Origin of the sequence: Paenibacillus sp. IHB B 3415 (assembly GCF_000802655.2) — a bacterium.
In the GTDB taxonomy this organism is placed as follows: domain Bacteria; phylum Bacillota; class Bacilli; order Paenibacillales; family Paenibacillaceae; genus Paenibacillus_AQ; species Paenibacillus_AQ phytohabitans.
In genome coordinates this window covers 1-57,671 of the sequence record NZ_JUEI01000018.1, presented here as the reverse complement: position 1 = coordinate 57,671, position 57,671 = coordinate 1, and the positions used below count along the sequence as shown (strand labels likewise).

Sequence of the window (57,671 nt, the reverse complement as noted above, 5' to 3'; positions counted from 1 at the left end):
ATAATCCCTCTAATTCTTCAATAGTATAGATAGTTGTTATCTCTCGTAAAATAGCTCTATTCATCTGAGATTCAAGCGCACCAAATGTATAATTTAAATTAATATCAAAAAATCTGAAGCCAGGAGTCCTAAGCATATGTTTTATTAGAAAAGCAACAACAACTTCTTCTCTATAAAAAGAAATTATGTCGTTTTCTAGCTTCCTAGACATTTTATTTTCAACTTTTATTAGTAATGGGAGTATATAGACGTGGGCATTATCATTTTCCAATTCTTTAAGCACTCTATTTTCGTTAAAACAATAATCATAAATTTTATTGCAATATTGTATTTGATCTGAACAATTCAACATAATGCATGCTTTTAAAAGCATTTCTTCTTTTTCTATATTATCGATAGATTCAATGTTCTCTATAGAATCAAAAAGAAACTTTATAAATAATTTGAATCTATCATAATTATGTTTCTTCAATAAAGAAATCGTTAGTTCAAACATTTCTGAATCAAAGCCAAATTTCAATAGCTCTTCAAACAATAAATTATTTTCCGTATACTCATTTATAATACATTTTGAATAGAAAAATTCATAAAATGATCTATGATAAAATCTATAGTGCTCTTCTTGGTTCCCTGCTACATAAAGTTCTGTTCTTTGAGCACAAAATTTCAGAAATTCATCTATAGCATTTCTAGTTTCGTTTTTCGAACTATACGATTCTTCGTAAATTTCGAGAAAAAACGCTTTAATTTCATTTTCTTTAATCTCAACATTATTAGGCCTTGAAAGCCAAGCTAATTTTTCAAAGCTAATATTATTATCTAAAATATTACTCATTAATTTAAAATTAAAATTCGACTTCTTTTGGTCTTTTTCACGTTTTTTAGAAATATACTCTACACATTTTTCATATAGATCTATTTTATTCTCAGGGAGTTCTTTCTCGGCTTTATATATTTGAACTAGTAATGAAACTGTTAATAAGCTTGTTAAAAAACCACTTTGAATGAGTCCATCACATTGTCGAGTAAACTCTACTACATTTGTTACGTTAAATTGTCTTAGCTTTACCATCATTGTCAGATATTCTTCTATTTGGTCTTTGTCTACAGAGCACACTTTGTACACTATTCTTGTTTTTGGTATAAATCCTTGGGAACGAGAAGTAATAATAATTTTATTATGTTTATTAGTCACTTCAAAAAAGCTACTTATTAGATCATTTAAATCTTGGCGCTCCTCTACTTCAACTTCATCCAATGCATCAAATAAAATCAAACATCTCCCTGCCATCAAAAAATAATTAAGATACTCTTTAGTTATCAGTCTTTTATCTATCCCTGTATTGGCTATGATGCAGTCTATCAAGAAATCTTCAATTGAATAAGCAAAATTATTTTTAGCATTTAACTTAAACTGCTTTAAGTCACAATAAATTGGCATTAATTCAGATGAGTCATAAATATTCAGTTCATGAAATTTGTTAATTAAATTTTTCAAGAAAAGTGATTTACCAAAACCAGCGCCTCCTATAACAGAGACCATGTTTGACTCTTTAAAAATATCGGTCCATACAATAGAAGGTTTTTCTTTAATTTCTATTATTGTATCTGATCTTGTTTCTTCTGCCTCACTTGCGTGAAACTTTGGAAATACATAGAAAGAGTAAAGATCAAGATCATCAATTCCATAAACATGGCTTTTTTTGTTCCTTAATTTAAGAATTTTGAGATATTGTTCTTTTACTAGTTCATGATCATGGTTTTGCCTAACAATATCTGTTGAAGTTATACTTTGAATAATTCTTTGTTCAGTTTCCTTTAGACTATTATTTAAGAAATAAAGGACTCCGATATTGTCAGGTCCCAGTTGTTCAATCAACTTATCCTCTAAAATATTAATTACAGCTGTGAAATAACCTCTAACTAATACTTCATTAATGCTCTTTCCTACATCATCTTGAACAAAAGCAATCGATTTTTTTGATATATAATCTATAAAGGTAATCTTATCCAATAAGAATTTGGTCTTTTTAGAATTTGATTGTTTTCTATAAGTACAATAATTTATAAAATCTACAAAATCTCTTGTAGTCTCAGGAAGCCCTAAAAATTTTACAAATCCACCGGAATCAAGTTCAGTATCTATATACTCAAATATGAATTTCTGTACCTCATTAGTTAAGGTTTTTGATCTCGTTCTATTTTTATATACTTTAAACAGATCTGTTAAAAAAGAGCAACTTATATTTACAATTGATGGTATAACAACATTTAGTGTAATTGGATCCATATTTTCCTCCACTATACTTTAAAGTATTAACTATGTTTTATAAAAAAAATAATAACCTTAACTATTTCTATTCACCTCATTTAAGGTCGCCACATTCTGTTTTATTAGCATTACTTAATTACATCTAACAAGAATTAAAGATTCCTTCTCTAACTATCTACTTCCTCAAACAGTAGGTCGATATTTCTATTTAAACAATCTAAAAACAAATTTTATATTTGATGATTTACTTATAACTTCAATGTTGCAAACAATATACATAATTTATCATCCTAGTGGATATTATTGATGTGAGAAAAACTACTTAGATTTATTAATTCCGATAGTTTTTGACAAATAATTATTTTAATTAATTGGGTCATGTAAAAAATGGGCTACCTAACAAATGAAAGGCATCCCCTTTATCTAGAAGTTGTCGTTTTCAAGGCATTCATATGGTAACCCTCTAGCTGCTCTTTATTAACACCTGTCGAAGCCAAAGCTCTGCCATCTATTACACTAGTTCAAGACATCATTCTCTGTGATGAACGGAAGAATATCCCACAAATTCAGCATACAGCCAAAGACAATGGTCATTTAAGCGCCACGACGAATTTCTGGATCATTCGTTGTGGTGTGTGAACTGCATGCATCATCGGTCACACGGAAATTGTCATGAAACGATTTTTGGCTAGGGAAGCTCACGTTTAGAGCTACAATGATTATCAAGTCTTAGCCTGATTGCATAATATCATCCAGCAGCTCCCGGATCTTCCGTTCCTCCGAGCTTTCATTCGTTGCGAATCTTTTTAGCTTCAAACCATACTTTTTAAAAATATCATCTTTCATCTTATCCCGCTCTAATTGCTCCGGTTTATTTTCATGGAACTCAAATCCGTCTACCTCAATGGCCAGTGCCGCGGTCATATCCAGTTTATGATAAATAACAAAATCGACAGAAGCCCTATTCTTGATATACTGCCGTTCCTGGTCTTCCAATTTGTCTACATTCTTAATCAAATTCTTTAGAAGAATCTGATTCCCAAACGTAAATCCGCTATAAGCCGGTTCCTGCAAAAGCTCTATAAGCAATGCTTCCATTAAATTTTCTGATTTGAACCGGGATGTATTAAAACCCTTCGCTCGTTCTCTGAATACATGAAGCTTAGCCGAATATTCCTTGTACAATAAATCAAATATAGAAACAATTTCGCTCTCCACCACATTCTCATCAAGGGTGCTATATTCCATATACCTTGTGAGATCGCCAATTTCGTTGCCGTATTTCCGAAACAAGGCGTGATCTGTTACCAGAATGAACTTATTTTGTGCACGGGAGACCGCGACATTAATCATGCAGGGGTTGTTTACAAATTTCATGCCTACTTTGCCCGAACGGGTCTGGTCCAGCACTGTAGACATAATCATAATGGGTTTCTCCCGGCCTTGATATTTATGTATAGTATCGCTCTCAATATCCTCGGTGAACTGCCCCGCTGCTTTCTCCACCTGCTTCCGGTAAGGTGTCACGAAGCCAATCTCCGATTGTCCTGCCGCCACTTCCTCCAAACCCGCAAGAATCTCCCCTTCAATAACGTCCAGCTCCCGCTGATTGAACTTGCCCCTTTTCTCTCCTCGAGTAACTTCCCGCAAGTGATTGCCTGGTGCAGTCCTATAAATTAGCAGAGGCATATCCGCCTCTTCTTCAGCCGTGAAAGTGACGAGATCACCGTTATAATACTTCTGATTGCAGAACTGAATGATTCGGGGATGGCAGCGGTAGTGCTCTTTAAGCATCACCTTAGGAATATTATCACCGTATAGAGCAAGCATGGACGACAACAGATTATGTTGAAAATAATTATAAGCCTCGTCTATGCCAGCGGATGCCGCATTTCCAACCACCTGCTCAATCTCCATAGTCACGATTTGCGGCAGCTGCTTCGTATCACCAACAATGATCGCATGCTTGCAGCAGGACAGAGCAAGCGCGCCTGTCACCAGATCCACTTGGGAGGATTCATCAATAATGACATAGTCGAACAGATCGTTCTCCGGAATACAGTTGCGCAAAGAATGAGTCGTGCTCAATACAATAGGATAATAATTGATGAATGACTTAAAGTTTTTGCTTTGCCGGTAATCATCTGCAGTACAATTCTCCCGAGGAAGATTACAGTATTTCTCATGTAATTTATGACGAAAAAGCTGCGCCGAACACTGCTGATGCTCTTTCAGTAAGGGCAGATATGATGCAGATTCAAGCTCTTGTTCAATCTGTTCAATACGGTCCGACAACTCTTCAATACGTAAAATATAGAACTTCCGCTGAACATTCAGAATTACGTCTACACCCTGTTCTCTCAAGTATTTATACTCGGTGAACCCATGTTTAACAAATAGCTTAAACTTGTACAGAAGGCCCGCTTCTTTACCTTTCCTCACTGCAAGGTGGCTATCCTTCATGAACTCAAGCATCCGCTCTGGTGTCTCACGATAGAACGAGAGCTTCTCTAAAGGTTCAATATCCTGCTTGGAAAAGTAATTTTCAAAATGCTTTTGCTCCAGTACATACGCGGATAACTGTTGCTTCAAACGAGCCTTCTCCACATCGAGCTTCATTAACCGGGTAATATGGCCATCCAGCTCCTGTATCTTGGACAGCAGTTCCTCTTCAGGCAGCTCACTCTCCCAACCATTTACCACGGCAACAGGCAGGTTAGCAAAAAAGCTGTCCTTATTCTTTTTATTCCCAAGTGCCGCAACCAAAAAAGGATAGCCCTCCGCCTCCAGCTTGTCCCGCACATTTTGCACCGCCGCATTGTTGCCTGAGACCACGGCCACTTTCTTCTGCTGCATAACAGTCAGGTTAGCCAATATATTGAGAATGGTCTGAGTTTTGCCTGTACCCGGCGGCCCTTCAATGATACTAATCTTGCTGCGCAAGGCTTGATCTAACGCTACCTTCTGGCTCAGGTTATACCGGAACGGGAAAATCGGCTGTAATTCAACAGAGGTATCTATATTCACCGGGGAACCACTAACATAATGGCTCAATACACTCTCCGGACGCACAAAGCTAAGCTTACCGAACTGCTTTTTTAGAAAATCTTCCATCTCCGACTGTTCTTCTCCGCTCTTGATATGTACAGAAATAGCACGCCAATACTCCATGATCTTCAATGCATCGGAGGTCTTTACACCACTGTTCTCGATTCGGACATACTCTGCTTCATATCCCCGTCTGGTTCCATCTTTAAAACAAACACGGACTCGAGGTCCAAAATCCAGTACTCTCATCACATTATTTAGAGGATTCTCCCGGTGTAATACCACCTGTTCTTTGGTGATTACTCTAATAGTAGGATTACTCAAGATAATTACATCACTTGCATAGTAATTATAGGGATTAGGGGTGCTAAGATAAGTCACCTGTATATTTGCACCCAGTTGTTCATATGAAGCGATTTCTGAAGTACGGTCTTTACTTTTAATTACTATAAAATACTCTTCTTCGTCCATGGCTCTTCCTTCTGTATTTGCGTATTTGAGATTGATATGTAGGAAATTCGTTGGATTGTAAGGATATCCCTTCATTGGGATTAAAAATAACAGGATAAAAATACAAAAAGACACCTAAAGGGTGTCTATAGAAAAAGCTTATGTAAATTCATTATTCCTACCCCTCGACCAGAATATCAATCATTATCCTTGTCCCGGCCTTAAACCCAGACACAAATGCAGCTGTCATCTCCAGCCCCTGTACTTGCGAATACAGTTCTAATAAAGACTCCAGCTCCTCAAACTCGCCAGCGGACAGCTTCTGCTTCCAAGTCTCTAGAGATTCGGTAATTTGCTTGTTGAGCGGGCGGTAGTGGGGGTCCTTAGAGATGATGTCCTCTTCAGGGAATAAACTGCCATGATATAGCGATTCGATAATGTTTGGCATTGGGCCCTCCTCTCTATAATATTTAAAGGTCTTGAACTAAAAAAAATATTAAATTTACGCTTATGCGTACCAACCACAGGATTATTATACGGTACGCTTATGCGTATAGTCAATGTGAATATTCAGAATAAGTGAGGGATTACGATGGGAAAAAGAATAGTAGTGAAAATAGCTGAATTAACCAAAAATCATAAGATTTCAATGCGTGAGTTGTCCAAACTATCTGATGTCCGCCATGCAGCATTAAGTGAACTCGCCAATGGAAAGAGAGAAAGCATCAGCTTCAGTCATATTGTTAAAATTGCAGAAGCTTTAAAAATTGAGGATATACGGGAGATTATTGATTTAGTTGATAATAAGGATAAAGATTGATACAAAGAAGCCAGAAAAATAGTTAGAGTAAAAGACACCCCTAAAGGTGTCTTTTATTTACCCTATATGCACGCAGGGAGATTCGAACCTCATTCAAGCCTCGGACAAGCGCATGGGTAGGGATTTTTAATATAATCTACTCCAGTCTCATATAATACAAATTCGCAGTACTATCCTTCGTAATCGTATGCGCACCCGCTGCAATAGAGACTGTAGCAATACCATTCGTGATCGGATAGCTGGCTCCATCCACTTTGACCTTGGTTCCTTCCGAGTTGAACACTAATGTTAAAGTCGAGGCTTTGGCAGCTGTGAATCCAATGCTGGTAACGCTTTCAATTTTCAGACATTGAGTGAGAGTCAGACCGCTGTACACCACAGTTCCCTTGCTCGTGGAGAGATTACCCGAAATAGAGAAGAAGCTGCTCGTTGTTCCGGATGTAGTGAAGTTATGAACAATTGCCCCAGTAGTTGGCGTTGCAGTCGGCACCGGAGTTGCTGTTGGTGCAGGCGTTGCTGTTGGCGCAGGTGTTGCTGTTGGAGTTGGAGTCGGTCCTACCGGACTGGAATTACCTCCTACTGATACAAGACCCGTAGTATAATTTCTGATTGCGGACATCAGTGCTGCATTCAGCGCATACGATGCGTCATCCACGGAATCATTAAAAGCCCATGTGAAGTCTCCACCGCCCTGGCGTCCGGCTTCTGCTGTAACGACCTGTTCCACAGTGCTCACGCTATCAACATCTGAGGCACTAACTCCCGTATCAACGCTCGTATCGAAATTGTTATACGCCGTCCCACCCACTAGAGCTTTGTATGAGCTTGGGACGGTCTCATTTCTCGAAGAAGCTAAGTAAGCATCGAAGGAGGTAGCATTTGCCGGAGCGGTCCCGATACTGGAGTTGGCGTAGATCAGACTTGCCGCACCAGTAATACTGTTGTTATAGGCTTTAATTACACCACCATTTTCGCCTGAGAACGTACCTTCTTCCCCTATAGCATCCGTACCTTGCAAGGAAATAAGCATTGGATCTTTAGTATTTCTGAACACATTCGATTCTACAAAAGCCGAGGCTCCGGTTGTAACGCCGACACCATATTTGGAGACCCCATCATAGAAGTTATTATAGACATGAACAGAAGCCACTCGAATCCGCGGATGACGGGAATCCGAATGATCGAACCAGTTATGGTGGAAGGTAACAAAGAATTCGGCAGATTCACTAAGTCCGACCAGAGCCGCTTTTCCGGAATCAAAATAGTGGTTGTACGAGATAGTGATATACGTTGAGCCTTTCTTGAGGTCCGTAGAACCGTCACCCTTAGCCTGGTCCGCGTCACCTCCTGCAGAGCCGTAGAAAATATCGTTATTATGCACCCATACATTCGCATTGCCTGTATCCATGGAGATACCGTCGTCAGGGAATAACATCACGCCCAGATTTCTGACTTCGACATTCCCGGTATATCTAAGCAGCATTCCCCAGCCGTAGGCATACGCATCTTTCCCGATACCCTCGATGGTAATATTCATTTCCGTATAATTGTTTTTACCTTTGACTTCAAGATAACCGCTGCTGTTGAGCTGTCCGCTTAGGTCAGCCGCTGTAACTTTTCCGATAATCCGGATGGCCAGCGGTGTTGTGTCGTAGCCTTTTTGTCTCAGTGTCAGAATTCCGCCAAGACCAACCCCGGTCTGTACGGTACCCGAGCTGCTGGTCTTCACACCGAGCGTTACGGTTTGCGCATTCTGGGAGGTGATATACAGCACCTGTGCCCCGCTTTTGAGCGTCCCATTATCATTATAAGCACCTGAGCCTGTACCAAATTGCGAATTAGCTGAAAAAGCAAATCCGGACCGGTCATACGGCGCTACCGCCAGCGTTCCTGAGACGGCATTTGCCGTCACTGCGCCTGACGATACGGACTCAACCTTCATTACATAACTTCCGGCTGCAAGCCCTACCGCATCAGCTCTCCAATAGGAAGAATACTTGCGGATCAACTCGTTATTAATCTGCTGATACTGGGAGTCCGCTGCGCCCGCTGCTTTAACATATACATTATATCCCGATGCATTGCTTACTGGTGACCACTCCACATAAGCAGCTTCATTTCCGCCTCCACTGCCCGTTATCGTAAGACCCGCAGCGTGTGCTACCGTAGTTCCCCATCCGCCGGCGATCAGAGATAGTGCAAGAGAAAATAACAAAACTATACTGGTTACCTTTGCAACTGTCCTTTTCATTTCATTGCCTCCTAATTATAATTTGTTGCAGATCCTTCTGTAACCGCTTGCAATAATCTGTGATGCTCCTCTTGCACCTCCTCTTGTACCGGCTAATCCGAACCGTTGAAGCAGGATGAGATGAACCTTCTCGGACAACCCGAGCATATCAAATGTGAAAAGGGTGCTTAAACAATCATTTGCTCATATTGGCAGTAATTCTGCGGTATTATGAGTTAATGATTATTTCGCAGTGAGATGATACCCGGCATAAGCTTTGTTGAGCTTACAAGGGGCCGTTAGAGCCAGATTCGCATAAACAAAAAAGACACCCCCTAAGGTGTCTTTTTCTGAAATTTATTGAAATTTTGTATTGACGCGAATGGGGATGCTTTGTTGCTTGACTGGAGGTTTTTCGGGTTCTTGATTTAAATTTTGCCCTATTTCCGAAGCGTTTTTTTTGAATGTCTCTGTCACAGTCTGAATCACTTCACCCACATTGTGCGCAGATTCAAAAATCGGATCTATCGTTTTGATTTTACCTTTCACATCCCTGGTAACCTGATTAGCCGTATGAATGAGTTGTGTAGCTTCTCCTGTTAAGCCATGAATCGCATTTCTTACGTCAACCAGCGTCTTATTGGTCTCTGAGAGTGTAGTCATTCCTTTGCGCAGCGTAAGAATCAAGAAACCAACCAGACAGATAAAAGCAACTGCAGCCAAAGCAATACTAAGTTGGATAACCATGCAACACCTCCTGTAGTTCCACTGTATGTCCAACTTGTTGGGTTCATTCCTTCAATTGCCCTCAAGAGGTTTTCCCGGCCGAATTTGTTCTACTTCCTATTCCTGATCCTTCGCTGTGAGCATTCTGAGCAGAACCGTGACCGTTTCCGCCCTCGTCGCGGCATTATTCGGGAAGAAGCTGTTGTTACCCTTACCCTGCATAATCCCCAGCTTCTTCATCTCTGCTGCCGCTCCGGCAGCCCAGACCGGTATGTCGCGGTCATCCGCGAATCCGGCGGAACGAGCTTCGGGTGCCAGGTTTAAGGCTCTCGCCAGCATCACGGCCATTTCCGATCTCGTCAAGGGAGCATCTGGACGGAAGTTACTGTTCTTATCGCCCTGAATAAGACCCAAGCTTACGGCTCGCGCAACAGCTGTCCGGGCCCACTGTCCGATCCGGTCCGCGTCCTTGAAGGACAGGACTGCTTCTTCATTCTGAAGCTTCAGTGCTTTCGCCAGCATTACCGCGAATTCAGCGCGCGTTACCGTGCGATCGGGCCGGAACGAGCCGTCCGGGTAACCTGTGATCATTCCCCTCTTCTCTGCTTCCAGGATATTGGCTTCGGCCCAATGACCGCCAATATCCGCGAAGGCATGACCGGGTACCGGAACGTCCGGCGTGTCCGAACCGCCGTTTGGATCATCGCTTGGACTAACGTTCGGATTATTAGGAGTTACCGGCGGACTCACCGGAGCTCCTCCTCCCGAATGGCCTCCGCTTCCGCCGTTTGAACGCTCGTTTACGGAAACGTTTATTTTCCCCGTAACGGACGGATTTGCGGTCAAGACGGCTGTAATCGTCACTTCTCCGGCTACGGAAGGCGCTGTAAAGACCATGCTGAACCGGCCGTTCGCATCCGTGACTGTCTTTGAGCTTTGGAAGCTGCCCGACGAAGCCGCGACTTCGGCCTCCACGCCGGAGACCGGAAGATTGTCACTGTCGTAGACGATTCCCGCAACGGATACATCGTCTCCCACCGTCACGGCAGACGGCGTCGCCTGGAGTTCGATTAGAACGGGTACTTGTGCAGCCTTAATTACGGAGACGGTAATCTTATCTGTCACGGCCGGACTCGCCGTCAAGACGGCTGTAATCGTCACTTCTCCGGCTGCGGAAGGCGCCGTAAAGACCGTGCTGAACCGGCCGTTCGCGTCTGTTACTGCTTTGGCACTCTCAATGCTCCCTGACGAGGCCGCAATTTCGACCTCTACGCCCGGGACCGGAAGATCGCCGCCGTCGTAGACGACTCCCGTAACGGACACCTTGCCTCCAACCATCACGGAAGACGGTGCCTCCTGGAGTTCGATCCGGGCGGGCACTTGTACGACCCCTTCTACGTAAACGGTAGTCGTCCCGCTCACAGACAGATTCGTGGTCAAGGCCGCCGTAATCGTCACTTCTCCGGCAGCAGACGACGCTGTAAAGACTGTGCTGAACCGGCCGTTCGCATCCGTTACCACACTGGCGTCATTGACACTGCCCGATGCAGACGCGATCTCGACCTCTACGCCGGATACCGGAAGATCGTCACTGTCGTAGACGGCTCCCGTAACGGACACGATGCCTCCGGATGTCACGGAAGACGGCGCTGCCTGAAGTTCGATTCGGGCGGGCACTTGTACGTCCTGGTTCACGGATACGGTAACCGTATCCGTCACGGTCGGACTTGCAGGCAGGACAACCGCGATCGTCACTTCTCCGGCTGCGGAAGGCGCGGTATAGACCGTGTTAAACCGGCCGTTAACGTCCGTTACTGCTTTAGCCGTTTCGATGCTGCCCGATGCAGACGCGATTTCGACCTCTACGCCGGGGACCGGAATATCGGCGCCATCGTAGACTACACCTGTAACGGACACTTTGCCTCCAGCCGCCACGGAAGATGGCGTTGCTTCTAGTTCAACCCGGGCCGGAACCTTTTGTACGTTCTCTGGACCATACACTTTAAATTCCCAGAGCGAGTAGCCGTACGTGGTCGCTCTTTTCGTACCATACATCCGGACGTATCTTGCATTCACCGCTTCGAAGGAGATCTCATCAGTTTCTCCGTCTCCGGTGGTGGTACTGTATACTGTCGTCCAGTCCGCCGTGTTGTCAGAAACCTGGATTTGGTACTCCTTCCCATACGCACTTTCCCAATGCAGCATGACCTTCGTGATGGGTTGGCTGGAGCCAAGATCGGCGTAAATCCACTGCGGATCAGCATAGTTAGATCCCCAGCGGGTCGTCAATGACCCGTCAACCGCATTTCCGGGAGACACGTCTGCGGCTCTGGACGAGCTTGCCGTTACCTTCATGCCTTCGGCGAGATTGGGTGCCACCGCCTCAAATACATTAAATTCAGCAAGCGAATAGCCGTCCCCGGTGCCCTGCTGAACGCCCAGCATCCGGACGAATCTGGCATTGACCTTACCAAAGGAAAGTTCGTCGATTCCGCCATCCCCCATCGAAGTTGTATAAACGTCCTTCCAGGTGACAGCATCCTCCGACACTTGAATTTTATAGCCTTTCCCGTACGCCTTTTCCCAATTTAGCCTAACTTTATGGATCATATGTTGATCTTGCAGATCGACATAAATCCACTCGTTGTCCGAAGCACTTGAACTCCAATAGGAACTTCTGTATAGATCCGTAGCATTCGAGGCAAATTGCTTGCCTTGGCTGGAGGAAGCGGTCGCTCCTTTACTGTAAGCGAGATCGAACCCTCTGTCGTCGAGAGAGGTTCCCTCGTTTAGCGTCATGCTCCGGCCGGTAAACGTATCCTTGCCGAGTCTGAAGGTAGTCGTGGTTTTTTCTCCGTTACGGTTCAGCGTTACGTTCACTGTAATCCCCGGCGTTTCGGGATTAGCGACCGAGATGCGTACAGGTGAAGCGGATTCGTCAATGATTACCGTGGACGGATTATCCACGGTGACCGTCAAGCCGTCTCTTAGCGTCACCGTCCCGGGTTGATAGAACAGCAGTTCCGCAATGCCAAGGGGATTGTGCCGGACTGCCTGAACCGACGGTGTATTCGCAAGAATACTGACCGGGCTTGCGCTTGCGTAGCTGCTGACCTCTTCAGGGGTTTTATTCGGCAATACGATGTATTCATAGGAAGCGTTAGTCGGTTTCACGCCATGATCGAGCCAAATTGAAAAAACCGGCTTGGTGATCGGCTCCGTTGAGCTTCCCGTGATGACATCGCCCCATTTTCCCGTCTTCGTCTCCCGCTTCACTTGAAAGCCGGTAGGATTCGGGAAAACATAGCCGATCTTATCGTTATATGCCCAGCGCCCGTTAGCCTGCACCGTTCCGTCCGCTATTATCTTTCCGTCTACGAGCACATCCCCTGCCGCCAGACTTTGGTTCAATGTCGTATGGACCGGCGCAGCGTTAGTTGAAGCGATACCTGTGCCTAGCGCCACCATTTCATCATCGAAAAAAAAGTAGCCTTTTTTCCCGCTTGTACTCAGCTTGTTGAAATCAAACGCTGTGGCTCCATAACGCTCGTTGGTCACGCCGCCTACAAATGTTTTGGGATTGTTGAAATTCGCATCCTTCGTGAGTACATACGGTGCCGTCGTACCTGGAACATGAGCCCAGTCCATCAGCGGATAAACAGTCCTGTATTCATCCCCGGTTCTCTGAATGGCAGTGGCTCCTTGCGGCGTCCAGTAGAGCAGGTTATATCCGTTAGGATTAATGGTTCTCCACTCACCGCCTTTGACCGTGCTGGAAGACATCTTGACCGTAATCCCATAATCATCCCGCATATGAGAGGAGACTAGTGTCTGCCATTGCGTCATATTGCTAACGTCCAGTCCGTTGCTCGTGCTCGTACCAATGCTGCGGATGTTCTCAAGAAAACCCGCAAACTCGGCAGCGCGCTTCGGATTGGCCGCCTGCATCCACTGCAGCGGATCTTCATAGAAGGTCAAAGCCGCGCTAGCATAATCCGGCCACTCCGGTCCATTCATTCCCATACCCAGATCGGCAACATCGCCTCTCACGAGGTACCTGGTGCCGTCCAGCAGGTAGGACGATAACGAATCAATCGCCGCCTTGCTGTACGAGAATGAGGTGTCCGAGGTTACATATGCCCAGAATGACATATCTCTGGCAAAGCTTCTTCCATAGCCCGTCGTATAATTCGTTTTGCCATGCATGAAGAATGACATGTCCGACTGGATTCCCGTCACAGTCGCCGTCACATTCGACAGCACGTTGAACGCTTCCACCGCGCTCCGGACGATCTGGGCATCCTCCAGCAATAAGCCGCGGATCATATAATTCTGATTGTACCAGGATGAGTTGGCTCCATCGACAGTATGCGGGCTGCTGTCCAACGTGCCGATTATATTGGAAGCTTGCGCTTCTGTTAAATAGCCTTCACATAAAAGCGCGATTTTCCCCAGCCTTAATTGCTTGCCGATTCCGGTCTCCCACCAGTTGGTGGATGTCGGCTTTACCGAAAACCAATAGTCCAGCCCCTTTTGAATGCCTCCTAAGAGGGTTTCATTATGATAGTATGGACCCTTCGGGTCAGCAAACGCCTGAGCCATCGACTGCAGCCGGTCTAATGCGAGATAAGGCGACCAGGCCCTCCCATTGGCACTGGAGGCCGTACTCGCATAATCTACATCCCCCCAGCTTCCATTAGAATTTTGATTGGTTAAGTACGTACCGGCCTGAGATTTGTAGGTCCATTCGACCCGGCCGTTCGTTCCGTCGTTGATGATATCTTTGGAGACATAAAATGCAGCCGTCCGGTTTTTCATCATTTTTATTTCAGCGATCTCTGGAGAAACGTTGGCCGCCCCGGGCGTGCTCGCCGATGCGGGTGAATATAACCCTATGGATGATATCAACAAACAAACAATACCAAGACATGTCCACCTCTTTACAAACCTTTGCCTTTTGTCAGTCATGTACATGCGCTCCTTTGTCTATCTAAATTCAATCGTTTATGATAGCGCTTTCCTATATATGGATTGAAGAAGGCAGCTTGCACTGCCTTCAGCCTTCTACACTAGCGTATTAAATATATCCTCCAGCGGTATGTCCGCCACTGCCATCACTTCGTCTGCGGCACCGTAATATATGCGGACCGTCTGATCCAGCAGCAGGGCTCCGCACGAAAACACGACCTTACCGAAGAATCCATTCACCTCATAGGCAGCTTCCGGCTCCAAAATCGGTACACGGGATCTCGCGATGACCTTAGCCGGGTTCTCCAGATCAAGCAGCACCGCGCCCATACAATAGCGGTGCTTGCTGTCCGCTCCGTGGTACAGTGCAAGCCAGCCGCGTTCGGTTCGAATCGGAACCGCCCCGCCGCCCATACGAGCCGAATCCCAGCCTTGTTCGCTTAGCCCCATCAGGAAGCGGTGATTCCCCCAATGGTCGAGATCGGGCGATTCGGCGATCCACATCTCGGGAGAGCCGAACGACTTGGGCACCGGACGGTGCAAAGCGTAATATTTGCCGTTAATTTTATCCGGGAAGATCATGACATCCTTATTCTCTGGAGCCAGCATAAGTCCGCGGCGTTTGAATGTCCGGAAATCCCGGGTCTCTGCCAGGCCGGCGCCAACGCCGCGGGCAGAAGCAGAGCTGTAAGTAATATAATAGATATCCCCGATTTGGGTCACACGCGGATCTTCAATTCCCCACGCTTCCAGGGCATTTTCCGGAAATAAGGCCGGATGCGGCTCCACATCGAAATGAATGCCATCCTTGCTTCGCGCCACCCGCAGATGAGATAAGGAGGTGAGCATGACCGTTCGTCCATCCTTCGCAACGAAGCGCGAGTCGGAGAAATCATAGCCCGGATCGGTCTTGTCGTAACGTTCTACAAGTACCTCCGTACCCTCTTCATTCAGCCTGGGGATGAGCACTTCGTCCGCCCGGTCCGATAACGGTGCTTCTGCAATACGCAGTAAAAGGATCGTTTCATCCTTTAACTGCGCAACACCTGCATTAAACGCACCCAGCACCCGAAAGTCGGGACGGGAGGGGGCGACATCCAGGGCCCGTATAACAGGATTTTGCGCACTGCGCTGTATGTTCATATGAAGTACCTCTTTCAGTATTTTAAGTGCTTTTATTTACCGGCTGTGACCGCATCGATTTGCGCCTGAATTTCCTCGATTACTTTTTGTCCGCCGAGGCTCTCCATTTTTTTGTTCATCATCTTCTTGCCTTCCTCGGCAGGCACCAAGCCTTGGCTAAACGGCAGGAAGGTCGAATCGTGAAGCGGAGTGATTTTGGCATATTCCGTCTTCACCTTTTCAGCGTTAAAGTTGAAGCCCGCCGTTGGACTAAGTGTGAAATTGGCCGGGTTGGTAGAGAAGTCGAACCATTTCTTGTCATCCTTCATCATCGTGTCCGGCGTGCGGTTCAGCGTTGGCCGCCAGGTTAGCACGAACCCCGGGAATGAATAGCTGGACAGCACCTTATAGCTCGAATCGCCGACCGGTTCCCAGTCCTTCCCTTGAATGCCGTATTCCATCAGATCGTGGTTTTCCTTAATGGACAACCAATTGGCTACATCCATTGCCAAATCAGCGTGCTTGGAAGCAGCCGGGATACAGAGGAAATTCCATTGCTGAAAAGCGGTATACGGCTTGGCTTTATCCCCGTTCGGAATGAAAATCTCAAGCTTGTCGCTGCCGTCCTGTAGCATTTCCGAATATTTCAATCCCTCCACACCATCCGCCGCATAATAAGTGGCCGCATATTTCCCCTGCTTGAACAGTGTCTCTGCATTTTGCTCCTGTGCGATATTTTTGGAAATGATGCCGTCCTTGTAGTATTGGGTGACGCGGTCATAACCATCAGCAATCACCGGGCTGGTCCATTGGCCGATTACTTTCTTGTCCTTGATGGAATAGGCGAACATGTTGACACCGATTTCGAGCACTTCATCCAGCGCCAGATTAGCGGATTCGCTCAGGATAAACGGAAGTTTATCAGCTTTGATGCCGTTAATGACGAAGGGCTTGACATCCTTCTCTTGTTCCTTGACCATATACAAGAATTTCTCCAAATCACCCAAGGTTTTCAACTCGGGAAGTCCATACTTCTCGCGCAAATCTTTGCGGATCAGAAGGCCATATAGCTGGCCCTGGGTGGTACCGAGCGGAATCCCCATAATTTTTCCGCCGAATTTGTTATACTCCCACATTTCCTCGGGAATGGATGCTTTGAGCTCCGGACGTTCGGCCACCGCGGCATCCAGTTCCATTAAAGAATTGCCCTCGATCATCTGATTCATGGATATCCATGGGGCATCCAAATACATATCGAAATCTTCCCCGGCAGACATCTTCACGGATACCGCATTCCCGTAATCGGTCCACGGCAAGAAATTGATGTTCAAGGCCGCTCCGACGTTATCCGCTTTCAATTTATCGTTGACCGCCTGTAGCACATCGTCAAAGCCCACCGGTTTATCCCCCGGAAAATAAGCTTTCAATGTCACCGTTTCCTTAGATGCGGGTGCAGCACTTTCCGTATTCTTTGGAGAACTCCCTTCATTGCCGCCAGTCTTCGTATTGCCTCCGCAGCCTGCCAGGATCAGTGAAGATACCAATACCGTTGCCGTTGTCGTGCCAACCCATTTTTTTAATCTCATTCCGTTACCCTCCCATATCTATGAACAAAATTCTGAAATTAACTGGGTTAGTCCGGTTAATCCCGGACATCCCCATTTATCCTTTTACGGCTCCTACCGTTAGACCTTTGACGAAATACTTCTGAAGCATGGGATACAGCAGGACAATCGGGCCGATCGTCAGCACAGTTGTTGCCATCCGCACACCATAGGTCGGTGGAGTCACTGCAATTGCCGCTCCGGAGGGAATGAGATTTTTGGCAGCTTCCATATTGGATACCATCCGGCGAAGAATTAACTGCAGCGGGTATAACTTCTCATTATCCACGAACATCAATCCCATAAACCAGTCATTCCAGTAGCTCAGAGCATAGAAGAGACCAACGGAAGCCAGAATCGGCTTGGAGATCGGGATCATAATTTGATAGAAAATTCTCATTTCATTCGCTCCGTCTATTCTTGCGGCTTCCTCCAGTTCCTCAGGAATGGTGCGGAAGAAGCTCACGAGTAAAAAGACGAGGAACGGCTGGCATAACATAGTTAAAATGAGTACCCAGATGGTATTCTGCAAATGCAGCCACTGACTGACCACAATATAAAATGGAATGATACCCCCGGAAAAAAGCATAGGCAGGTAGCAAAAGAACAGAAAAGGTGTTTGCAGAACATTCCGTTTGTTAGCCAGCGAATAGCCAAGCATTGCGGAAATGCACAACGCGCTTAATGCACCTACGACGGTGATAAAAATCGTGACCGCATAGCCGTTGAACAGCACATCCGATTGCAAAACTGCCTTATACGCGTTCAGTGATAATTTTTGCGGAATCAAAGTATAGCCGTGCGCAATCAGTTCCTGTTCATCCGTAATAGAGCCGATAATCATCAGCAGAAAAGGAAACACACAAAATAAGGTGAACAACAAAATGAACGTATGGGCAAATATCGTAAACGTTCGATCCGCAGCGCTCTGTTTCTGTCTCATAGTTATTCTCCTAGAATAAAGCAGATTCTTTAGACACCCTTCGGGTTACCCAGTTGGCAGCAATGACGAATATCAGACCCATCACCGATTGGAACAGGCCGACTGCCGAAGACATGCCGAAGTCATGCAACTGTCTCATGGAGCGGAAGACGAAGGTGTCAATGACATCGGTAGTCGGATAGAGCGATGAGTTGTCTCCAATGATGGCATAGATCATAGCAAAATCGCCATTGAAAATCTTGCCTACGGCCAATAAGGTCATGATCATGATGGTAGGAACGAGCAGCGGCAGCGTAATACGCATTACAATCTGCAGCTTGGATGCCCCGTCAATCCGGGCAGCCTCGTACAAATCCTCTGGTATGCCGGTAATCGCGGCCAGAAAAATAATCGAAAGATAACCCGCACCTTGCCACACGCGGATAACGGTCAGAATATAAGGCCAAAGCTTCGACTCAAACATCCAGTTGACCGGCTCCATACCGATATTTTGCAGCCAGTTATTGATCATCGGCTCTTCCCCGCCGAATAAGGATTGGACAATCATTCCTATCACAATCCAAGACATAAAATAAGGAAGAAAAATGAATGACTGCGATATTCGTTTGAAATACTTATTGTGGATTTCGTTGAACATAAGCGCAATTAAAACGGCTGCGGCTGTAGTAAAGAAAATGAACAGTATGTTCAACACCAGCGTATTGCGCAGAATGCTCCAGAAATCACCTGAAGTAAAAAAGTAATCGAAATTTTTAAAACCGACCCAATCACTTCCTGTGATTCCCTTGGCAAAATTATAGTCTTTGAAGGCAATCATAATCCCGTATATGGGAAAATAACTGAACACTAGAAAAAACAACAACCCAGGCACGGCCATAATATAAAGAAATGGATTTTGGACAATATGGTTCAGTTTAGACTTTTTACTGGTGTTAATTGGGTATTGCATCTTTTTATATCCCCCCTTTCATCAAGACCGGCAATTGCATTAGCACGCCGTTATCTATGCCGTCACCTTATCAAGCCCTCACTGCTACGGCAATTCCGAAAAGCTCTAATCCTTCCTGCAAGCGCAGATTTACAAACTTCCCAAAAACAACACTATTGCGAAAACAAACGATTCTGAAGACGAAAATAATCGGTATGCTATAATAAATCTACAATTTATGAGCTCGGCAGTTATGATTACGGAGGTTCCAGCAATGAAATTCAGACGTCCACTCCTCGCATCGCTGAAGCAGCATCCTACTTATATGAAGCTTATTTTTTATTTCGTCAGTGCAAACGTTCTGGTGCTGGGTATATCATTTGCGCTGCTCTATTGGCAGTCATCCAAGACGCTTCTGGAAGAGATCGGCGATCATTCCGAATCCTTGCTGGTGAACAGCGCCCAGAACACCGCGCGGCTGATGGAATGGGCGCTGGAATTTAGCTTCTCCTCCAGTGATGATAGCGCCCTCAAGGTATATGCCCTTTCAGATCAGTACAGCGATTTTGAGACTTTTGAGGTATGGAGCCGGCTTATGGACATCAAGAACGCCAATCCGTCTATCGATTCGGTATACCTCATTAACGATTACACGAATACAGTTGTTGATTCCAGACTTGGATTGAATGATGCGGAAACTTTCTACGATCAGGATATTATTAAGCGTTTACAGGATCCGGTTACGGCGAACCATAGCGTGCTCATTCCCAGAACCTTGTCCCTGCCTCTTACCGGGAATACGCCCAAAGAGGTGATGACCATCATAAGATTTTACGAAAGAGGCAGTTCTATTTCCGCTTTCGTTATGAATGTAGATACAGATAATCTCATGACCCTGCTTCAGGACAATTCGAATGATGCCGACAGATCAGTTGCGGTTCTGAATGACCGGGAGGAGACGGTTTTTAGCAGCACTTCTTTGAATCAGGAACAAACTGCGGAGCTCAGGAACCACGTGATTAAGGGCGAAAGCGGATGGAAGCTCTTTCATCCCCGGGCTCAGGGAGAGCAGCTAATGGTTTACGCAGGCATCTCCATCAAAGGAATCCAGGATTGGACCTTTATCGAAACGATACCGAAGTCTGTCATTTTGGATAAAATTACGGTTCTTCGCAACACTAGCCTGATCTTGTTCATTGCCCTGTTCGCAGCCTCCTGGACCGTTATCGTGCTGATCTCCAAACGGGTATACTCGCCCATTCAAGAACTGATTACCAGAGTAATGCGGCAGCATCAAGCGGAAAAACCCGGTCTGGGATACAGCACATATGAACTTGACTACTTATCCAATGTGTTTATAGCCCAGCATAATCAGATTAACGAACTGACCGAGCAATGGCGGCTTAATAAATTTTTGGGCAGAGAGAGGTTTTTACGGGATTTTCTGGGGGAGACTTACCATTCGGCAGAGGAGATAGGTTCTCAATTTCTGGAGTGGGGCATTGACCTGCCGGTAGATCAGCTGTCGGTGGCCATCTTCCGGATTGACCACTTCTCGGAATTCTCGGAGACCTACCCGGAGAAGGACCGGCGTCTGCTCCGGTTCGCAATGTCCAATATTATTCAAGAGTCGCTGCAATCCTCCAAGCACAAGCTGCAAACGGTGGATATGGGTGACGATCACGTGGCCGTGGTCCTATCCGCCCCCTTGTCCGAAGAATATGTGAAGAAGCTGCAAGGTTCCCAACAGTTAATAGAGCAGTATTTGTCAGTTGGAACGACTGTCGCTTGGGGCAGGACGCTGCCCAGCCTGACCGATATGCATGAGATATATATGGAGACGTATGAACTGACGCAGGAACGGTTCCGCTTCGGACACAGAGCGCTCATCGTAAAAGCATGGCTGCCCGATGCGCCCGGAGAGCTGTACCACCTGCCTGTGAACAAAGAGCGGCAGATCGCTCAGGCTCTTCCCAAGGGGAATGCAGATACGGTTCTGGAAGTCATACGCTCAGCCGTAGTCAAGCTGCGGGAAATGTCCTATTTTGAATGTAAAATGTCATTGATTACCTTGTTTATGGATATACGCCGGCTCATGCAGGAGCATTCCGCTCAGCCTCTGCCCAGTTCATGGGGGCTGACTTCTATTGAGAAACAAATTATTCAGCAGGAGACGATGGACAAGGTGGTGCCATGGATGGAAGCCTTGGTCACTAAGACACTCGAAGACATTGTAGCAGCCCGCGGGCTGTCCAAGAATGTGACCCTGATCGAGCAGGCGGACCGGTTCATTGAAGAACAATTAACCGATCCGAACTTGTCCGCAAAAATGCTCGCTGATCATTTGGGGTTATCCGTTAATTATTTCCGCAGTTTATATAAAGCGGAGACAAACCAGTCTATTACGGACAAAATCTCGGAGAAGCGCCTAAGCTTCATCTGTCAGGAGCTCATTGCCTCCGACTCGCCGATTGAGCCCATCGTCCAAAATTTCGGATTTTCGTCGCTTAACACGTTTTATTCCAGCTTCAAAAAGGTGTACGCAATGACACCGGCCCAATACCGGAAGAAGTATAGAGGTGGCAATACCATCGAGAAATAAGAATGCAGTTGCGACAAAAAAGCGATGGGGGTAACATCCCTCATCGCTTTTATCACATTACTGAAGCAACACGTTAACAGCAAATCCCCTGGCACAGAATAAGGGTTATGCACTCATTCGCCCTTATATGCCTTATGCAATTCCGCAAGCTCAAATTTCTTCATCTTAAGAAACGCCTCTGTAACACGCGCAAGCTGCTCCGGCGTACCCTTCTCCATCATCTCGTCCATTTCGGCCGGAACAATCTGCCAGGACACGCCATACTTATCTTTCAACCAGCCGCATTGTTCGGCTTCAGGAACCGCTGAAAGCTGCTCCCAATAGGAATCGATCTCCTCCTGCGAGTCGCATTTCACCATGAAGGAGATGGCTTCGTTGAAGCTGAATTTATGATCATGTGCACTATCCATTGCGGTGAACCACTGATTCTCCAGCATGAAGTCAGCGAACATAATCGTTCCCTCTTGATCAGGTTGCATTCCTGTCGGGTAACGGGCTATAAGTCCTTGCCGCGAATCTTTGAATATGGACAAATAGAAGGACATCGCCTCTTCTGCCTTGCCGCAGTTATCACCGACAAACATGAATGACGGTATGATAGCAGGCCGCTCTTCACCTTCCGGATTCGTAAGAATCAATTGCCATGACACACCATACTTATCCTGAATCCAGCCAAACCGCTCACTGAACGGATATTTATCGAGCGGCATCAAGGCCATGCCGCCTTCGGATAATTTGTTCCACACCTCATCTAATTTCTCTGCTGCATTCTTATCGCGTGAGGGATCAAAATTAACGAAAAAAGACACGGACGGATTCAGCTTAAAATACGGCCCTGCACTGATCGCCATAAACTTCTGCCCCCAAATTTCAAAAGAAACCTGATCGCAGTCGCCTGACGGTGTGTCATGAAGTGTGGTAACACTCGTAACTTTGGAGTCAGGGAACACAGAAGCGTAAAAATGAGCAGCTTCTACCGCCTCCTTGTCATACCATATATGCGGAACGATTCTCTGATTGATGTTTGCCACAAGTTATTCCTCCCCGGGGACATTCACTTGAAAAGTAACGCCGAACTTGTCCTTCACAATCCCATACAAAGGGCTCCAATCCGTCTTCTGCAGAGGCATGACCACTTGACCGCCGTCTTCCAGTGCAGCAAAAATCTCCCGTGCATCTGCCTCTTCTGCAGGATGAATGGCAATCTGAACCGTATGCCCGTCCGCCTGATGCGACGTGCCCGGAAAAGTATCGGAAAACATGAGATCTGCATTACCGACCTTCAGATGCGCATGCATCACAAGCGTTTTCATCTCATCGGTCAGCGGATGCTCCGGATCTTCCGGCAGGTCTCCGAACGTCGTGATTGCGACTACGCTCCCGTGTAGCGCTTTTTCATAGAAACTAACCGCTTCCCTAGTGTTCCCATTAAAAACAAAATACGGATTCAAACGGATTGACATCATTCTTCATCCCCTCTGGAACAAGTTGGACAATCAGCTTTATTATACACCAAAATTGAAGGAAATATACTATTTTTACGAACGTATGGTCTTATTTTTATTTTGCTGAAAATATGAAATAAGAGTACCCATAAGGTACTCTCTGATCCGAACCGTGATGTACTCAAACTATAATTTGGATAGGCGATTCAGCTATTTGATCACTCTTTCATAGCGAAATTGCTGGTTCAAGCATACATCAAGAATCCAAGGCCACGGACCGTAGCCCGCTTCTACCGGACAATACGGATCCGTCGAGGATAGAACTAACAGCGTGTTGTCCGCCACAGTTGAAATTCCTTCGTTAGACGATGTCTACAGGAGGAACACTGCAATCCGGGTGCGGAGGAAATAGCATAAAAAAAGACACCCATCAAGGTGTCTTCACTGATACTCCAAATGAAGCCGAGGCGTGGACATGCAGAGCCACAATTCGGCGGAGCGTGATGCTGAGGATGTTCGGGGAGGTGGCATAACCCCCCATCGAACAATTCAATTCTTTATTATTTTAGAGTGAAATTTCACAGAAAAAGCCGGGAATACGTAGAAACATTGGCATTCTCAACTGCTGAATCAAGTAAGTCCTTTAAATAGTTTTGTTGGCTTACTGCAGTCAGAAGACATTTACGGAGATCATCAAATATTTTCCACTTATTGTACTTGGATGTTCGTGCAAGCTGTAGTATGGTCTCCTTACAGGAAACTGTCTGGGAGTAGTCTCCAGTTTCAAGGAAAATTTTACGAGCTACATGATTCAACTCTAGTTTAAGATTTGATTCAAACTCAAGCTTCACACGATCTGAATACTTTCCCACTTGCACTCCTATTTCGATTTTTGAGGGTGTCAGGTTTTCCATGCAAATCCTAATAAAGTTCGAGAAGGTCTGAATGCTAACATTTTCCCAGATTTGAGCATATGAAACGTGTGGCCGACCTTGATAAAGATTCCATAGGACTGCATCAACAGTCCAATGATGAAGTTTATTGGAGCGATCCCGTAAGACACTGTATTCTTCGTTTATGCTACTAGTCAGGCCATTAATAATCTGACCAATAATTTCGTTAAGAGGCTCTTTAGTTAATAAAAATTCTCCTTTTTGACTCTGATGAATGTTATGGTCTTTTATCTTAGGCCGAACTTGGACAAATGCTTTTGAAATGGAAATCCTTAGTATTTGATAAGGATCATTCTCCCTAAAAAACGCAACTGCATCCTCGCCTAACCGATTTTTACGCGCGGTGTTTGCAAAGCATATTATATCTGGCTTATCAGGCAACTTTACAGGGCATTCCAAATCAATGACAGATTCAATCAAATCTATTGTGTCATTTTTGATCTGCGAAATCTGCTTTTGTATTTTCTCTGGAGTGGGGTCTTCATCCTGCTCAAAAATAGAGGTACGGTCGAAATGTGTAACTGCTACTAAAAGTTTGCTCGGGCGTACGGACTGCTTTATGGCTGTCAAATAGTCTCGGTTCCTCGCGGCTGGTGATGCAGTGCTCCGCACAAAGAGAATTGCATCATACAAAACAGGAGTAAGTAGTGCCTCTTTCACACGCTCCGGAATTTTATCAATTCCATCATTATCAAACCCTACGACATCATACACACAGTAAGCTGTCTCATTCAATCCATTATTTAGAAGTAACCCTGGACCAGGAACACGAAGCACCATTTCCTTGATGATACAAGCTGCACTTGGTGCTATCACTCTTTTGGAGTTGGTAACAGCTTGGGCACCGAGTTTAAATCCTTCTGATGTTTTATTAATGGCACAGGCAGCCAATGAACTTTCGTCAACATGAAAACCTGCATTGCGAAGACAGTCCAAAGCTTTGTCATATACCAAATCGCAAAGTTCATTTAACATTTGGGATATTGTATTATTCGCAACAACATTATCTACACTCTCTTCATGTGGAAACATTTTCTGATCAACCAGTGTATCAATCATACGATTTGCTTCATTCTTTTCTTCTTTTAAACAATCAAAATAGTTACTTCTAAAAGACGAATCAGCCTGCTTGTCAATGAACTCTATACTGGACACCATAATATCCTTGTATCTAACCCAGGCATCTTCAAAACCTTGAAGCAACTTGTCTATTCTAAAGGTAGCATCAATAGGCGATAGTTTTTTCTCTACTGCATCTGCATAAAAGCGCCCATGCTCTGATTCCTTCTTGGGTCTACTCGACAAGCAATTCTTTAGTTCCGAAACCAAAGAAGTTTTAAAGTGACGTTCCAACTCAACCCGAATTTCATCTCTGTTTTTAAATTTCTTCACTACAATATCAGCTTTGTTCAATACAGGGTTAATTACAATTCTGGATAAACAAGAAGTTGTATTACCCTCACCGGCAAACAGAAGCATACTTCCCTGAAAATCAGGATTACATAAACCAGCAATTGCCGTGCTTTTCCCTTCTCCACTACCACCTATGACAGCTATTGCAGGGTAATCCTTCTCTTCCTCGATTGAATAAGGTTGCGTATTTAACATAAAAAAACCTCCTATAAATTCTTTCAAAATAAGGCTTCCTTGCTAAAGGCACGTCAAATTTCGCACAAATTATGGAGACTGCTGAGTTCCACTTACTTATGATGTTTGACATGCATGCACTGTTAAGCATACGTCAGAAACCTCATCAGATTACCACCTAATACATCATGGGCATCAAAAACATACTCTGCATTACGATAATCTTCCAATAATATCCGCATTTAATTTACAACTTAGCCCATTCTTATTAACTCGCCAAATATCAAAATATTTTATGAATTCCTAACCAGTGCTTATGAAAAAGACACTGCAGCAGTCAAACAATAATTCACGAAAACAAAAAGCTCGCTTTTTAGCATGTGAAGCTGTCATAAACGAGCTTTCTGTTGATTTTCGATCAAACCCTAATTAAAAATCAGAGCCTCCTGAGAAATCACGCCTTTTGCAGCAGTCTTAAGAACTTTCTCCACTTTTTATCACTTAGTTTAAAATGTATCGGGTTACAACTGCTATAGCCACACCAATAATGATACGAGTCGCTACAATAACCCAATAACTTGATTTACTTGCACGTTTTTTAAAGGTCTTATTAAATCTCTTCACTTTTGTAAACATAAAAAAACCTCCTATAAATTTTTGCAAAATAAAGATGCCTTGCTAAGGCACGCCAAATTTTCGCACAAAATTTATGGAGACCGCTCCACTAACTTATGTCGTTTGACATGCATGCCCTATTGAGCATACGGCTAAGCCTTGTCGGATAACTCCTCGAACACATTGCGGGCATCAAAATGCCAACTCCGCATCACAGTCACTCACCAACAATTGCCATCCTTGTTTTGCAACTTAATTTTATTCTACTAGAGCGCTTAATGTCAAACATATTACAAGGATTACTACCCACATATTTTTAAATACTTAGAGATGCTACAGCATCTCAGGTGGTGAACTGGATTGATTATTGTTAGCGCACGAGAACCAATACCTAGTGTTCTTTTATTCCCTTTTCAACTGACAAACCCAGCTTTATTAGGATCTTTTAATTCTTGCATTTCTATACCTTTATTTCTAGCGTATAAGCGAATATTTTGAAGCTAAAAATGTTCTGTTTTGCCGAATCTGCCGTTACTGCTTAACTTTCCGTATTTGAGAATAATTTAGGTTTCCATAAGGAATAGTAAAAATAAAAGGTGGTGAAAATAAATTGGAAATTATTGATAATGAATTTACACTCGAGCATTATCGTCAGGTTATTGAAGAAAATAAACAACTCCATGACACACTCAGCAATCGTAACCAAGGAATGTATGCCCAAAATATAAAAATCCATGATCTTACTGAGGCCATATCAATTATTACAAAAGCGTTAAATGAAGAAAAAAGTAGCCATGGGAAAGGCTTAAGGACTCTGGGACATATGTTCAAAACATTAAGTCCACAAATCCATGAAACGATGATCATTGATACAGAGTCGAAAATCTAAGCTTCATAATCAAGTTGTTCTTCATTATCCGGTGACAGTTTAGTGACGTGAAAAAGCCATAATTCGCAGTCGTGTAATGGTTAGGATGTTTTGGGAGCAGCCTAAGCTGCTCTCTCTTCAACCCTACATCGAATCCCTAAGTGTTCACATTAGATGTGCATTACAAAACTTGACTCCCTTCGTTCGGCTAGGCATAGAGCATGTTGAACCCCTTTCCAATCTTATACGTTGTGGTTTTATGTGGACAATGGTTCTATTTTCCGAGGCGTGGACATGCAGAGCTACAATTCGGCGGGGGTTGCTGCTGGAATTGTACGAGATAGCCGTTTAGCAAACGTTAGTTTTCAATTGCATTTCTCCAGTGTCAATCACGGCCCCTGCTTGTTTCAAGAAGTAAAACCCAAGGATGCCGTCGATTTCCATGCCATAATCCATGTTTCCGATTTCAACTTGAAAATCCTTAAGCATTGCTTTATCGACTACTATCGTATCCAGGCATTTGGTGTACACATACTCCACACCACCTACACCCCGTATAATATCAACGCTATCATTTCCTTCAGGAACCATACCAATCTCCTGTACAATATCCGCGTTCAGAAGCGTACTTGCAGAACCTGTATCAAGCAGCACCTTCTCAAGCTTTAACTCTCTCCCCCTAAACACAACTGTCATGCTTACGAAGGGAAGTCCATAGATTTCCGTTATGTTCATCTTGGCCCTCTGATCCCCACATATCGTTCTCGCGCCACAACCTCAGGACGGGAGGTGTGAAAGAAACAATACTCTCTATGGGGATCATCCTGGTGCAGTTCACTATACCGCTTCAATGCTTTGGTAGAGTCCTCATAGGAGTCAATCACGGACATCTCTTCAATATAACGCTGGCCTTCCTTAGAATAGGCCTTAGTCGCCTCAAGAACGACCCATTCATTAGGAAAACGCTCCTGAACTTCATCCCATCGCATCTTGGACACCTCCGGTTGAATAATTACTATTATTATAGCATACCAGGAGGTATCTTCTAAACCAGAGTCAGACCTCCACCAGATCTTTGGAGCTCTTTTATAAAGCGGTATCCCTCCAGAAATCCGATTACAAAAGCTTCCTCTTCTTCGAGACCCTGTTCTGTGCTCATAGCCTCCTCCATAAATCCGTACAATTCACGTTGAGTCTCGTTTAAACTACTGTGTAGGCGTTTGATTGCATAAGATGACTCTTCGCTAGCTTTTCTGATATGAGGATTGTTAGAACGCATTCCCCATATTTCAAGATGTCTTCTAGCCGCTACCTCACTCAGTATTTCTCTCATTCCATCAAGATAGGCATTTTCTAGTGCTGCATATTCAGACAACGTTTCTCTTTTCTTCGGAAAATGCTTTCCCACTGTGTCCATCCTTACCATTGATATACGACAAGCTCCCATTCCTTATTCCCCCTTTCAAATCTACAATACTAGTGTTTCCTATTTGCTAGATTTAAAACAACGAACAGTGACAGGTAGCAATTATTATATATAACAAGGCAATCAATAAAAAAGAACAAACGTTCTTGTTTTATTGATTTTTATACAGTAAAATACATTTGAAGGGAGGTGTACTATGGCGACTTATATAGTGAATACTAATACAAAGGAAGTTCACAAAACCGCAAAAGTAGAGTTACGCTGCAGAATTAATGAAATCAAATAGTGCTGCATATTCAGACAACGTTTCTCTTTTCTTCGGAAAATGCTTTCCCACTGTGTCCATCCTTACCATTGATATACGACAAGCTCCCATTCCTTATTCCCCCTTTCAAATCTACAATACTAGTGTTTCCTATTTGCTAGATTTAAAACAACGAACAGTGACAGGTAGCAATTATTATATATAACAAGGCAATCAATAAAAAAGAACAAACGTTCTTGTTTTATTGATTTTTATACAGTAAAATACATTTGAAGGGAGGTGTACTATGGCGACTTATATAGTGAATACTAATACAAAGGAAGTTCACAAAACCGCAAAAGTAGAGTTACGCTGCAGAATTAATGAAATCAAACCCCAACATAGAATTGATACAGACAATGCTCAGTTTTACTTTGCTCAAGGATATAATGGCTGTAAATGGTGCTATCCAGAAAAGAATACTGGGTAAGCTATATAAATTAAATGAACCCGTATCTTCAAACCATATGGTTTGAGATTACGGGTTCATTTTATGAATGACTATACCTTTCTTCTATTAACCCGTGTAGAACCCCTTTCCCAAAAAGGGCCTTAACCCCTTGATGGGAAAGGGATTTTAGAAACTGAGGCGTGGACATGCAGAGCCACAATTCGGCGGGGGTTGCTGCTGGAATTGTACGAGATAGCCGTTTAGGAAACGTTAGTTTTCAGTTGCATTTCTCCAGTGTTAATCACAGCCCCTGCTTGCTTCAAGAAGTTAAAACCAAGTATTCCGTCGATCTCCATACCATAATCCATATTTCCGATTTCCACTTGAAAATCATTAAGTATTGCTTTATCGACTATAATTGAGTCCAGGTATTTGGTGTAAACATACTCCACACCACCTACCCCTCGTATAAGATCAACGACATCATTTCCTTCAGGAACCATACCAATCTCCTGCACGATGTCCGCGTTCAAGAGCGTACTGGCAGAGCCTGTGTCAAGCAATACCTTCTCCAGCTTTAACTCTCTCCCCCTAAACACCACTGTCATGCTTACGAAGGGAAGTCCATAAATTTCTGTTATATTCATCTGGGCCCTCTAATCCCGACATATCGTTCTCGTGCTACAACCTCAGGACGGGAGGTGTGAAAAAAACAATACTCTCTGTGAGGGTCTTCCTGGTGTAATTCACTATACCGCTTCAATGCTTTGGTAGAGTCCTCGTAGGAATCGATCACGGACATCTCTTCAATAAAACGCTGGCCCTCCTTAGAATAGGCCTTAGTCGCCTCAAGAACGACCCATTCATTCGGAAACCGCTCCTGAACTTCACCCCATCGCATCTTGGACACCTCCGGTTGAATATTACTTTTATTATAGCATACCAGGTATTATCCTCTAAACCAGAGTCAGGCCTCCACCCGATCTCTGAAGCTCTTTTATAAAACGGTATCCCTCCAGAAATCCAACTATAAAGGCTTCCTCTTCTTCGAGACCCTGTTCTGCGCTCATAGCCTCTTCCATGAATCCGTACAATTCACGTTGAGTCTCGTTTAAACTACTGTGTAGGCGATCAATTGCATAAGAAGACTCTTTATTAGCCTTCCTGATATGAGGATTGTTAGATCGTATTCCCCATAATTCAAGATGCCTTCTGGCGGCCACCTCGCTAAGTATTTCTCTCATTCCGTCAAGATAAGCGTTTTCTAGTGCTGCATATTCAGACAATGTTTCTCTCTTCTTCGGAAAATGCTTTCCCACTGTGTCCATCCTTACCATTGATATACGACAAGCTCCCATCCCATGTTCCCCCTTTCAAATCTACAATACTAGTGTTTCCTATTGCTAGATTTTTAAACAGTAGGAATATCAAGCATAAGTCATAGCAGGATTTATCTGTGACCCTATAGTTCTAGTGCTGCATATTCAGACAATGTTTCTCTCTTCTTCGGAAAATGCTTTCCCACTGTGTCCATCCTTACCATTGATATACGACAAGCTCCCATCCCATGTTCCCCCTTTCAAATCTACAATACTAGTGTTTCCTATTGCTAGATTTTTAAACAGTAGGAATATCAAGCATAAGTCATAGCAGGATTTATCTGTGACCCTATAGAAATACAATTAGTCCATTAAAAATGAAATGAAGGGAGAATTCACTTGAATGTTCAGGAATTAGGAAGAATTTTAAGCGAAATGTATAGGATGGCACCTCACGGAAAGCAAGTTGCTAAAATACATTTATTCGGCGTGAGGTATGCAGATGTTATACAAAAAAACCATTACAGCGTTAAGGATATTGTGACAGCCTCAGGTATAAAAATTTCATATGCAACTGAAGTTAGTAAAGGAATAAAATTATCAGAATATGTGGTTCCAAAAGATTAATTATTTACGTGAAGAGCCCCTGTCCATCATTAACCACAACGAGGTAATGATGGACAGGGGCTTATAGAGGCGCAGATGTTAAAGCCGTAATTCGTCGTCACGAGATTACTCAGGGTTGCTAAGTGAGATAGACTGGTGACTGGGACTGGTAATTGTCTTTAATGTGCTCTTTAACATAACATTCAAAACAATTACATTTTCACTTTGCAAAGGCCACCGATTTAATAGTAGAAATTGAGAATCATATTAGTAAAGTATCATTGATATTACATATATTCAATGCAGTTGCTAATGCAGATTTGCTTAATAATGTATCTTGTGTATCTAGCAAGCCTCTCGGATTTAACTCCCCACTAATAAGCTTATCAACTATTGATTTGTATTCTAGAAATTCCTCATGCGCATCCTCATCAATATCTCTTACATCTACAAAATTCATGTGATCGAACTTATTATACTCCTTTAGCTTTCTCTTAATTTTCGAATAATTATCCTTCATTCCAAAATAAATTATCGGGACAGTATATTTATCCTTCTTGATTTCATTCACAATGTAATCACTCTTCAAATTACTAGCTTTTATTTGTAATGCAGCAGTTTTTCCACCTGGTGAATTATTATTTATCTCCAATAACTCAATTTCGGGATTCTCTTTATTTATCCATATTACATCGTTTTGAGTATGATTAGGATTATGTTTAGATGCATATTTCAATTTTGTTTTGTGGTGACCAGTTCCAATAGCAATGAACTTGTCAGGAGTTCTAACTACTTTTTTCCCTTTCCTAGCATATGTTGCATATTCTCTATTTAATTGGGGGTTATTCCCACATCTTGAAACTATAATAGCTTCAGCTATATGTCCCATTAGTCTCATTGTTGTTTCTTCCTTATCTATTCCTAATACAAATTTAAAAGAAAACAAGCCTTCAGTGGTAATTTGTATATAATTTAAATCATTGTGTAAAATATTGAATAATTTTCTACCGCATTTTTCGAGCAAAATATTTGTGTTCTTTTCTCCGTTTTTCCATTCTTCAAACTTTTGAATTGATTCAATATTAAATGTTCCATCTCCGCTTCTTACAGTAATTACTATATCTTTCATTTTATCACTTCCATTTATAAATTAAAATCGACATCTCCCTTAGAGGCAAACACGTCCCTTCTGACAAATAATCTTATTTAACATCCTTGAGTAATTGTTCATCCTCCATCCGAGAAAGCCTTTCAGTAAACACCCCATAGCCCGTATTCATAGGTATACGTTTATATCGTTCTGATCTATAACTATTCTATGTTCAGCATTTCTAATAACTCGTAGGATACTTTTTGCTTACCATTTAAACTCTTTATTGAACTTTTCATTAAAAACTTTGCAGACACTCTTATAGGAAGTTGATACCTATCTTGATCTAATTCAGTTATTATTTTGCCCGAAAAATGCTCTCCACTATCTGTTTTGAATTCAAATTTGCGACTGAGGAGTGCTAAACCCACCAGAGTACCCTGTACCTCTAAAACCTCACTTTGCTCTTCGGGTATATAATTGATCGTGCTGACCGCCCTATAGATTTGAATACTGGTTAATTTGGTTTCTTGATATTTACTGTTAGGATTAGCGAGCTCAATCTTGGGCTCGATTTGATGCTCATTAAATATTTTGAGAAGTTCTTTGAATAGTAAGCCCGCTTTAGGTTTAAGCATTTTCAGTTTCATTTCCAACAAATCTGTATTTTTACTGCTATTAATTAAATCCAAAAACCGCTCAAGGTTTCCGGACGTTTCCGTAAAACCTTCATCATTTGCATAAGTCTGAGATTTAATTCGTATACCAAAAGATGCAGCAAATAACGTTGTGACATTAAGTGCGTTTCTTTTCCTTACCTTTTCGGGTGCTTTGTTTCTACCTGTCCAGCTATCGTCAAGAAGATACAACAACTCCTGAGTAGTCGATAACGTTGTTCCTAATATGCCTAGATCCAATTCGGCAGAAAAATTATTATTTATTTTTAAGGATAAATCCAAAACATCACGTCCAGTTGCTACTGATTCTTCTACGGTTCTATTTTTTCTATCTGGAAGTTCCGTAGGATATGTATCAATTCTATATGTGCTTAATTGTTCATTAATCCCCTTGGGTTTTTCAGCTTTACTCATGTGTCTTCCTGAAGTATCAGTATCAACTTGAATTGGGTTAAGATTAACGTTTATATCTTTCTCCGGAAGATCATTTTCGTCTATTTGGGATGCATGAATTTTCTTTACAGTAGAATTACTATCTTCATCATATGCAAGAAAAGCTTTCCACACCCATTGGGTTTCCGGCTTCATAATAACTTGCTTAATTGATATTTTACCGGAACCAATTTCGCGTGACCTTTTATCACTTATCTCTACAAAAAACCATTCATCATGTTCGTCATGTTCATCAATGAAATATGCCAAATAAAAAAAATCATTCTCATCTTTACAGGTAAATATTTTAGGTTCATCAATAAATAAAAGAATATTGATAATAAATAAATCTCCCAGTGGTGTTGAAATTATATCAAGATCCATCAGTCTCTCCTCCTACCACTTCAAAAGACAAACAAGGATTCACTCCAAAAAAAGGCCACCAGCTAATATGTGAATTACCAATAGGACCTGGAGTATTGCTTATTCTCCCACAACTTGGTGTAATTGTTCCTTTTGCAATGAATCTTTGACTGCTATATCTTATACTCATACTTGCTTTGGCGTTTTCTGCATCAGTAAAATCACCAAGAACTGATAGAGCTAAAGATTTACAATAAAGAAGTTGACTTTTCTTTTTAAAATACCCTTTTGATCTTTTTAGCCCGAGTGGTTGAAAATCATCTTCGTTAGGTTTAAAGTTCTCGACAATCCTATAAACATTGATATCATTATCAACTTTATGTGCACCATCCAAAGGACAAGCTTCAGGCAAATCAATATAATATCTTTCAACATTCCCATTAGTCAAAACAATCATTCCCATTCCAAAGAATTGTATGCATTTTAAATTTTTATATACCTTCAAGAAAGAATCTTTCCTGTTTTATTAATAATTTCGCGAATTTCTTGAATTGTGAAAGGAGGGTTTCTTTTATGCAGCATAGCATGACAGTTGGGGCATACTGGCAATAAATCATCCGCCGGGCTAATGATGTAGTCCGGGCCAATAGAGGATACGGGAGTCAGATGATGGACATGTATATATCCTTTACCGATCTCTCCAAATCTTGCTTCAAAATCAAACCCACAAATTTTACAATTGGTACCGTGAATAAGCAAACAAGTCTGTCTGTTTATAAGATTTCTCTCGTATTTGTTCACTTCGATTCGTGTTACGGCACCTTCGGGAAGCCCTGTAGTATTTCCTTCCTCCGGAATCTCTTCCATGGGAAGTAAAGTAAGAATCATGGAGAGTAGTTTCCCTCCCCATTCTATAATAATGTTTTCATTATCCTTTGTAGTAAGATTCTCAAAAACAAACGGCATTATCTTTAATGACAAGGATAGTTGTCTCCAAGTGTACGGCCACTCCGAATTATCCTCCGGATTCACTGATATACCATTTATACTCATTTCAAATTGAACATTTGAACGATTTTTTAGAGATGTGGAAATTTTCGAGAACAACTCCCGTTGATTATTTGCAGCATCCCCCATAGCTCTGATGAGCGAGGTCGCATAATTATCAGGTAAAAAATCGCATATTAAACTTCTCCAAGTAAAATGAATTCTTACCACAAATCCTTCTCCAAGATGCAAATCTAAAGGTCTAATATCAATATATTTATCGCCTTCGGTAATACCGAAGGCGAGCCCATATAATTCACCTAATTTAGTTTCTGCATACAAGGTATTAATTTTATTTATCATCTTTCAACTCCGGTTCAGGCAAATCTTCCACCAATTTTCGAAGTAATCTTGATACCTCGTATCTTAATTCTTTTAAATGATACTTTGTTTCCTCATTAATTGTTCCAAGCTCGGCCTCGCACATCGACCAAAGCAAGGAATCCATCCCCTGTACTGTCACACCAGAGGAGAGATTGGGAACATACACTTTATGATAGTATGGATGTGAAGTGTTAATTCTTACAGCATGATGTTTATTGATCAGACACGGTTCCCATAGCAATCCGTCATCCAGGGAATCAACAGCAGCGACATGCACTTCGCCCTCTTTTGCAGGCTCTATGATGGGCAATTTTATTTTAAACTTGCCATTCCCATTTGTAATCTCGACTTCATTATTAGCTGGATCAGTAACTTCAATTTTTGCCATCTCCAAGGCTTTCTCCTTGGAACCTATGCCCGAATTCGAAACATCATGCGCACCCTTAGCGACTTTTCCGACGCCTTTATTTATACCCTTACGATAACGGTCGTCTGCTGCTCTTCTCGGAGCAGGCAGAAATTGATCTTTAAGCCAATTATATAAATCATCATTTAATAGAATTTTAGACTTTTTAATATCTACATTGAAAGCATCATCCAAAGTATGATCAAAAGAGAACTCTACTCTCAGCAACGTTCCATGTGGCTCATTTCTGAACATTCCCAACCAGTCACCGAAATGTATTAATCTATTTTCACGATATATATAAAAACCTTGACGATCATTGGTCAACTTGGCTCTCTTGGAATTTTCTTCATTGCTAAATTGTTCTTTTCTGGGTATAACGTAAGCCTTGATAAAAAATGATGAAGTCTGGTCATCCGGGAGCTCTACTTCCTGTGCTCTTTCTGCCACAACTTCCGTATAAGGTTCATCAGAACAAAATGGATCCCAAGCTATTATTTCTTTCCCGTTCAAACGAATTGTGACATCATTTGCGCGATCATAATCTTTGTCCAGAAAACGTTGAAACACCATTGAGATATGATCTTCCAAGCTATCCTGAATTCTTTCAAGTGCTTTGCGGGCATAGGAACCGCCTTGGTCAGAATATGATTTTAAAACTCTATCAACTTTTTCCCAAGATACTATAGTGCCGGAATTTCCGCATGTGGTTGCATCCAGCATCTCCACCTCATCTTTATCCGGTTCCATGAATAATAACTGCCATTCCTGAATTTGGCTCACATGATCCAAGTCCCATCGTGCCTTTAATATATCGGAACTACTATTCGAACGGCTTGTAACAGAGAGAGATCTACAAAAAGCTGTAGAGGCTGTCTTAAGTCCCAATCCAAATTTTCCAAGGCTTCCTGGGTCAGGTCTTTCGTTCGAACCGTAACGCATGGCATTAATCAACCCTGCTTCGTTCATACCAGAACCATTATCTGCAATATAGATGCTTATATCGCCGATAAAGTCCATCAATATTCTTATATCTACCAATGTTGCACCAGCAGCAATAGAATTATCAATAATATCTGCCATAGCAGTATTGAACTCATAGCCAGTATCTCTAAGACCCTCAATCATTCTCGTTGCATCAGGAGGAACATGAAGTGATCTTGTTACAGTGCTCATATATTTACCACCTTCCATTTATTGCTCAATTTTAATTTCCCATTACCTTCGCCTGTTATATTATTCATACGCTGATGTTTTATCAGCAAATTGTCCCCAGAAGTTCGATGGAATATAATCTTGTCCCCGGCCTTTAAATTGTTACTCTTAATAAATTTTGTCATTCCAGTCAATCTGTATTCGTTTCTGGTTCCGCCAAAAAGTTTTCCGTTATAATAAATAAAGTTAAAACTCCAGCTCTCCCCCGACATATCTTCAAAACTCAAAATAGTTCTAGGGTTTTTCGTCTCACGTCCAAGATTGGGGAAAAAAGACAGTATCTCTTCGTCTTTAGGAATAAGAATTCCTGCTTGATGTGCCTTGTTTTCCCCTGTATCATTTGGACTTAAGAACTTGGAAATTGCACTTGGTATTTTGGTATCCATATTTTATCCCTCCGAAATTGGCGTCATAGACAATGCCTGTAAAATATCTTCGTAATCACCGGAAGTTCCGTCATTCCCTATAACTGCGGTATCAGATAATTGTCTCTTTCTATCCAAGCGAAGATCAATAGCTTCTTCAACCGTATTTGCATAAAATAGCCTGTATATATTTACAGGTCTCTCTTGGCCTCTTCTATAAGAACGCGCAGAAGCCTGATCTTCAACTGCTGGGTTCCATTCAAGATTATAGTGAATTACATGGTTTGCTGCTGTGATATTCAATCCTGCTCCTGCAGCTCTTGGATTTAAAACCAGAACAGCAGAACCCATTTCTTTAGAGAAAGCATCTATTTTAAGTTGTCTTTCATCTACAGGAACTCTGCCATCAATGAAATCGCAAAAGAATCCATATCTCTTGGTTAAATCTGAAACTATAATATCCGACATTCTTTTAAAAGAAGTGAAAATAATCGCTTTTTCTTTGTTTAAAGTTATTTCTTCTATTATTTCCAACATTCTTTGGTATTTCATAAATTGCGACGGATCAATATATTCATCCATTTGAAGCATGGGATGGGAGCAAAACATTCTTAATTTAATAAGTGATATCAATGAAGCATTTTTTCCATATTCATCAATTATCCTTTGTCTTAACATCTCATATTGTCCGGCCTCGGCGTCATTCATTTGTAAAACTTGTGGAATATTTATCTTGGGTGGCAAATCACCAGCAACCTCTTTAACTCTTCTTCTTAACATTATTGGGGAAATCACAGACTCCAAATTTTGTGCTCCATCAATATCCTCAGTATATGTCATCTCGAAATCTTTTAAATTGCCTAGGTAACCTGGAAAAGCAAAATCTGTTATAGACCACAAATCAGTCAATCTATTTTCGATAGGAGTACCCGTAACAGCAATTGAGGTTCTTCTTGGAACCTGTTTTACAGCTTTGGATCTTTTTGCATATGGATTCTTTATAGCCTGAGCTTCATCAAGTACAACCAAGTTCCAGTTGAGCATTTGTAGCATTGGCAAATCCCGAAGAACTGTATCATATGTTGTAATCACCAGATCGAATTTTCGTAGTTCATGAAAAAATCCGGTTCTGTTATTTCCTTGGTGAACTACCGTTGTTATTTCAGGAGCGAACTTTTCAATTTCCCTTCTCCAATTCTCCATTAAAGAAACAGGGGCAATAACGAGAGACGGAATTGTTGCATGATCCTTTTCATTAGAAAGAAGCGCAATTATTTGTGCTGTCTTACCCAAGCCCATTTCGTCTGCAAGTATGCAGCCTGCATCTTCCTCCGAAATCATTTTAAGCCACCTGTACCCCTGAAATTGATAAGGATAGAGTTTCCCTTTAAAAAATGGGATTTCATCCTCGGAATTAATGATGTTTTCAAAGTAAAACGGCTTCTGGTTCTTTAAAGCAATGTCATTTAACAAATGAGGCGCTTTATTTCTAAGGATGAGATACTGTTTTAGGGAAATTCGTCCTAACGACAAAATATTAGCAAGTTTTAAAAGATCTCTGATTTCTTCTATAGCACCCTGTTCAAAGGGATACCATACATTTTTGTATATAATGTAATCTATTTCAATAATATTCATTCCATCCGGAATAAAGTTTTCTTTATTATTTTTGCATTGCAAAAATAACTGGAGGTACTCCGACTTATTTTCGGCCTCAGTTTGTCTGGTCACCACAAATTCCAATGATAAAGGAATCTTTGAAAACTCTAGAAAATCAACATCTACGGATGGCTTCTCTGTAGGACTATTTTTGATAGGTGGTATAGACTTAAATTCAGACAAAAATATTTCCTTGGAATTAGGAAAGTATAAATCGCCGGTCTTCATTTCTATATATAAGATGTCATTATCCGAAACCCTCCAATTATTCATACGGCAAACCCCTCTTCACTCCCTATATATTCCACAAAAGACAATTTCCACTAGAATTGAATCTTCAAACTAAAACCCTACCCTTAAAATACCATATATATCCTGAATCATCAAAGAAAATATCAAACTTTGGAACTATGCAAGCACTAATTTTCAACATCTTTCACATTGTCAATGAACCTTGCTATTCTTTCAACTGCAGTATTAAAATCTTTTTTAAATTCGTGCTCCCAAATTCTCATTGAGTACCATTTTTCATTTTCATAATATTCATCAACTCTAATATCTCTTAGACGATTCCCTTCTAATTTGGATAACCAGAATTCTGCATTTGTTTTGGGTAAAACCAGATGCTCCTCACACATATGCCAAAAACAAGAATCTATAAAAATAACTATTTTGTACTTTTTGATTGATAAGTCTGGTTTTCCAAATAAATTCTTTGAATTTCTTCTAAATCTGTACCCCTTTCTCCATAAAGAGTGGGCAATTCTGTCTTCAAGCTTTGAAATTGATTTTATATTCTTCATCATTCTACTCCGCGTTTCTTTGCTTACAATATCGGTCATTAAGTTTCACCCCATATAAATTTTCTTTAGGAGGTTAGCAATGGAAAGTTATAGTGAAATCAAATTTGAAAACAACGACTTATTACTTAGTTTACCCTATTTCACAGGAACATCTGAACTTTTGGCAGGACAACTTAGACCAAAAGCTATCTTTAAAATTAAAAGTCATCCATCGGGGTTCATACTTATAGTCTACTTCTCCCAGTCCAAATATAATAACAATTTTCATCACTTTAATTTTACAATAGACTCATTTAAACCAATGGGCGAAATGATTGAATATCTATCAACTTTTTCTATTCACCTAGTGATTTTAGATTCAACAGGAGAACCAATATCAGTTAAAACTTTTCCAAATCCCTCTATATTATCCTAATCGTATCTTAGGAACATATATTCTATGTATAGTTTATTGTGTTATACTTTAAATAACTATGCCAACTGAAAGTCTTTAAGAAAGAGGTCAACTAATGTACAAGTTTATAGATCTATTTGCCGGTATTGGAGGATTAAGAATTGCATTTGAAAAGCACGGATGTGAATGTGTATTCTCTTCCGAGTGGGATGCAAAAGCCCAAGTAACTTATAAAGAAAACTTTGGAGAAGCCCCTGTAGGCGATATAAGAGATGTGCAAACCCTATCTATTCCGGATCACGATATTCTTTTGGCGGGCTTTCCCTGCCAACCATTCAGCCTTGCCGGAGTCAGCAAAAAAAATTCACTTGGTCGGGAACATGGATTTGCGGATGAAACACAAGGAACCCTGTTTTTTGAAATCGCCAGAATTCTAAAGGATAAACGACCAAAGGCATTTCTCTTGGAAAACGTAAAGAATTTGGTTTCCCATGATAAAGGGAGAACATTCAGAACAATTAAAAAAGTGCTCGAAAAGGAGCTTGGCTACAAGCTTTATGCCGCAATATTGGACGCAAAGGGGCTTGTACCGCAACACAGGGAAAGAATTTATATGGTCGGTTTCAGAGAACCTATTGAATTTGAATTTCCACTTCTCCCATGGAGAGGAGTGGCTATAGAAACAATACTGGAAAAGGATGTTCCTGAGAAATATACTCTTACCGATAAACTATGGAAATATCTTCAAGACTACGCCAATAAACATCGAGAAGCCGGAAACGGTTTTGGATTTGGCCTAGTCAATTTGAATGGGCCTTCACGAACTTTGTCTGCAAGATATTATAAGGATGGATCTGAAATTCTCATACCACAAACAGGGAAAAACCCGCGAAGACTAACTCCTCGTGAATGCGCAAGACTGCAGGGATTCCCTGACTCCTTTAAAATAGTGGTAGCTGACACTTCTGCCTATAAACAATTTGGAAATTCGGTATCAGTACCGGTTGTTGAGAGAATTGCCGCAAATATGATTGACTCATTAATTGAAAACAAACATTCATCTGACTTTTATAGAGGTGAATTCAATTTCGAAAATATTAGAGACGAGGTAATTGCAAGAGCTTCTCAATATGGGAAATTTTATTGCAAATATCTTTCTGCGAATGATACGGGACTAACCGGAGGGAATCAGAACGGATTTTATATCTCCAAAAGTGCGTGGCCGCTTTTATTTGATGAACCTGGAGTTAGAGGTGTTAAGAAAGAACGCGAAGTAAAAATATTCTGGGAGCAACTGGATATTCCAACAAGCAATATGTTTAAATGGTATGGAAGTAAAAATGAATATCGAATCACCAAATTCGGAAGAAAATTCCCTCTGTTTACGGAGAATCATGTCGGTGACCTTTTTATCCTTATTAAAGTCAGTGATATAGAATATTTAGGATACGTCCTGTCAGGTGATGATGCTGAAGCATTCATGGCTACTTTTGCCTTGTCTCCTGTAAACAACTCAGCGACATATGGATTGGAGAGCCAAGCCTACGATTCAACTTTAGAAAACCTTATAAATGAGTATACGGTAAACAAAAATAAATTTCCCAATACTATTCAAATAGCAAATCGGGCCAGAGAGATATATTTCAACTTTTACAAAAAATATAATGGTGGAAATTTCGTTAAAGAAGCAACTGACGATATGCTACTGGAATGGATTGACATTGAGTATACTATATTCAAGGAATTAGAACGATCACTTTATAAAGAAGATTTTGATAGTCCATTTGAAGATATTGATGCTTTGCTCCGTTTCGCAAGTTCAGCTCTTAACCGAAGAAAGAAACGTGCCGGACAGTCATTTGAACATCATTTGGATTTCATATTTGAGAAGTGGGGGTTAATATTTTCTCACCCAGGTAAAAGTGAGCTAAATAAGCAACCTGACTTCATGTTTCCTGGAAATAACCAGTATCAAGATAAAGACTTCCCCGTTGAAAAACTTACTTTCCTCGGGGCAAAAACAACATGTAAAGATAGATGGAGACAGATTCTTGATGAAGCAGAAAGAACAAAAACCAAATACCTCGCCACCTTGGAAAAAGGCATATCAAAAGAACAGTTAAAACAGATGGAGGAAGCCAACGTTATATTAGTCGTCCCCAAGAATTATCATCAATATTTCCCCAAAGAATATACAAATAAAATCTTAACTGTAAACTCCTTTTGTGAAATGGTTCTTGATAAGCAAAATACATTGATGATTTAAGTCATTTTAAAAAGAGCGGTCCTTATACAGGAGGCCACTGAAAAAGTCCATTAAGAACCTTAAGAGACATTCTATACAAAGGATGTCTCTTTTTTTCGATATAATGAAAGGATCACACTCAAAGGCTGGTGGTCTTCATGCTTCCTGAGCAGCAAAGCTTTATCTTGAGCCCGTATATCGAGTTGTACAGTATACTCATTCAAAAAGATAACTTGCTGCGACGCATAGACGAGTTGGTAGACTTTAGCTTTGTTTATGAGGAATTAAACGAAAGGTATTGCCAAGATAATGGCCGAACGGCGGTAGACCCGGTCCGAATGTTTAAATATCTCCTACTCAAATCCATTCATGACTTGTCCGACGCCGATCTAGTGGAACGCTCCAAAACGGATTTGTCGTTCAAGTTTTTTCTACATATGGCTCCAGAGGAAGAAGTCATTGACTCCAGCCTACTAAGCAAATTCCGTAAGTTACGGCTAAAAGATATGAAGTTACTCGATTTACTTATTGGCAAAACGGTGGAGATTGCGATTCAAAAAGGTATTATTCGCAGCAAATCCATCATTGTAGACGCCACCCACACCAAAGCCCGCTATACCCAAAGAAGCCCACAAGAAGTTCTACGGGAACGATCTAAAAAGGTAAGAAAAGCAATCTATAGCTTCGATGAATCCATGAAAAGTGCCTTTCCGATTAAACCTGTTACGGATGTAGTAGAGGATGAAATTGAATATAGTCAGAAGCTCATAGCGGTCATTGAGAAGGATGGACGTTTCACAGGATTGCCCAAGGTAAACGAAGCGTTGAATTTGTTGAAAGAGACGATTGTTGACGATGGAGAACATCTGCAAACCTCTACCGATCCCGATGCCAAAGTGGGCCACAAAAGTGCGGACTCCTCTTTTTTCGGATACAAAACGCATATTGCGATGAGCGAAGAACGAATCATTACGGCAGCGACGATTACCACAGGTGAAAAGTCGGATGGGAAAGAATTACAGACCCTTATTGAAAAGAGCAAGGCCGCAGGCATGAGCGTGGAAATCGTGATTGGAGACACTGCCTATTCCGAAAAAGACAATATTGCTTACAGTACAGAACATAAAATTGAGCTTGTGTCCAAATTAAATCCGATGATTACGCAGGGAAACCGCAAGAAGGAAGACGAGTTTGAATTTAACAAAGATGCAGGAAGGTATGTCTGTAAGGCCGGGCACTTAGCGATTCGCAGAGCACGGCAAGGGAAAAAAGGCCAGGGTAAAAACCAAAGGGATACCTACCATTTTGATATTGAAAAGTGCAAACAATGCCCGCTGAAGGAAGGGTGCTACAAAGAAGGTGCAAAAAGCAAAACGTACTCGGTGAGCATAAAGAGCCATGAGCATGTAAAGCAAGTTGTGTTTCAGGAGAGTGAAGGGTTTAAGACCAAAGCTAAAGAGTGATACAAAATTGAAGCTAAAAATAGCGAACTCAAGCACAGACACGGGTACGATGTTGCATCCTCCTCGGGTTTGATTGGCATGGAAATTCAGGGAGCTATGGCGATATTCGCTGTGAATTTAAAACGAATATTGAGACTCATGGAGTAACCAAACTAAAAGAAAATAGATAAAAAAAGAACGATGTCTATTCAGAGAACTGAATAGACGTCGTCTTTGTGATGTGTGTTTGTACTTTTTCTAAGAAACGCTAGTTTTTCAGTGGCCTCTTATACAGGGGGCTGCTCTTTTTAAATTTGTGCCCATTATAGAAATATATTCATCTCACTGTACTTTCTTGTAAACAATAACTTTAACACACTTAAAACACTTTCAAATATGAATAGAAATTAAAGCATCTTCTAAAGCACATGTTAACCTCAGGGCTCTAAACTTATTTGATTTAGATTTTACTCATTAAATAAGCCAAACCTTTAACCGAAATGTCTATAGCATTTAGTACAGGTCTCTCTCCGCTTGTAGCAATCAATTTTCTCCAATACAATATTTCGAACTCCTCCTTTCAAGCGACAATAGCGTCAACAGCGGAAAGAGTTTAACCGCTGTTTTAAAAATCAACAGAAACCATCTATCAATATTAATAGTTCCTATTAATATTGCAACCATTAATTTTCATTTCGCTTGTATATTACAAACATTATATTTCTTATTTTTAGAATACATAGTCGGGCAAGACTTATGCGACATTTCTGTTTAGTTAATTCCCTTTAGACATCCCTTTACGATCCCTTACGGGTAGCTTTTTCCGCAGCGCGGCAATCCATAAATAAATATCATATCTTTGAAACCAAAATGTTTGGAGGAGACAGGTATAAACGAAGATATTTACACAAGCGAATCACTGAGACAAAGGATGTTGGAGTTTTTAAAGAAAACGTTGGATTACGACGGCTCCATTCACCTGCTGGCCGTTGCCATCCGGAGGATGACAGACAAAAACGTTACCGAAGAAACAATCTGGAGATTGAGAGTAGCACTGACCTACCGGGAGGGGAATTCAATCAATCCATACTGGGATGGGACCGAACTCGATATTATTGAAGAAGGAGAAGAACTTCGTCTGCTTGATGAGCAGGCTCTAGCTGATGAACCGCCGATGATCGAGGGGAGCCCGAATGAGTTGGCATTAGATTGGGTGTCAGCATTAGCTAATCCATTGTGGATCTCGGACGAAGCCAGGAAGGCAGCAGCCGAGGGATTGGATGTACACGAAGCTATGGAGGCCGAGCGACGGAAGAGTATTGAGGATCCCTTTGAACATTATTTCAATGAGGGGCTGAACAAGGAATGATAGATAGTCATACTACCTTATATTTGGAAAGGAGCATGATATGAACACACTAAGCGAAAAAGAAAAACGGTCCTTATCGTCCTTTATTCAAGATCGTATCGACGAACAGATGACGCGTTTTCCCTATGCTAGGTACCCTGTAGAACCGATGTTGGATTGGTATCCTATTTTCTGTGATCCGGCTACTGTACCGCTCCCACTTCTCAAAAAGGCGCTGGGTTGGCACTTCGGATGCTGGCAGCGCGAGAGCCTACCTTCTTCCGTGTCGCGTACAATCTCTGCAATTTTCAAAACCTGGGAGGAGTTCTTGCCAGTAGCTTCGGCAGAGTCACAGGAGATATTTCGCTTCTGGCAGGATCATCTTCCAGATTGGAACACTGGCTTCTCTGCAGCAGCATTTTTACTGCACCTTCAACGTCCGGAGGATTTTGAACTTGTAGATCGCCACCGAATGGAAGCTATGCGGGAACTACTTCAGGAAATAAGTCATTCCGAACAAGCGGGAAGTACGGGGCTGGAATACACCAATCTAGAGGATTACAAAATCTTTTTTCGATCTATCCTCCCCAAGATGCCTTATAAAGACTATTCACGAATCAAGCTTGATCGTTTCTTGAAGGCCTACGGCAACAGGCATGCCTACAAGTTGGTGTCGCCGGACTTCAGGACCACAGAACCCACCATTCGCACTTTTACTTGGGATGGACTTACTTCTGAGCGCTTCAGGACGGAACAGATCATCGGGCGCGCCAACTGCGATGTACTGTTCGCCTGCTTCCTTCTTTCGTTGGAGGTAATGAGTAATTCCGCGACAGAGTTCACTGTGGGCCAGGTTGTTGGTATGCTGCCTGTGGGAACCGCCGGAATCTGCAACGAGGCCAGCTTCAATTACGCACTTATAAGCCTTTTTAGCCAGCAACGGCAAAGAGACTTTTGGGTGTTTGACAAGCCTGAGATCAGCCGCGCCTTTACTGAACAGGCCAACCAGTCCACAAGAGACATGCGTTTCTACCTACTTCATGAGGGAGAGAAGCTACAAATTAATCAGAGGTATATATCACAACCCTAACTTTAACTCATTCCTTACGATCATCCTCAAATAGTGCTTTAATTACTCTCAAAACCCTTTTTTGCTCCTCTTCATTACGCCCTCGTAATTGATCAACAATCTCTTCCATTGTAAATTCTTCTTGTCTGACACTATCAAGAGGTTGGACATAACGAAAAAACGCTTCTAATGAAATGCCAAGAGCACCTGTGACTCTTTCGAGCACTTCAATAGAACAAACCTTCTCTGATCTTTCTATTTTCCCCATGTAACTTTCATGTACTTGAGCCAAATGTGCAAGTTCTTCTTGGCTCATTTTGCGTTGTTTGCGGAAATGTCGAATTCCTTGTCCGACCTTTTTCATAATTTCGCTCAAGATCATCACCCTATGCCAACCTTATTTCAGTAAAGAAAAGGCACCAAGGGACGATAGGGTATTTTATTTAAAAATATACCCCAAAAGAACTACTGGTGTTATAATGTGATTGATCTTGTTTGGACTAATTTTCCATACCATTTTTAAGGAGACATCTAATTATGAAGCTATTACCTTTAACTCTATTGATATCCCTGCTTCTCTTGTCTGGCTGTGGACAGAAAGAAAGCCCTGCTTCCATCCCAGCAGCAACGAATTCTCCGAATCAGGCCAACACACCACTAGCAACATCCAACATCCCGCCTTCGCCTGATACCACAACTTCTGCAACACAATCGGCAAACACTGGACATTACTGGAAAGATGGGTATAAGGGTCTTGCCATTAGCATTAACAGGGCCGAGATTACCAAGGACGTCTTTGATCATGAATACTTGGTGTTTGACATTACGCTGCAAAACGGAACTGACCAGCCTTTGGACGTTTCGGGACGAGCATTTAACCTACTTACGGTTAATAAGGAGCTTCTAGAGTACGATCCGACAGCTGAAACCGTAGAGACCGCTGACAATCAGACAGCTACTGTCCTTTCAGGCGGTCAGCGAACACTCCGCGTTGGCTTCGTCGTCCAACCCCAGGAAGTGAGCGAACTCATTTTCAATGTGGGACAAAACGCCGTATACCGGATTACATCATTTGAAGGCGGATTGTCAGCCTCTCAGAACGTAACCGTTGTTCCCCCAGTGGCTGAACCTAAACCTGTGGAGAACACTCCAGCCATCGAAGGCGGCAACGGCAAGTCTGACGACTTCATCTTTGAGGACAACTACCTGGGATACCTCAACTCCATAATCGAAGCCGTCAACACTGGGGATTTTTCTTTGGTGGAAATTCATTTGCTGTACGACAGCGATCTCTACACTCAGCAACAAAAACTTGTTCAAAAGCTCAGCGAGAAGGGCACCCGTGAGGAACTAGCCGATTACGAGATACAATCGACATCCTTCGACGAGGAGAATGGTGTGCTCACGATGAGGGTACGGGAACAAATCAAGGTCATTGCGTTGAACGGTACAGAGAAAATGACCGACAACGTATGGACGTATACTGCCCTTCAAGTCGATCAGGGAGTATTTCAGTTTAGTTCTATAGCGAAGGCTGAATAGTAGTTCGCTTTTCACTCAGCTTTTGGTTCAAACCACATTCATTACAAAAGGAGCATACTATTTCGTGAAAAAACTCAAATCATTGTTTATCGCCTCTGTCGCCGCCCTAACTCTTCTAAGCGGCACAGTCTCCGCAGCTTCGGTCAAGCTCAACGTCAACGGAACGCTAGTCACAAGCCAGTCCTTCATCCGTCAAGGTACCACATTCTTCAGCCTGCGGGAGCTGCTCAACGCCCTGGGTGTCGTCCAAATCAAGTGGGATGCCAAGACGCAGACCGTCACAGCAATCAAGGGAGACAAGACTGTGACCGTAACAGTTGGCAAGAAGCAAGTCACTCTTAACGGAAAACTGTTCAAGCAATTGGAGGTGCCCGCTCAGTCCATTCAAAATAAGGTGTATCTTCCAGCCCGGGCGGTAGCCGAAGCTTTCGGGTACAGTGTGAGTTTCAAAAATAACACGGTGGTCCTTGCAAACGGAACTACCACTGTTGCTTCTACATCAACGGATGGAATCGCCACGCTGTCACTGGCCCTCGATCAGTATGGGGGAGGACTCAAGCTTAGTACAGGTGCCAAACAGACACTCTCCAATAACCAATCCGCCTTTTTCGGTTCGGCCACTGATCCTCTGTCTCTTGATAAGGTAGCAAAGGCCATTGCCGTGAATGACATTGCTCGCGATTGGGCCAAGTACGGCTCTACGATTGTCAATTTCACTTTCCTGAAGATCGACAGTATTCAGAAAATCAGCCTGAGCAATGGCAAGACCGTAACCGGAGTAGTTGCCCACGATGGCGGAAAGTACCGGGAGATCACGGAGAGTTGGGAGGATAGCGTGTATTTTCAAATCTTCTACCTTGGAACGGCCGCGCTCAAGGCTGGGGATAACATCACCGTGAACGGGATTCCGGTGGGTAGCAGAAGTGTGGACACTTTGGATACCTTAGGCCGTAAGCAGACCGAACCCATGACTATTTTAATTGCCGGTAATCTGCTCAGTTCGTCCCAGGAGTATGACATCCGCTCGACTCGTTCTCAGAGTGGCACGATTGTCATTCCTGAACTACAGGCAGAAGCACAGAAGAAAATGGACAGCCTACAGTTGACCCTCAGTGCCGATGGACTGAAAATCTTTGACCCTTACTTGACCGGCATGGAGATCAAGGGCGTACAAATTCAGGATTATACGTTTACTCCAACCATTAAAACAACTATTTCTAGCAGAGGATACGAAGGTATTTTGATTCCTTTCTTATCTTTTATGGACAGTACCGGTACCATCTTTACCCCGACAAATGGGTCTTTCTTCGTTCGGGTAGTTACCGATAGAGGCGAGACAATACAATCTGTTTCTTATAGAAATGAATAGATAATAAATTTCTTCAAAGCATTGCCCATTCAACGGGCAATGCTTTTTTAGCTTCTTTTAATTAGAGCCAGTATAATAAATTTGGTTAATGCTTCGAATACCAAATTTCCTGATATAACAGCGTACGTTTTGAAGATTATTTTATAAAGGGGGATTTTCTTAACAAGAACGAACGAAAAAGTAGATTTTACTTTTATGATTATAATTGCAAAAAACATCAAACGGAGGGTTCACTAAATGGAAGAAACAAATGATTTGCTAAGATCAATTATTGAAACAAATGTTAAGATGTTATCTGGTGATGAAGAAGGCGATAAACAGTCTGACGAAGCAACAATAAATTTTTTTAATTTTTTTATTTGTACTGAATTGTTTCAACAACAGCAAATTAAAACCCTATCTATAAAAGAGATAGTTAACAAGCTACAAGAAACTGATGATGAGGAATCATTTTCTTATGATTATGATCGTTTTCATGAACGCATCTTTAAAGTATTGAAGAGTAAAGGCATTAAAAAATCTGCAGGCTTTATCCCACAAAAAATCAAGTCCTTTCAACTTAGTGAAATAAAAACTCTAGCAAAAGAAACATTCGATAATAAAACTCACAAAAGAATGCGGACAAACAACTTTCAAATGATTAAATTTGATGAGTTCCGTGAATTTGTTGAAATACTACAGGATGATCTAAAAGATCTTTCAACTACCGAACAACTTATACAAAAATACAAAATAGAGAGAAGTACTAATTTTGAAATATTAATGAAAATATTAGATACAAAGAAAAAATTGGATGAGCTACTGGATACTCATTTTTATAAAGATTTACTTTTGCTCACTCAGTTACCTAATATAGAAATGCGTGCATTTTATGCTGACCACTATTTGAATTTTATTAAGAGAAGTATGATTTATTGGCGTAAAGAAGTAGCTTCCCTCCCCATAAAAAGCCTCCAATTAACGAACGAAATAATAGATGGATTTTTCGAGGCTGCACCTGAAGATTACCAAGTCACCGAAAAACAATTAGAGAAGGCAGTCGCTGACTATCTTCAAGGCAAGTATAAAGTATCTGATGATCTTTCTATTGATGAGAAGGATTTCAAAAAACTGATGGAAAAGATACGGGAACTTAATATTATGACTCTTAGTAAAACCACCAAAGAAGACAACCTCTAGGAAACTAACCCCCTACTTTTTCTGTAGGGGGTTTTGATTATTCTGTTAAATTTTATGGGCTATTGAAATTTGATTTTGTTCTAGCATTTAAGTCTTACCTATAAAAAATTTAATTTTATGAGAAAAAATGATCACGAAAATCCCAATAGAGCCCTTTAGTATTTTTCTATAATATAAATATTGTAGTTGAAAGTTGATCTTTGAAAATTAAATGCTTTGAAAATTAAGTTTAAAAGAGGTGATGGAATTGAAGATTAGAGCACCTTAAATAAAATGATTTTCCCCATCAAACTAAATTCTAGGAGGAAATAATAATGATTAATGCGGGAATTATTACAGAAAACAATCCGGCGTTAGAAGAAGGTCTTTTGCTTACTTTTCCTGATGCCTTCAAATGCGATATTGAAAAGTTACGACCTTTTCTGCTCAACATCGCCCCTTACTATGCTTCAACGGTACACCTTGGAACTGAGCGTGTAAGCATCACCTGCTTAAACGACATCGAGCGCGACCCAATGGTTCGATTCGCCGACCTGCTCGACGTCTTGGCCTACAGAGAGAATAAAATCTCTGACCAACTGGAATCTCACGGATTGCCGAAAGCCGAAGTCACACTGTATTTCAGCACGTGTGATTGCGGCACCTTTGCCATCAGATCAACTGAAGAGATCTATGCTGATGAACTTCAGTTATCCAGAATTAAATACCCGGAAAACGACTGGGATCAAGATTAAAAGCCCGGCGTAAGGCCGGGCGCTCACAATCACTGCGGGTCCAGGGTCGCATCCTGGGCTCGCCCTTAATATAACATACTTTAAATGATGAGAGGCGGGGATTCTAAGATGAAGAAGACAATTATACGCACCATAAGTAGACCGTCGGCGGGAATATATTCTGGAGTAATTGATAATTGGGATATCCTTGACAAAGCTCTAACAGGCTCTTCTGAAATTGGAGAGGTTCTGATGCTGAAAATCAAAATCCAGATCAATAAACAGCACATAACAACGGAAAAACAAATACCTCTGCTTTGGGATAAGGGCGATCCCATGTACAATCTTTGTTTGCAATTCGATGTTCTCCCGGAAATCGGAGAGGAGTTTGAATGTGAATGCTTTGTCGGACGAGCTGTGGAAGTCATTGTTGAAGAGGAAGAACGAGAAGGTAGGATTTACAGCTCTGTAGCAACACTCCGTCCGCTTCAAGGTCTTAAAAATGAGGAACTACCTATTCAAACCAAAAAGCTAGAAATACAACAAAATGCTACTCCAGTAATAGCAACCAAAACTATTGAGAATAGCATTACTGAGATTGCGCCGCCCTCACCCCAAGTAAAAAAAATCCCACCAACTGGAGATATAGCGCCAAATCGTCCGAGAAAGAAAAAAATCGGCAGTGTTCGGCCAGAGACACATAAGTGGGGAACTATGTAAAGGAGGGGTGTCATGCAAGACATTCACATTCAACCCGACGATAAATCTACTCAGGTGAGCCAAGAGGGTGCCAAAGAAAATCCAACCGATGCTCTCATCCGTATGGCCTCGGTAGCCAATCTTTTTTTGGACCAGCATCATGAACCGTACGCCTCAATTGAATCAACCGGTTCAAAGGTAGTTCATAAAGTTGGTGGTAAATCTTTTAAACAGTGGCTGTTCGTTCGCTATTTTGAAGAGAAAGGTACTCCCCCTTCTGCTGAGGCTATCAGACAGACCTTACAGTTACTTGAGGCACAGGCTCATATGAGGAATCAAGTACATCCCTTATTCTTCCGCGTTGCAGAGGCGGAGGGTGTTATATACTACGACTTGGCTGACTCACAATGGCAGCATGTGCAGATTACCCAGCAAGGATACCAAATTACACGAGAGCATCCTCTGTTATTCCAGCGAACGGCTTTAACCAAAACACAGGTGATGCCCCAAAACGGAGGAAAACTGAGCAACATTCTAAATCATTTACGCATTAAAAATGATTTGGATGGCCTGTTATTCATGATCTACTTGGTCACCTGCTTTATTCCCAACATATCACATCCTGCTCTTATACTTTCTGGGGAGAAGGGTGCTGCTAAAACAACTACTGCAAGAATGATTCGTTCCATTGTCGATCCCTCTCACCAAGACATTGCTTTTATGCCCAAGGGGACGACAAACCTGGCTTTATCTCTATCCAGGCAGTTCATGCTCTCCCTCGACAATATGGATACTTTACGGCCAGAGACCAGTGATCTTCTTTGCATGGCAGTAACCGGCGGCAGCATTTCAAAACGAAAGTTGTTTACGGATGATGATGAAACCGTTCTTTCCTTTAAAGGTTGTCTGACACTTAACGGTATCGGTGTTGTAGCCAATCGTTCGGATTTTCTGGATCGCGCCATCCTTCTTGAGTTGGAGCGTATAGACGAACATGACCGGATGGAAGAAGCGGAGATTTGGAGAGTGTTCGAAGCGGATAAGCCTCTAATTCTGGGTGCTATATTTGAGCTTATAAGCAAGGCAATGGTGACTTATCCTGAAGTTCACTTGTCAGCCTTAAGTCGTATGGCGGATTTCACCCGTTGGGGATATGCCATTGCTCAAGCTGCCAACGTTGATGGCGACTTATTCCTCCAAGCCTACGAGAAGAATCGCAGCCGGATAAACGAAGAAGTCATGAGTTCAAATCCCGTTGCCACGGCAATCTGTTTCTTGATGGAGGAGCAATTTATATGGGAAGGCTCTGTATCCAAACTTCTAGGTGTCTTGGAGCAGATTGCCCTGAGCAAGAAAATCAATACTCGCTCTCGCTTATGGCCCAGAGCAGCACATGTTTTGAGCATCCGTTTGCAGCAGATCCGATCCAATCTGGAGGAATACGGTATCTATTATGATATTCGGAATAAAGGCTTTGCGAAGGTGATCGAAATCGAAAAAAGAGAAAGTTAGTTTCTTCATCTATTCGCCACTCTACTGTCGCAACTTTCGCATCTTTCGCTTACTACAGCAGGAGCGCGACTTGTTGATCCAAATATTCTAAATTGTATTTACTGTATTTTGATATAAATATCATGATCTTGATGCCAAATTAATTATTGAAAGGGGCAACATCAAGATCATGATTATTATCCAAGAATTGAATGAATTAAATGCTTTAATGCCAGACATCTACCCGAAGGACCTCTGCAACTTTGTTTCCGAACTGTTTACAAGCTTGCAGTCAGAGGCAGAACCAGGAGATGAGCAAGATCATTTGCTTCGGAATCCTCTCATTTTGTGTGAACCCGGTGACTCTCTGAGGATACTGCTGCAGGTGCATGCTATGGGACTGGAGTACGCCGAGACTATTGAAATTACAGAAACCTTGGCTTTTAGAGTGGGTGTCCTGCTGGACAACGACTGGCTGGCTCAGTATATCGTTCCGGCTTCCATTATGGACAGCGAGACACTGGGCTGGCTGGCTGAACAGGCAGGGAGAACACCTGAACATGAATAAAAAAGAAATCGCCAAGCGCATTCAAATTGTGTCGCTTCGCATGGTACGGGAGAAGCCTTCGCTACTCTATCCTCAAAGAGCCATTCGCAAGCCTGAAGATGCTGCCGAGTTGTTCCGTCAGTTCATTGAGGATTGTGACCGCGAATGCTTCTGTGTCCTATGTCTGAACACAAAGAATGAGCCTACGGCACTACACCAGGTCTCCTGCGGCACTCTGAATTCATCTCTGGTACATCCTAGGGAGACCTTTAAGCTGGCGATCCTGGCTAACTCAGCGGCAATTATCGCCGGTCATAATCATCCTTCTGGTGTACCTGAACCAAGTCCTCAGGACATTGAGCTGAATAATAGGCTCGTGCACTGTGGGCAAATTCTTGGGGTCGAGCTATTAGATCATATCATCATTGGCGACGGCAGTTTTGTCAGCTTGAAAGAACGGGGGCTGATGTAATGAAGAAAGCGATACTTACCCTCATAACCGCAGTCACCCAGCTTGTCTTTGAAATTATTGACCATCGCAAACAAAAAAAGTAAGAGGTGATATGCATATGTTGTACTCTACCCGCGTCTCTCGTCAAAATTTAAACCAATATGCCACACAACCTGACTCCTTCTCCTGGAAGAATTCCGGAAAAACCCGGGAGACACCCGAAAATTATTACGAACCTGCAATTGAGTTACTGGATAAAATCTTAAAGCGTCCTCGTTAAATTTCGTACTATTGCAATGGTTCCCGAAAGGGAACTGTTGCAAATCATACTTCAAGGGGAGAGAAAGCAATGATTAAAAAAGTAGGTAGATACGGACGGTTCTCTGGAGATAACCAGCGGGAGGAATCTATTGACGCGCAACTGCGGGCTATTGAAGCTTATTGCAAGCAGAAAGGATATGTCATAGTAGAGACTTATATTGACAGAGCCAAATCTGCCACATCAGATAAGCGTCCCGAATTTCAGAGAATGATAGCGGACAGCGGGAATAACAAGTTCGATTTTATTATCGTGCACAAGTTGGATCGGTTCAGTAGAAATCGCTATGATAGTGCCTTTTATAAACGAAAATTGAATTTGAACGGAGTAAGGCTTCTCAGCGTGACCGAGAATCTGGATGATTCCCCCGAGAGTGGTATCCTGGAATCAGTAATTGAGGGAATGGCTGAGTATTACTCCAGAAACCTTGCACGTGAAGTAATGAAAGGCATGAAGGAAACGGCATACCAATGTAAACATACAGGCGGCCTTCCTCCTATCGGATACTCTGTCGATCCGGTAACCAAGCGTTATCTTATTAATGAAGAGGAAAGGGGAATTGTAGAGACGACGTTCTCCATGTTCTTAGCCGGATACGGCTACAACCAGATTGTCAGGGAGCTTGCAGAGAAAGGATACCGCTCTCGCTATGGACGACCTATTAGCAAGGGCAGTCTCCCCGTCATTCTTAACAATGAAAAGTATACTGGAGTATATATCTACAACCTGACAGACAGCAAGGATGCCGCAGGTAAACGAAATAGCAACCGCAAAAAGGAAGATGAAGACGTCATTCGGATTGAGGGTGGTATGCCTGTGATTATATCCAAAGAAGACTTCTGGGCCGCTCAGGAAAAAATAAAAAATAATCAAGGGCGTCCTGGTTCCTATAAGGCAAAAGAAATGTATTTGCTGAGCGGATTGTGCTATTGCGGAGAGTGCCTTAAACAACTCGGCACTTTGTATTCAATGGCCGGAAACGTCAAGTACAGCGGGAGGAATAAGCTCAAGTATGTAACGTATCGCTGCGGTAACAGAGACCGGACCAAGGAATGCAAAAACCCGGAGCTAAGAAGAGAATACATTGAAAACTACGTCTTGGCGCAGCTTGAGGAGAAAATATTCAACGATCAGGCGATTCCAATTCTCGTAAAGCAGCTAAATGAATTCCAGGCCTCCAAAGATCAACAGCATAAAGGCGAGCAAGTACGTTTGAGCAAATCCTTGGATGGGATTACCCGGCAAGTGGAGAACATCGTTAAGGCGGTGGCGGACGGTTTTGCGAATTCCGCCCTTCTGGAGAAAATGAATTCTTTGGAGGAACAAAGGGAAGAGATAGAGCAGCAACTCTCGAAAATCAAACCTCCTATAAAAGAAAAAGCAGCCATCACAGAGGATACTCTGCGACAACTGCTTTCCCGGTTCAAAGATGAAATTGCTGACCGCAACATACCGGAGATCAAGAAGTTCATCGGCAGTTACGTGAAGAAGGTCGTCATCTACAAAGAACATGTAGATGTCATCTTTAAACTGAATGTTGTGGATTTACAGGATGGAGCCGAGGGGAGTCGAACCCCTGTCCGAAGATAACGGCACATAAGCTTCTACGAGTGTAGTTACAGTTTTGATGTCACCCGAGTATCGCCCCGTAACCGGCTATACGTTGGGTCAGCCTGATTATCTTCTTCAGCTCACCGCAGGCGGAGATGAGACAGCGTATCCCACTACTTGTTAGCCCCTATCCCTGTCACATGGGCGATGCAGGGTAGAAGCACGCGCACAGTTTCTTAGGCTGCGAAAGCGTAGTTGTTTTGTTGTTTGCCGTTTAATAGGCTTTAGCGTTGATGAAGCGGACGCGTCCCCACTACTCGCTACTCATGCTCGAACTATCCCCGTCGAATCCAAGAACGGCCCCTCATTAGAAAGGGCGCTTCGGATTAACGGATCAATGACAAGCATAAATGCTGATCCGGTTCACAGCTATCTTGATCAAGATGGCTGTTCAGAAGCAATAAGTTTACTTACACAGTATAGCACATTTATCAACACTTTAACACGTAGGTTAAAGGAATTGAAGGTCGAATCTGGAACAATTGGGCGCAAGGTGGTTACCAGTCTAGCGGGCGATCTTCTGCTTGTCGCGCAGCACACGCTGGATATCACGCTGAGCATCACGCTTCGCGGCGGAATCGCGCTTGTCGTATTCCTTCTTACCTTTACCAAGGCCGATCAGCAGCTTGGCATAGCCATTGCGCACATAAATCTTCAGCGGCACAATTGTGAAACCATCGCGCTTGGACGAGCCCAGCAGCTTGTGAATCTGTTCCTTGTGCATGAGCAGCTTACGTGTACGTGTCGGATCGGTAGGATTAGCACGGTTTCCTTGTTCAAAAGGGCTGATATGCATATTGTGAATATGAATCTCACCGTTCCGGATGGTAGCAAAAGCGTCCCCGATGTTAGCGCGGCCGTTACGCAGCGATTTGATCTCTGTACCCGTCAGAACCAAACCCGCTTCATACGTATCCTCAATAAAATAATCATGGGAAGCTTTTTTGTTCTGGGCAAGCACTTTCCCGTCTGCTTTTTTACCCATGAAAGTCACTCCTTGAATCGAATTCCCGGCCCGTTATGAATGGACACCAGGTCTATATTGTATCAAAAGCCAAGCAGGCAGCGCAAGGAAGGATCACTCTATCCCGCAGCAATCATTTTGACATAAGGGTGTCAGGAAGTGCTACGTTTCAGGTGAAATAGAAGTCCCCTTATATTCTAAAAAGGCACTGTCCCCCTAAAGGAACAGTGCCCTCTATTCATCCAGGCTAGGCCTGAGGTTTCTTCTTGCGCTTTCTGTGGCCGCCGCCCTCCGGATTGCCGCTCTTGTCGCCAGCGCCTGCCGGTGCCGGATTAGTGGTCTCCACGTTGCCTGGAGTCACAGAAGTGCCGATGAAGACGCCGCCTTTCTTCTTCTTGCGGCGGCTCTTGCCCTCCGGCGCTGCGCCGTTGCCTTCGCTTCCGAAGCCGCTGCCAAGGTCCTCGCGGCTGCGGAACCGTGTGCTCGCGTCCACGCCGCGCAGCTCACCGCCCGCCTGCTCGGCTCCGCCCCCGCTTGGCGCGCCGTAGCCGCCCTTGCCGGAGCCGAAGCCGAAGGCAATGCCGCGTCCCCCGGCACTGCCTCCGCCGTCTCCGCCGCGGCCTCTGCCGCGCTCACGCTCGCGCGGAGCACCCGAACCGCCGGCTTCGCCCCGGCGGTCC

General features: G+C 42.7%; 48 protein-coding genes, 1 other RNA gene and 2 pseudogenes (1 of these 51 running past the window's edge). 19 read left to right on the top strand and 32 right to left on the bottom strand.

What is annotated here, in order from left to right; translation table 11 throughout:
• From QW71_RS09855 to QW71_RS09845, 3 genes are all read right to left on the bottom strand, one after another.
• Positions 1-2,290, bottom strand: partial view of an NACHT domain-containing NTPase gene (locus QW71_RS09855; RefSeq protein ID WP_039296870.1) — the 5' portion only. Its footprint begins 101 nt before the window's first position; 2,290 of the gene's 2,391 nt are visible here — the first part of the coding sequence; the start codon lies at positions 2,288-2,290; its stop codon lies off the left edge, out of view.
• A 711-nt stretch (positions 2,291-3,001) separates the two neighbouring features.
• Entirely contained in the window at positions 3,002-5,791 is a 2,790-nt protein-coding gene (locus QW71_RS09850) for an AAA domain-containing protein (protein WP_039296866.1), read from the bottom strand.
• A 157-nt stretch (positions 5,792-5,948) separates the two neighbouring features.
• Complete coding sequence (locus QW71_RS09845) at positions 5,949-6,218, bottom strand: DUF6809 family protein (protein WP_039296864.1); 270 nt, start codon at positions 6,216-6,218, stop codon at positions 5,949-5,951.
• A 144-nt stretch (positions 6,219-6,362) separates the two neighbouring features.
• On the opposite strand from QW71_RS09845, the gene QW71_RS09840 reads away from it, so the two are divergent.
• Positions 6,363-6,590 (top strand): helix-turn-helix transcriptional regulator, encoded by a 228-nt coding sequence (locus tag QW71_RS09840; RefSeq protein WP_039296863.1) that lies wholly within the window; start codon positions 6,363-6,365, stop codon positions 6,588-6,590.
• Positions 6,591-6,726: 136 nt separating this feature from the next.
• Here QW71_RS09840 and QW71_RS09835 read toward each other — a convergent pair whose 3' ends face one another.
• The 7 genes from QW71_RS09835 to QW71_RS09805 all read right to left on the bottom strand — a co-directional run bounded on the left by QW71_RS09835 (position 6,727) and on the right by QW71_RS09805 (position 19,132).
• Positions 6,727-8,841, bottom strand: coding sequence for a pectate lyase (locus QW71_RS09835; protein WP_039296862.1), 2,115 nt, complete (start codon positions 8,839-8,841; stop codon positions 6,727-6,729).
• A 336-nt stretch (positions 8,842-9,177) separates the two neighbouring features.
• Positions 9,178-9,567, bottom strand: a complete 390-nt coding sequence (locus QW71_RS09830; RefSeq protein WP_052421618.1) for a DUF948 domain-containing protein — start codon at positions 9,565-9,567, stop codon at positions 9,178-9,180.
• 96 nt (positions 9,568-9,663) lie between these two features.
• Entirely contained in the window at positions 9,664-14,367 is a 4,704-nt protein-coding gene (locus tag QW71_RS37870) for a polysaccharide lyase family 8 super-sandwich domain-containing protein (protein WP_052769955.1), read from the bottom strand.
• Between the two features lie 243 nt (positions 14,368-14,610).
• Positions 14,611-15,657 carry a glycoside hydrolase family 130 protein gene (locus QW71_RS09820; RefSeq protein ID WP_039296860.1) on the bottom strand — a complete coding sequence of 349 codons (1,047 nt, stop codon included), beginning with the start codon at positions 15,655-15,657 and terminating at the stop codon, positions 14,611-14,613.
• 32 nt (positions 15,658-15,689) lie between these two features.
• Entirely contained in the window at positions 15,690-17,222 is a 1,533-nt protein-coding gene (locus QW71_RS09815) for an extracellular solute-binding protein (RefSeq protein ID WP_039296858.1), read from the bottom strand.
• A gap of 76 nt (positions 17,223-17,298) precedes the next feature.
• Positions 17,299-18,183 (bottom strand): carbohydrate ABC transporter permease, encoded by an 885-nt coding sequence (locus QW71_RS09810; RefSeq protein ID WP_039296857.1) that lies wholly within the window; start codon positions 18,181-18,183, stop codon positions 17,299-17,301.
• Positions 18,184-18,193: 10 nt separating this feature from the next.
• Positions 18,194-19,132 carry a sugar ABC transporter permease gene (locus tag QW71_RS09805; protein ID WP_039296856.1) on the bottom strand — a complete coding sequence of 313 codons (939 nt, stop codon included), beginning with the start codon at positions 19,130-19,132 and terminating at the stop codon, positions 18,194-18,196.
• A 253-nt stretch (positions 19,133-19,385) separates the two neighbouring features.
• On the opposite strand from QW71_RS09805, the gene QW71_RS09800 reads away from it, so the two are divergent.
• Entirely contained in the window at positions 19,386-21,713 is a 2,328-nt protein-coding gene (locus QW71_RS09800; protein WP_039296850.1) for a helix-turn-helix transcriptional regulator, read from the top strand.
• Positions 21,714-21,826: 113 nt separating this feature from the next.
• On the opposite strand, the gene QW71_RS09795 is transcribed toward QW71_RS09800, so the two are convergent.
• The 4 genes from QW71_RS09795 to QW71_RS41805 form a co-directional block, all read right to left on the bottom strand.
• Positions 21,827-22,744 carry a VOC family protein gene (locus QW71_RS09795; protein WP_039296847.1) on the bottom strand — a complete coding sequence of 306 codons (918 nt, stop codon included), beginning with the start codon at positions 22,742-22,744 and terminating at the stop codon, positions 21,827-21,829.
• A gap of 3 nt (positions 22,745-22,747) precedes the next feature.
• Positions 22,748-23,176 (bottom strand): VOC family protein, encoded by a 429-nt coding sequence (locus QW71_RS09790; protein WP_039296846.1) that lies wholly within the window; start codon positions 23,174-23,176, stop codon positions 22,748-22,750.
• 560 nt (positions 23,177-23,736) lie between these two features.
• Positions 23,737-25,719, bottom strand: a complete 1,983-nt coding sequence (locus QW71_RS09785) for a hypothetical protein (protein WP_039296843.1) — start codon at positions 25,717-25,719, stop codon at positions 23,737-23,739.
• A 480-nt stretch (positions 25,720-26,199) separates the two neighbouring features.
• Positions 26,200-26,334, bottom strand: a complete 135-nt coding sequence (locus QW71_RS41805) for a hypothetical protein (RefSeq protein ID WP_268794611.1) — start codon at positions 26,332-26,334, stop codon at positions 26,200-26,202.
• Positions 26,335-26,923: 589 nt separating this feature from the next.
• Here QW71_RS41805 and QW71_RS09780 point away from each other — a divergent pair.
• On the top strand, positions 26,924-27,202 hold the full coding sequence (locus tag QW71_RS09780) for a hypothetical protein (RefSeq protein ID WP_039296839.1): 279 nt from the start codon (positions 26,924-26,926) through the stop codon (positions 27,200-27,202).
• A gap of 327 nt (positions 27,203-27,529) precedes the next feature.
• Here QW71_RS09780 and QW71_RS09775 read toward each other — a convergent pair whose 3' ends face one another.
• The 3 genes from QW71_RS09775 to QW71_RS09765 are packed head-to-tail and all read right to left on the bottom strand — an operon-like array spanning position 27,530 to position 28,589.
• Positions 27,530-27,916 carry a retropepsin-like aspartic protease gene (locus QW71_RS09775; protein ID WP_039296837.1) on the bottom strand — a complete coding sequence of 129 codons (387 nt, stop codon included), beginning with the start codon at positions 27,914-27,916 and terminating at the stop codon, positions 27,530-27,532.
• Positions 27,913-28,170 carry a hypothetical protein gene (locus tag QW71_RS09770; RefSeq protein ID WP_039296835.1) on the bottom strand — a complete coding sequence of 86 codons (258 nt, stop codon included), beginning with the start codon at positions 28,168-28,170 and terminating at the stop codon, positions 27,913-27,915. Before QW71_RS09770 ends, QW71_RS09775 begins: the two co-directional genes overlap by 4 nt.
• Positions 28,171-28,226: 56 nt before the next feature.
• Complete coding sequence (locus tag QW71_RS09765) at positions 28,227-28,589, bottom strand: DUF6809 family protein (protein ID WP_152679729.1); 363 nt, start codon at positions 28,587-28,589, stop codon at positions 28,227-28,229.
• Positions 28,590-29,158: 569 nt separating this feature from the next.
• Here QW71_RS09765 and QW71_RS09760 point away from each other — a divergent pair.
• Positions 29,159-29,341 (top strand): hypothetical protein, encoded by a 183-nt coding sequence (locus tag QW71_RS09760; RefSeq protein WP_039296826.1) that lies wholly within the window; start codon positions 29,159-29,161, stop codon positions 29,339-29,341.
• A 221-nt stretch (positions 29,342-29,562) separates the two neighbouring features.
• Here the strand turns inward: QW71_RS09760 and QW71_RS09755 are convergent, their stop codons facing one another.
• Genes QW71_RS09755 through QW71_RS09745 form a run of 3 tightly spaced genes read right to left on the bottom strand, consistent with a single transcriptional unit; the run spans position 29,563 to position 30,621 of the window.
• Complete coding sequence (locus tag QW71_RS09755; protein WP_039296824.1) at positions 29,563-29,949, bottom strand: retropepsin-like aspartic protease; 387 nt, start codon at positions 29,947-29,949, stop codon at positions 29,563-29,565.
• On the bottom strand, positions 29,946-30,203 hold the full coding sequence (locus QW71_RS09750) for a hypothetical protein (protein ID WP_039296821.1): 258 nt from the start codon (positions 30,201-30,203) through the stop codon (positions 29,946-29,948). The genes QW71_RS09755 and QW71_RS09750 overlap by 4 nt, the downstream gene beginning before the upstream one ends.
• 55 nt (positions 30,204-30,258) lie before the next feature.
• The gene (locus QW71_RS09745) at positions 30,259-30,621 is read right to left on the bottom strand and encodes a DUF6809 family protein (RefSeq protein WP_152679728.1); all 363 of its coding nucleotides are present in this window, start codon (positions 30,619-30,621) and stop codon (positions 30,259-30,261) included.
• Between the two features lie 399 nt (positions 30,622-31,020).
• Between QW71_RS09745 and QW71_RS09740 the strand changes: the two genes are divergently transcribed.
• A complete protein-coding gene (locus QW71_RS09740; RefSeq protein WP_039296816.1) occupies positions 31,021-31,248 on the top strand; it encodes a hypothetical protein in 228 nt (75 codons plus the stop codon).
• Between the two features lie 241 nt (positions 31,249-31,489).
• On the opposite strand, the gene QW71_RS09735 is transcribed toward QW71_RS09740, so the two are convergent.
• From QW71_RS09735 to QW71_RS09700, 8 genes are all read right to left on the bottom strand, one after another.
• Positions 31,490-32,356 carry a hypothetical protein gene (locus QW71_RS09735; protein ID WP_039296813.1) on the bottom strand — a complete coding sequence of 289 codons (867 nt, stop codon included), beginning with the start codon at positions 32,354-32,356 and terminating at the stop codon, positions 31,490-31,492.
• Between the two features lie 182 nt (positions 32,357-32,538).
• Positions 32,539-33,810 carry a DUF6575 domain-containing protein gene (locus QW71_RS09730; RefSeq protein ID WP_039296812.1) on the bottom strand — a complete coding sequence of 424 codons (1,272 nt, stop codon included), beginning with the start codon at positions 33,808-33,810 and terminating at the stop codon, positions 32,539-32,541.
• Positions 33,800-34,294, bottom strand: a complete 495-nt coding sequence (locus tag QW71_RS09725) for a hypothetical protein (RefSeq protein WP_039296811.1) — start codon at positions 34,292-34,294, stop codon at positions 33,800-33,802. The genes QW71_RS09730 and QW71_RS09725 overlap by 11 nt, the downstream gene beginning before the upstream one ends.
• Positions 34,291-35,139, bottom strand: a complete 849-nt coding sequence (locus tag QW71_RS41280) for an HNH endonuclease (protein ID WP_235441433.1) — start codon at positions 35,137-35,139, stop codon at positions 34,291-34,293. Before QW71_RS41280 ends, QW71_RS09725 begins: the two co-directional genes overlap by 4 nt.
• Positions 35,129-36,742 carry an ATP-binding protein gene (locus QW71_RS09715; protein WP_039296810.1) on the bottom strand — a complete coding sequence of 538 codons (1,614 nt, stop codon included), beginning with the start codon at positions 36,740-36,742 and terminating at the stop codon, positions 35,129-35,131. Before QW71_RS09715 ends, QW71_RS41280 begins: the two co-directional genes overlap by 11 nt.
• A complete protein-coding gene (locus tag QW71_RS09710) occupies positions 36,739-37,167 on the bottom strand; it encodes an EcoRII N-terminal effector-binding domain-containing protein (protein WP_039296808.1) in 429 nt (142 codons plus the stop codon). The genes QW71_RS09715 and QW71_RS09710 overlap by 4 nt, the downstream gene beginning before the upstream one ends.
• Positions 37,168-37,170: 3 nt before the next feature.
• On the bottom strand, positions 37,171-39,078 hold the full coding sequence (locus QW71_RS09705) for a DEAD/DEAH box helicase (RefSeq protein WP_039296806.1): 1,908 nt from the start codon (positions 39,076-39,078) through the stop codon (positions 37,171-37,173).
• 146 nt (positions 39,079-39,224) lie between these two features.
• On the bottom strand, positions 39,225-39,647 hold the full coding sequence (locus QW71_RS09700) for a very short patch repair endonuclease (protein WP_039296800.1): 423 nt from the start codon (positions 39,645-39,647) through the stop codon (positions 39,225-39,227).
• Between the two features lie 40 nt (positions 39,648-39,687).
• Between QW71_RS09700 and QW71_RS09695 the strand changes: the two genes are divergently transcribed.
• The 5 genes and pseudogenes from QW71_RS09695 (at position 39,688) to QW71_RS09675 (ending at position 46,127) form a co-directional block, all read left to right on the top strand.
• A complete protein-coding gene (locus QW71_RS09695; protein WP_039296799.1) occupies positions 39,688-40,023 on the top strand; it encodes a hypothetical protein in 336 nt (111 codons plus the stop codon).
• A 94-nt stretch (positions 40,024-40,117) separates the two neighbouring features.
• Complete coding sequence (locus QW71_RS41960) at positions 40,118-42,268, top strand: type II restriction endonuclease (RefSeq protein ID WP_063776442.1); 2,151 nt, start codon at positions 40,118-40,120, stop codon at positions 42,266-42,268.
• A 137-nt stretch (positions 42,269-42,405) separates the two neighbouring features.
• Positions 42,406-43,857, top strand: a pseudogene (locus QW71_RS37005) (IS1182 family transposase).
• A 706-nt stretch (positions 43,858-44,563) separates the two neighbouring features.
• Complete coding sequence (locus QW71_RS09680) at positions 44,564-45,058, top strand: hypothetical protein (protein WP_152679727.1); 495 nt, start codon at positions 44,564-44,566, stop codon at positions 45,056-45,058.
• A gap of 40 nt (positions 45,059-45,098) precedes the next feature.
• Positions 45,099-46,127 (top strand): hypothetical protein, encoded by a 1,029-nt coding sequence (locus QW71_RS09675; RefSeq protein WP_039296796.1) that lies wholly within the window; start codon positions 45,099-45,101, stop codon positions 46,125-46,127.
• Between the two features lie 7 nt (positions 46,128-46,134).
• On the opposite strand, the gene QW71_RS09670 is transcribed toward QW71_RS09675, so the two are convergent.
• Positions 46,135-46,482, bottom strand: a complete 348-nt coding sequence (locus tag QW71_RS09670; protein WP_039296974.1) for a helix-turn-helix domain-containing protein — start codon at positions 46,480-46,482, stop codon at positions 46,135-46,137.
• A 161-nt stretch (positions 46,483-46,643) separates the two neighbouring features.
• On the opposite strand from QW71_RS09670, the gene QW71_RS09665 reads away from it, so the two are divergent.
• The 9 genes from QW71_RS09665 (at position 46,644) to QW71_RS09625 (ending at position 56,006) form a co-directional block, all read left to right on the top strand.
• Positions 46,644-47,648 carry a hypothetical protein gene (locus QW71_RS09665; protein ID WP_039296795.1) on the top strand — a complete coding sequence of 335 codons (1,005 nt, stop codon included), beginning with the start codon at positions 46,644-46,646 and terminating at the stop codon, positions 47,646-47,648.
• Positions 47,649-47,712: 64 nt separating this feature from the next.
• Positions 47,713-49,017 carry a copper amine oxidase N-terminal domain-containing protein gene (locus tag QW71_RS09660; RefSeq protein ID WP_039296794.1) on the top strand — a complete coding sequence of 435 codons (1,305 nt, stop codon included), beginning with the start codon at positions 47,713-47,715 and terminating at the stop codon, positions 49,015-49,017.
• Positions 49,018-49,254: 237 nt separating this feature from the next.
• Positions 49,255-50,196, top strand: coding sequence for a hypothetical protein (locus QW71_RS09655; RefSeq protein ID WP_039296792.1), 942 nt, complete (start codon positions 49,255-49,257; stop codon positions 50,194-50,196).
• A gap of 314 nt (positions 50,197-50,510) precedes the next feature.
• The gene (locus QW71_RS09650; RefSeq protein ID WP_039296791.1) at positions 50,511-50,930 is read left to right on the top strand and encodes a hypothetical protein; all 420 of its coding nucleotides are present in this window, start codon (positions 50,511-50,513) and stop codon (positions 50,928-50,930) included.
• Positions 50,931-51,038: 108 nt separating this feature from the next.
• The gene (locus QW71_RS09645; protein ID WP_039296789.1) at positions 51,039-51,629 is read left to right on the top strand and encodes a hypothetical protein; all 591 of its coding nucleotides are present in this window, start codon (positions 51,039-51,041) and stop codon (positions 51,627-51,629) included.
• A gap of 12 nt (positions 51,630-51,641) precedes the next feature.
• Complete coding sequence (locus tag QW71_RS09640) at positions 51,642-53,120, top strand: hypothetical protein (protein WP_052769952.1); 1,479 nt, start codon at positions 51,642-51,644, stop codon at positions 53,118-53,120.
• A 169-nt stretch (positions 53,121-53,289) separates the two neighbouring features.
• Positions 53,290-53,667 (top strand): hypothetical protein, encoded by a 378-nt coding sequence (locus QW71_RS09635; protein ID WP_039296787.1) that lies wholly within the window; start codon positions 53,290-53,292, stop codon positions 53,665-53,667.
• Positions 53,660-54,118, top strand: a complete 459-nt coding sequence (locus QW71_RS09630) for a RadC family protein (protein WP_039296785.1) — start codon at positions 53,660-53,662, stop codon at positions 54,116-54,118. Before QW71_RS09635 ends, QW71_RS09630 begins: the two co-directional genes overlap by 8 nt.
• 328 nt (positions 54,119-54,446) lie before the next feature.
• Complete coding sequence (locus tag QW71_RS09625) at positions 54,447-56,006, top strand: recombinase family protein (protein WP_039296784.1); 1,560 nt, start codon at positions 54,447-54,449, stop codon at positions 56,004-56,006.
• On the opposite strand, the gene ssrA is transcribed toward QW71_RS09625, so the two are convergent.
• The 3 genes and pseudogenes from ssrA to QW71_RS09615 all read right to left on the bottom strand — a co-directional run.
• Positions 55,967-56,331, bottom strand: a transfer-messenger RNA (tmRNA) gene (ssrA, locus tag QW71_RS38490). The genes QW71_RS09625 and ssrA overlap by 40 nt on opposite strands.
• A 201-nt stretch (positions 56,332-56,532) precedes the next feature.
• On the bottom strand, positions 56,533-57,012 hold the full coding sequence (smpB, locus tag QW71_RS09620) for an SsrA-binding protein SmpB (protein WP_039296783.1): 480 nt from the start codon (positions 57,010-57,012) through the stop codon (positions 56,533-56,535).
• A gap of 226 nt (positions 57,013-57,238) precedes the next feature.
• A pseudogene (locus QW71_RS09615) lies at positions 57,239-57,671 on the bottom strand (hypothetical protein); the annotation flags it as partial.

What these genes read in the sequence shown, in the direction of transcription:
- QW71_RS09850 (WP_039296866.1), bottom strand. Translation starts at nt 5,791, where the DNA reads ATGGACGAAGAAGAGTATTTTATAGTAATTAAAAGTAAAGACCGTACT.
- QW71_RS09845 (WP_039296864.1), bottom strand. Translation starts at nt 6,218, where the DNA reads ATGCCAAACATTATCGAATCGCTATATCATGGCAGTTTATTCCCTGAA.
- QW71_RS09840 (WP_039296863.1), top strand. Translation starts at nt 6,363, where the DNA reads ATGGGAAAAAGAATAGTAGTGAAAATAGCTGAATTAACCAAAAATCAT.
- QW71_RS09835 (WP_039296862.1), bottom strand. Translation starts at nt 8,841, where the DNA reads ATGAAAAGGACAGTTGCAAAGGTAACCAGTATAGTTTTGTTATTTTCT.
- QW71_RS09830 (WP_052421618.1), bottom strand. Translation starts at nt 9,567, where the DNA reads ATGGTTATCCAACTTAGTATTGCTTTGGCTGCAGTTGCTTTTATCTGT.
- QW71_RS37870 (WP_052769955.1), bottom strand. Translation starts at nt 14,367, where the DNA reads ATGATGAAAAACCGGACGGCTGCATTTTATGTCTCCAAAGATATCATC.
- QW71_RS09820 (WP_039296860.1), bottom strand. Translation starts at nt 15,657, where the DNA reads ATGAACATACAGCGCAGTGCGCAAAATCCTGTTATACGGGCCCTGGAT.
- QW71_RS09815 (WP_039296858.1), bottom strand. Translation starts at nt 17,222, where the DNA reads ATGAGATTAAAAAAATGGGTTGGCACGACAACGGCAACGGTATTGGTA.
- QW71_RS09810 (WP_039296857.1), bottom strand. Translation starts at nt 18,183, where the DNA reads ATGAGACAGAAACAGAGCGCTGCGGATCGAACGTTTACGATATTTGCC.
- QW71_RS09805 (WP_039296856.1), bottom strand. Translation starts at nt 19,132, where the DNA reads ATGCAATACCCAATTAACACCAGTAAAAAGTCTAAACTGAACCATATT.
- QW71_RS09800 (WP_039296850.1), top strand. Translation starts at nt 19,386, where the DNA reads ATGAAATTCAGACGTCCACTCCTCGCATCGCTGAAGCAGCATCCTACT.
- QW71_RS09790 (WP_039296846.1), bottom strand. Translation starts at nt 23,176, where the DNA reads ATGTCAATCCGTTTGAATCCGTATTTTGTTTTTAATGGGAACACTAGG.
- QW71_RS09785 (WP_039296843.1), bottom strand. Translation starts at nt 25,719, where the DNA reads ATGTTAAATACGCAACCTTATTCAATCGAGGAAGAGAAGGATTACCCT.
- QW71_RS41805 (WP_268794611.1), bottom strand. Translation starts at nt 26,334, where the DNA reads ATGTTTACAAAAGTGAAGAGATTTAATAAGACCTTTAAAAAACGTGCA.
- QW71_RS09775 (WP_039296837.1), bottom strand. Translation starts at nt 27,916, where the DNA reads ATGAACATAACGGAAATCTATGGACTTCCCTTCGTAAGCATGACAGTT.
- QW71_RS09770 (WP_039296835.1), bottom strand. Translation starts at nt 28,170, where the DNA reads ATGCGATGGGATGAAGTTCAGGAGCGTTTTCCTAATGAATGGGTCGTT.
- QW71_RS09760 (WP_039296826.1), top strand. Translation starts at nt 29,159, where the DNA reads ATGGCGACTTATATAGTGAATACTAATACAAAGGAAGTTCACAAAACC.
- QW71_RS09755 (WP_039296824.1), bottom strand. Translation starts at nt 29,949, where the DNA reads ATGAATATAACAGAAATTTATGGACTTCCCTTCGTAAGCATGACAGTG.
- QW71_RS09750 (WP_039296821.1), bottom strand. Translation starts at nt 30,203, where the DNA reads ATGCGATGGGGTGAAGTTCAGGAGCGGTTTCCGAATGAATGGGTCGTT.
- QW71_RS09735 (WP_039296813.1), bottom strand. Translation starts at nt 32,356, where the DNA reads ATGAAAGATATAGTAATTACTGTAAGAAGCGGAGATGGAACATTTAAT.
- QW71_RS09730 (WP_039296812.1), bottom strand. Translation starts at nt 33,810, where the DNA reads ATGGATCTTGATATAATTTCAACACCACTGGGAGATTTATTTATTATC.
- QW71_RS41280 (WP_235441433.1), bottom strand. Translation starts at nt 35,139, where the DNA reads ATGATAAATAAAATTAATACCTTGTATGCAGAAACTAAATTAGGTGAA.
- QW71_RS09715 (WP_039296810.1), bottom strand. Translation starts at nt 36,742, where the DNA reads ATGAGCACTGTAACAAGATCACTTCATGTTCCTCCTGATGCAACGAGA.
- QW71_RS09710 (WP_039296808.1), bottom strand. Translation starts at nt 37,167, where the DNA reads ATGGATACCAAAATACCAAGTGCAATTTCCAAGTTCTTAAGTCCAAAT.
- QW71_RS09705 (WP_039296806.1), bottom strand. Translation starts at nt 39,078, where the DNA reads ATGAATAATTGGAGGGTTTCGGATAATGACATCTTATATATAGAAATG.
- QW71_RS09700 (WP_039296800.1), bottom strand. Translation starts at nt 39,647, where the DNA reads ATGACCGATATTGTAAGCAAAGAAACGCGGAGTAGAATGATGAAGAAT.
- QW71_RS09695 (WP_039296799.1), top strand. Translation starts at nt 39,688, where the DNA reads ATGGAAAGTTATAGTGAAATCAAATTTGAAAACAACGACTTATTACTT.
- QW71_RS41960 (WP_063776442.1), top strand. Translation starts at nt 40,118, where the DNA reads ATGTACAAGTTTATAGATCTATTTGCCGGTATTGGAGGATTAAGAATT.
- QW71_RS09675 (WP_039296796.1), top strand. Translation starts at nt 45,099, where the DNA reads ATGAACACACTAAGCGAAAAAGAAAAACGGTCCTTATCGTCCTTTATT.
- QW71_RS09665 (WP_039296795.1), top strand. Translation starts at nt 46,644, where the DNA reads ATGAAGCTATTACCTTTAACTCTATTGATATCCCTGCTTCTCTTGTCT.
- QW71_RS09655 (WP_039296792.1), top strand. Translation starts at nt 49,255, where the DNA reads ATGGAAGAAACAAATGATTTGCTAAGATCAATTATTGAAACAAATGTT.
- QW71_RS09650 (WP_039296791.1), top strand. Translation starts at nt 50,511, where the DNA reads ATGATTAATGCGGGAATTATTACAGAAAACAATCCGGCGTTAGAAGAA.
- QW71_RS09645 (WP_039296789.1), top strand. Translation starts at nt 51,039, where the DNA reads ATGAAGAAGACAATTATACGCACCATAAGTAGACCGTCGGCGGGAATA.
- QW71_RS09640 (WP_052769952.1), top strand. Translation starts at nt 51,642, where the DNA reads ATGCAAGACATTCACATTCAACCCGACGATAAATCTACTCAGGTGAGC.
- QW71_RS09635 (WP_039296787.1), top strand. Translation starts at nt 53,290, where the DNA reads ATGATTATTATCCAAGAATTGAATGAATTAAATGCTTTAATGCCAGAC.
- QW71_RS09630 (WP_039296785.1), top strand. Translation starts at nt 53,660, where the DNA reads ATGAATAAAAAAGAAATCGCCAAGCGCATTCAAATTGTGTCGCTTCGC.
- QW71_RS09625 (WP_039296784.1), top strand. Translation starts at nt 54,447, where the DNA reads ATGATTAAAAAAGTAGGTAGATACGGACGGTTCTCTGGAGATAACCAG.
- smpB (WP_039296783.1), bottom strand. Translation starts at nt 57,012, where the DNA reads ATGGGTAAAAAAGCAGACGGGAAAGTGCTTGCCCAGAACAAAAAAGCT.